General features: G+C 56.3%; 49 protein-coding genes and 1 tRNA gene (2 of these 50 cut by a window edge). 41 read left to right on the top strand and 9 right to left on the bottom strand.

What is annotated here, in order from left to right:
* Positions 1-427, top strand: partial view of a BNR-4 repeat-containing protein gene (locus VGH19_17855; GenBank protein ID HEY1173238.1) — the final stretch only. The gene continues 1,886 nt to the left of window position 1, outside the view; the window shows 427 of its 2,313 coding nt (coding positions 1,887-2,313); its start codon lies off the left edge, out of view; its stop codon occupies positions 425-427.
* 248 nt (positions 428-675) lie between these two features.
* Positions 676-2,157 (top strand): Asp-tRNA(Asn)/Glu-tRNA(Gln) amidotransferase subunit GatB, encoded by a 1,482-nt coding sequence (gene gatB, locus VGH19_17850; GenBank protein HEY1173237.1) that lies wholly within the window; start codon positions 676-678, stop codon positions 2,155-2,157.
* Positions 2,158-2,172: 15 nt separating this feature from the next.
* Here the strand turns inward: gatB and VGH19_17845 are convergent, their stop codons facing one another.
* Positions 2,173-3,147 carry a metallophosphoesterase gene (locus VGH19_17845; GenBank protein HEY1173236.1) on the bottom strand — a complete coding sequence of 325 codons (975 nt, stop codon included), beginning with the start codon at positions 3,145-3,147 and terminating at the stop codon, positions 2,173-2,175.
* Between the two features lie 188 nt (positions 3,148-3,335).
* Here VGH19_17845 and hpnA point away from each other — a divergent pair, with 188 nt between their 5' ends.
* The 4 genes from hpnA to VGH19_17825 all read left to right on the top strand — a co-directional run bounded on the left by hpnA (position 3,336) and on the right by VGH19_17825 (position 5,704).
* Complete coding sequence (gene hpnA, locus VGH19_17840) at positions 3,336-4,340, top strand: hopanoid-associated sugar epimerase (GenBank protein ID HEY1173235.1); 1,005 nt, start codon at positions 3,336-3,338, stop codon at positions 4,338-4,340.
* 165 nt (positions 4,341-4,505) lie between these two features.
* A complete protein-coding gene (locus VGH19_17835) occupies positions 4,506-4,805 on the top strand; it encodes a Dabb family protein (protein ID HEY1173234.1) in 300 nt (99 codons plus the stop codon).
* Between the two features lie 237 nt (positions 4,806-5,042).
* Positions 5,043-5,119, top strand: a tRNA-Gly gene (locus VGH19_17830).
* Between the two features lie 240 nt (positions 5,120-5,359).
* Positions 5,360-5,704: a hypothetical protein gene (locus VGH19_17825; GenBank protein ID HEY1173233.1), complete on the top strand. Its 345-nt coding sequence runs from the start codon at positions 5,360-5,362 to the stop codon at positions 5,702-5,704.
* Between the two features lie 40 nt (positions 5,705-5,744).
* Here VGH19_17825 and VGH19_17820 read toward each other — a convergent pair whose 3' ends face one another.
* Positions 5,745-6,302: an NADAR family protein gene (locus tag VGH19_17820; protein HEY1173232.1), complete on the bottom strand. Its 558-nt coding sequence runs from the start codon at positions 6,300-6,302 to the stop codon at positions 5,745-5,747.
* A gap of 25 nt (positions 6,303-6,327) precedes the next feature.
* A complete protein-coding gene (locus tag VGH19_17815) occupies positions 6,328-7,890 on the bottom strand; it encodes a hypothetical protein (protein ID HEY1173231.1) in 1,563 nt (520 codons plus the stop codon).
* 136 nt (positions 7,891-8,026) lie between these two features.
* On the opposite strand from VGH19_17815, the gene VGH19_17810 reads away from it, so the two are divergent.
* The 8 genes from VGH19_17810 to VGH19_17775 all read left to right on the top strand — a co-directional run bounded on the left by VGH19_17810 (position 8,027) and on the right by VGH19_17775 (position 17,179).
* Positions 8,027-8,551 carry a sigma-70 family RNA polymerase sigma factor gene (locus VGH19_17810; GenBank protein HEY1173230.1) on the top strand — a complete coding sequence of 175 codons (525 nt, stop codon included), beginning with the start codon at positions 8,027-8,029 and terminating at the stop codon, positions 8,549-8,551.
* 4 nt (positions 8,552-8,555) lie between these two features.
* On the top strand, positions 8,556-10,199 hold the full coding sequence (locus tag VGH19_17805) for a LamG-like jellyroll fold domain-containing protein (GenBank protein HEY1173229.1): 1,644 nt from the start codon (positions 8,556-8,558) through the stop codon (positions 10,197-10,199).
* 264 nt (positions 10,200-10,463) lie between these two features.
* Entirely contained in the window at positions 10,464-12,701 is a 2,238-nt protein-coding gene (locus VGH19_17800) for a DUF6797 domain-containing protein (protein HEY1173228.1), read from the top strand.
* An 82-nt stretch (positions 12,702-12,783) separates the two neighbouring features.
* Positions 12,784-13,656, top strand: a complete 873-nt coding sequence (locus VGH19_17795; protein ID HEY1173227.1) for a DUF1080 domain-containing protein — start codon at positions 12,784-12,786, stop codon at positions 13,654-13,656.
* A 165-nt stretch (positions 13,657-13,821) separates the two neighbouring features.
* Positions 13,822-15,048 (top strand): AAA family ATPase, encoded by a 1,227-nt coding sequence (locus VGH19_17790; GenBank protein ID HEY1173226.1) that lies wholly within the window; start codon positions 13,822-13,824, stop codon positions 15,046-15,048.
* 254 nt (positions 15,049-15,302) lie between these two features.
* Entirely contained in the window at positions 15,303-16,016 is a 714-nt protein-coding gene (locus VGH19_17785; protein HEY1173225.1) for a metal ABC transporter ATP-binding protein, read from the top strand.
* A gap of 4 nt (positions 16,017-16,020) precedes the next feature.
* A complete protein-coding gene (locus tag VGH19_17780) occupies positions 16,021-16,884 on the top strand; it encodes a metal ABC transporter permease (GenBank protein ID HEY1173224.1) in 864 nt (287 codons plus the stop codon).
* A 151-nt stretch (positions 16,885-17,035) separates the two neighbouring features.
* Positions 17,036-17,179, top strand: a complete 144-nt coding sequence (locus VGH19_17775) for a hypothetical protein (GenBank protein HEY1173223.1) — start codon at positions 17,036-17,038, stop codon at positions 17,177-17,179.
* Between the two features lie 27 nt (positions 17,180-17,206).
* On the opposite strand, the gene VGH19_17770 is transcribed toward VGH19_17775, so the two are convergent.
* On the bottom strand, positions 17,207-18,106 hold the full coding sequence (locus VGH19_17770; GenBank protein ID HEY1173222.1) for a sugar phosphate isomerase/epimerase: 900 nt from the start codon (positions 18,104-18,106) through the stop codon (positions 17,207-17,209).
* Between the two features lie 199 nt (positions 18,107-18,305).
* Here VGH19_17770 and VGH19_17765 point away from each other — a divergent pair, with 199 nt between their 5' ends.
* The 9 genes from VGH19_17765 to VGH19_17725 all read left to right on the top strand — a co-directional run bounded on the left by VGH19_17765 (position 18,306) and on the right by VGH19_17725 (position 32,715).
* Entirely contained in the window at positions 18,306-22,088 is a 3,783-nt protein-coding gene (locus tag VGH19_17765; protein ID HEY1173221.1) for a PSD1 and planctomycete cytochrome C domain-containing protein, read from the top strand.
* Positions 22,089-22,386: 298 nt separating this feature from the next.
* Positions 22,387-22,926 (top strand): hypothetical protein, encoded by a 540-nt coding sequence (locus VGH19_17760; GenBank protein HEY1173220.1) that lies wholly within the window; start codon positions 22,387-22,389, stop codon positions 22,924-22,926.
* 189 nt (positions 22,927-23,115) lie between these two features.
* Positions 23,116-24,552, top strand: coding sequence for a DUF1501 domain-containing protein (locus VGH19_17755; GenBank protein ID HEY1173219.1), 1,437 nt, complete (start codon positions 23,116-23,118; stop codon positions 24,550-24,552).
* 159 nt (positions 24,553-24,711) lie between these two features.
* Positions 24,712-25,479 (top strand): 3-oxoacyl-ACP reductase family protein, encoded by a 768-nt coding sequence (locus VGH19_17750; protein HEY1173218.1) that lies wholly within the window; start codon positions 24,712-24,714, stop codon positions 25,477-25,479.
* A 117-nt stretch (positions 25,480-25,596) separates the two neighbouring features.
* On the top strand, positions 25,597-26,664 hold the full coding sequence (locus VGH19_17745; protein HEY1173217.1) for a sugar-binding protein: 1,068 nt from the start codon (positions 25,597-25,599) through the stop codon (positions 26,662-26,664).
* Between the two features lie 30 nt (positions 26,665-26,694).
* On the top strand, positions 26,695-27,162 hold the full coding sequence (locus VGH19_17740; GenBank protein HEY1173216.1) for a macro domain-containing protein: 468 nt from the start codon (positions 26,695-26,697) through the stop codon (positions 27,160-27,162).
* A 150-nt stretch (positions 27,163-27,312) separates the two neighbouring features.
* Entirely contained in the window at positions 27,313-29,778 is a 2,466-nt protein-coding gene (locus tag VGH19_17735; GenBank protein ID HEY1173215.1) for a DUF1549 and DUF1553 domain-containing protein, read from the top strand.
* A 1-nt stretch (position 29,779) separates the two neighbouring features.
* A complete protein-coding gene (locus VGH19_17730) occupies positions 29,780-31,219 on the top strand; it encodes a DUF1501 domain-containing protein (GenBank protein ID HEY1173214.1) in 1,440 nt (479 codons plus the stop codon).
* Positions 31,216-32,715 (top strand): hypothetical protein, encoded by a 1,500-nt coding sequence (locus VGH19_17725; GenBank protein HEY1173213.1) that lies wholly within the window; start codon positions 31,216-31,218, stop codon positions 32,713-32,715. The genes VGH19_17730 and VGH19_17725 overlap by 4 nt, the downstream gene beginning before the upstream one ends.
* A gap of 6 nt (positions 32,716-32,721) precedes the next feature.
* On the opposite strand, the gene VGH19_17720 is transcribed toward VGH19_17725, so the two are convergent.
* From VGH19_17720 to queA, 4 genes are all read right to left on the bottom strand, one after another.
* Positions 32,722-33,645: an endonuclease/exonuclease/phosphatase family protein gene (locus VGH19_17720; GenBank protein HEY1173212.1), complete on the bottom strand. Its 924-nt coding sequence runs from the start codon at positions 33,643-33,645 to the stop codon at positions 32,722-32,724.
* 32 nt (positions 33,646-33,677) lie between these two features.
* Positions 33,678-34,721, bottom strand: a complete 1,044-nt coding sequence (locus tag VGH19_17715) for a serine/threonine-protein kinase (GenBank protein ID HEY1173211.1) — start codon at positions 34,719-34,721, stop codon at positions 33,678-33,680.
* A 31-nt stretch (positions 34,722-34,752) separates the two neighbouring features.
* Positions 34,753-35,457 (bottom strand): dihydrofolate reductase family protein, encoded by a 705-nt coding sequence (locus VGH19_17710; GenBank protein HEY1173210.1) that lies wholly within the window; start codon positions 35,455-35,457, stop codon positions 34,753-34,755.
* 97 nt (positions 35,458-35,554) lie between these two features.
* Complete coding sequence (queA, locus tag VGH19_17705) at positions 35,555-36,631, bottom strand: tRNA preQ1(34) S-adenosylmethionine ribosyltransferase-isomerase QueA (GenBank protein HEY1173209.1); 1,077 nt, start codon at positions 36,629-36,631, stop codon at positions 35,555-35,557.
* Positions 36,632-37,047: 416 nt separating this feature from the next.
* On the opposite strand from queA, the gene VGH19_17700 reads away from it, so the two are divergent.
* From VGH19_17700 to ftsZ, 18 genes are all read left to right on the top strand, one after another.
* Positions 37,048-37,512 carry a hypothetical protein gene (locus tag VGH19_17700; GenBank protein HEY1173208.1) on the top strand — a complete coding sequence of 155 codons (465 nt, stop codon included), beginning with the start codon at positions 37,048-37,050 and terminating at the stop codon, positions 37,510-37,512.
* 13 nt (positions 37,513-37,525) lie between these two features.
* Positions 37,526-38,026, top strand: a complete 501-nt coding sequence (locus tag VGH19_17695; protein ID HEY1173207.1) for a hypothetical protein — start codon at positions 37,526-37,528, stop codon at positions 38,024-38,026.
* Between the two features lie 11 nt (positions 38,027-38,037).
* Entirely contained in the window at positions 38,038-38,958 is a 921-nt protein-coding gene (gene rsmH, locus VGH19_17690; protein HEY1173206.1) for a 16S rRNA (cytosine(1402)-N(4))-methyltransferase RsmH, read from the top strand.
* 8 nt (positions 38,959-38,966) lie between these two features.
* Positions 38,967-39,350, top strand: a complete 384-nt coding sequence (locus tag VGH19_17685; GenBank protein ID HEY1173205.1) for a hypothetical protein — start codon at positions 38,967-38,969, stop codon at positions 39,348-39,350.
* Positions 39,351-39,443: 93 nt separating this feature from the next.
* Positions 39,444-41,339 (top strand): penicillin-binding protein 2, encoded by a 1,896-nt coding sequence (locus VGH19_17680; protein HEY1173204.1) that lies wholly within the window; start codon positions 39,444-39,446, stop codon positions 41,337-41,339.
* 12 nt (positions 41,340-41,351) lie between these two features.
* Positions 41,352-42,836 (top strand): UDP-N-acetylmuramoyl-L-alanyl-D-glutamate--2,6-diaminopimelate ligase, encoded by a 1,485-nt coding sequence (locus VGH19_17675; GenBank protein HEY1173203.1) that lies wholly within the window; start codon positions 41,352-41,354, stop codon positions 42,834-42,836.
* Positions 42,837-42,844: 8 nt separating this feature from the next.
* Positions 42,845-44,209 carry a UDP-N-acetylmuramoyl-tripeptide--D-alanyl-D-alanine ligase gene (murF, locus tag VGH19_17670; GenBank protein ID HEY1173202.1) on the top strand — a complete coding sequence of 455 codons (1,365 nt, stop codon included), beginning with the start codon at positions 42,845-42,847 and terminating at the stop codon, positions 44,207-44,209.
* 18 nt (positions 44,210-44,227) lie between these two features.
* Positions 44,228-44,413, top strand: coding sequence for a hypothetical protein (locus tag VGH19_17665; protein ID HEY1173201.1), 186 nt, complete (start codon positions 44,228-44,230; stop codon positions 44,411-44,413).
* Between the two features lie 9 nt (positions 44,414-44,422).
* Positions 44,423-45,580 (top strand): phospho-N-acetylmuramoyl-pentapeptide-transferase, encoded by a 1,158-nt coding sequence (gene mraY, locus VGH19_17660; protein ID HEY1173200.1) that lies wholly within the window; start codon positions 44,423-44,425, stop codon positions 45,578-45,580.
* Between the two features lie 5 nt (positions 45,581-45,585).
* Positions 45,586-47,013 carry a UDP-N-acetylmuramoyl-L-alanine--D-glutamate ligase gene (gene murD / locus VGH19_17655; GenBank protein HEY1173199.1) on the top strand — a complete coding sequence of 476 codons (1,428 nt, stop codon included), beginning with the start codon at positions 45,586-45,588 and terminating at the stop codon, positions 47,011-47,013.
* A gap of 113 nt (positions 47,014-47,126) precedes the next feature.
* On the top strand, positions 47,127-48,032 hold the full coding sequence (locus VGH19_17650; protein HEY1173198.1) for a LysM peptidoglycan-binding domain-containing protein: 906 nt from the start codon (positions 47,127-47,129) through the stop codon (positions 48,030-48,032).
* An 11-nt stretch (positions 48,033-48,043) separates the two neighbouring features.
* Positions 48,044-49,183, top strand: coding sequence for a putative lipid II flippase FtsW (gene ftsW / locus VGH19_17645; GenBank protein ID HEY1173197.1), 1,140 nt, complete (start codon positions 48,044-48,046; stop codon positions 49,181-49,183).
* Positions 49,183-50,358, top strand: coding sequence for a UDP-N-acetylglucosamine--N-acetylmuramyl-(pentapeptide) pyrophosphoryl-undecaprenol N-acetylglucosamine transferase (locus VGH19_17640; protein HEY1173196.1), 1,176 nt, complete (start codon positions 49,183-49,185; stop codon positions 50,356-50,358). Before ftsW ends, VGH19_17640 begins: the two co-directional genes overlap by 1 nt.
* A 46-nt stretch (positions 50,359-50,404) precedes the next feature.
* Positions 50,405-52,801 carry a UDP-N-acetylmuramate dehydrogenase gene (gene murB, locus VGH19_17635; protein ID HEY1173195.1) on the top strand — a complete coding sequence of 799 codons (2,397 nt, stop codon included), beginning with the start codon at positions 50,405-50,407 and terminating at the stop codon, positions 52,799-52,801.
* Between the two features lie 6 nt (positions 52,802-52,807).
* Positions 52,808-53,710 carry a D-alanine--D-alanine ligase gene (locus tag VGH19_17630; protein HEY1173194.1) on the top strand — a complete coding sequence of 301 codons (903 nt, stop codon included), beginning with the start codon at positions 52,808-52,810 and terminating at the stop codon, positions 53,708-53,710.
* Positions 53,711-53,719: 9 nt separating this feature from the next.
* On the top strand, positions 53,720-54,679 hold the full coding sequence (locus VGH19_17625) for an FtsQ-type POTRA domain-containing protein (protein ID HEY1173193.1): 960 nt from the start codon (positions 53,720-53,722) through the stop codon (positions 54,677-54,679).
* Complete coding sequence (gene ftsA / locus VGH19_17620; protein ID HEY1173192.1) at positions 54,672-55,901, top strand: cell division protein FtsA; 1,230 nt, start codon at positions 54,672-54,674, stop codon at positions 55,899-55,901. Before VGH19_17625 ends, ftsA begins: the two co-directional genes overlap by 8 nt.
* Before the next feature lie 18 nt (positions 55,902-55,919).
* Positions 55,920-57,206 (top strand): cell division protein FtsZ, encoded by a 1,287-nt coding sequence (gene ftsZ / locus VGH19_17615; protein HEY1173191.1) that lies wholly within the window; start codon positions 55,920-55,922, stop codon positions 57,204-57,206.
* A 65-nt stretch (positions 57,207-57,271) separates the two neighbouring features.
* Here the strand turns inward: ftsZ and VGH19_17610 are convergent, their stop codons facing one another.
* Positions 57,272-57,671, bottom strand: the 3' end of a protein-coding gene (locus VGH19_17610; GenBank protein HEY1173190.1) for a hypothetical protein. Its footprint extends 1,010 nt past the window's final position; only the last 400 of its 1,410 coding nucleotides appear in the window; its start codon lies beyond the right edge, outside the window; the stop codon is at positions 57,272-57,274.

Below are 57,671 nucleotides of genomic sequence, written 5' to 3'. Positions count from 1 at the left end.
TGCCAAGCTCGATTACCTCTGGCTGAACCGCCCGAGCACCGCGAAAGCACCCTCGCTCTCGCCCGAGTCTTATTCAGGCTTTGTCCTCACGAACAACGTGAACGCTGTCACCGGTAATTCGCTCACCTCACCCTTCGGCAGCAACCAAGCCACGAACATCGCGAACTACCAGATTCCTATCTACGCGAACGGCAACTACCTCCTGCTCGGTCGTACCCGCGCGCAGAATGGTAATTCCGACAGCTTCTTCCTCTCCATCAACGGCGGCTCGAACTACCTCTGGTCTGTCCCCCACACCACGAACCTCTGGACCTGGCGCGCCGTAGGCACGAACATGCCCCTCACCACCGGCACCCTGAACATCGATGTGAAGGGCAGGGAAGGCGGTACCGAACTCGACTCCTTCATGCTCCTGAAAGTGCCGTAAACCTAAGGGCGGTCGAAAGCAATACCGGAGCGGCAGCTCCGTCCTGCCAATCAAGGTGGGGCAAAGCTGCCGCTTTGCCGTAACCTTTTCCGCGCTATGAACATCAAATGCTCAAGCCACGCTCCAAACGCAACCTCGGATATTCGCGCTAATTCGCGAAATTCGCGTTACACTTTTCCCTGAAAAATTTCATGTGCACACCCGCCCCGTTTTCGCCATAGTCACGGCGCATTAAGCAGTAAGTGCCTATGGAATACGAAGCGGTCATCGGGTTGGAAACACACGTCCAGCTCAAAACGAAATCGAAGATGTGGTGCGGTTGCGCGAACTCGTTCGGCGCAGAACCCAATACCAACGTCTGCCCCGTCTGCCTCGGCATGCCCGGCGTCCTGCCCGTGGCGAACGAGGAAGCGCTGAAGCTCACCGTGCTTACCGGTTACCTGCTGAACTGCCAGATCCCTGGCCGTGCGAAGTTCGATCGCAAGAATTACTTCTACCCGGACGTCCCGAAAAATTACCAGATCACGCAGTACGCGCAGCCCTCCACGCAGAGTGGTTATGTGGAATTCGAACACGAGGGCGAGCTCAAACGTGTCCGCATCACCCGCGCGCACTTGGAGGAGGACGTCAGCAAGAATTCTCATTTGGATAACCGCAGTGGTGTGGATTGCAACCGCGCCGGTGTGCCGTTGCTCGAGATCGTTTCCGAGCCGGACATCACCAGCCCGGACATGGCCTACGCTTACTTGAACGCTTTGAAAGACATCCTGTCCTACGGCGGTGTGAGTGATTGCGACATGGAGAAGGGCATGGTGCGCTGCGATGTGAATGTCAGCGTGCGCCCCAAGGGCAGCAAAGAGCTCGGCGTGAAGATCGAGATCAAGAACATGAACACCTTCAGCGGTGCCCGCAAGGCGCTGGAGCATGAGATCCCCCGCCAGATCGCTGAAGTCAAAGCCGGTCGCAAGCTGACGCAATCCACCGTCCGCTGGGATGACGTCGCGTGCATCACTGAAGAGATGCGCAGCAAGGAAGACGCCCACGATTACCGCTATTTCCCCGATCCCGACCTGATGCCGTTCGAACCCACTGAAGCGTGGCTCCTCGAAGTGCAGAAGCGCGTCGTGGAACTCCCGCTTGCGCGCAAACACCGCTTCATCACGGATTATCAGTTGCCCGCCGGTGACGCTGAGATCTTCAAAAACGATGTGGCCTTGGGCGATTACTTTGAACCCATCGCCAAGAAGTCGAAGAATCCGAAAGGCGTGGCGAACTGGGTCATCAACAACCTGCGCGCCAAACTCACCGAGGCGAATGAAGCCTCCATGGCCGAGCAGTCCGCCATGGGCATCGACTCCGCGGACATGACGCTCCTGACGGTGAAAGATCTGAAGTTCGCTCCCGATTCCTTCGCAGAACTCGTGGATCTCGTGGACTCCGGCAAGATCAGCAACAAGATCGCGCAAGATGTGTTCGCCGAGATGTTCGCGACAGGCGCTGCTCCGATGACCATCGTTGAGAAAAATGGGTGGATACAGGTCAGCGACACCGGCGCTCTGGAGAAATTCTGCGATGAAGTCATCGCCGCGAATCCAAAGATTGTTGAGGATTATCGCAGTGGCAAAGTCGCCGCGATCAATTCTCTCAAGGGCCAGGTGATGAAGCTGAGCAAAGGCAAGGCGAACCCGGCACTCGTCGGCGAGATTCTCGAGAAAAAGCTGAAGACATAAACCGCCTTCACTCACTTACCACGGCACGCTGTGGAACTGGCTTGTCGCCGGAGCGCCTGCGTTTCCATCCAGTTCCATCGTGAGGTAGCCGCCATCGCGCAAGAGCTGCATGCCCGCCAGTGATGGGCAGAGCTGCACGTTGAAAGGTTTCCATAGACGCGCGCGATTCACCGCCTGCGTGTTGCGCGTGATGGTTGGTCCTAGAAAGCGGATCGCGGGTAATCCCGCCATGAGCGTCGCCTGCCGGAAGATGAGGTTCGAGTGCAGATGACCGATGATCGTGCGCTCGATCTGTGGTATGAACCGGCGCACCTCCGCATCTTCCCATAAAAAGGGCAGGGCGGTGGGATCATGACAGAAGAGGATGATGCGCCGTGTGGAATCAATGCCGCGAAACAATTCCCGCACCTCCGACATGTGCTGCTGATGTTCCGCCTGCCAGCCCTCTTGCTCATCCTCAGCTTGATCACCGATCAATGAAGGCGAAGCCGCCAGCGATGACGTCATGCCGATGACCACATACTTATCCAGCTCCATCCGCCAGCTCGTCGGCAGTTTCAAGGTGTCCCGCGTCGTCTTCAGGCTCGCCAGCTTCATGCCGCCACTGCCAGAGCCGAGACTCTTTTTGCCGAACTCGTGATCGCCGATAGTTGTGCGCAACTCGCTGTTAAATTTATCCCTTAACTTGCCCAGACACTCCACCGCGCTCGCGCAAGCCGCCTCATCGCTCACTCCGATGAACGCGGAATCGCACGAGTAATCCCCATTCGCAATGACATAATCCGCCTGCGGGCATTCGGAGAGAAAGTGATCGAGCTTCTGGTTGTGTCCGAAGGGATCGCGTAACCACAGATGATGCCGCCACATCCGCACCATCCACCGGCGGAAACCTGAGGTGATGGCCTGCATCTCGTAATCATTGCCGCGCGCCTGTTCGGCGGCTCCGGCGTAGTGAATGTCGCTCACGATGACGAGACGATGCAGGGCCATGTGCGGACAAGGTGGCGTGAGAACGCGTCCAGGGCAAGCCGGGTATTCTCCCGATGTCCGATGCGCCGATCAGAATGACGCTAAATTCGAAACCGCTCTAAACCATTCCATAACTTCAAGGATTGCCACGGGAATGCAGATGAATCCGTGGTTGAATTACTCGCCCAAACCCGAATCATCTCCCGCCAATGAAATGTTTCGTCACGGGCGGCTCGGGCTTTATCGGCGCCAATCTCGTTCATGAATTGAATGCGCGCGGGCATTCGGTGCGCTGCCTGTTGCGACCGGGAGCGGATGTGCGCGGCTTGCAGGCCGCTGATTACGAGGCAGTTCTGGGCGATGTCGGTGATGTGGAGTCGCTCCGCAAGGGCTTGCAAGGCTGCGACTGGGCCTTTCACGTGGCGGCCAGTTATCACCTGTGGCTGCCGGATTACGCGCCCATGTATGCCGCGAATGTTGACGGCACACGGAACGTCCTCACCGCCGCGCATCAGGCGGGCTGCTCGCGCATCGTTTACACCAGCACCGTGGGTTGCATCGGCTTGCCGAAGGAAGTGAACGGTCAGGTGCAACCCACCGATGAAGCCACGCCCGTCGCCGAGTCCCAGATGAGCAATCACTACAAGCTCTCCAAGTGGAAGGCTGAAGTGGTCGCGCGCGAACTCGCCGCGAAGGGCCTGCCCATCGTCATCGTGAACCCCAGCGCCCCCATCGGCCCTCGCGATGTGAAGCCGACGCCCACAGGGAAGGTTATCGTGGACTTCGTGAACCGCCAGATGCCGGCTTACCTGGACACCGGCCTGAACTGGGCCCACGTCCGCGATGTCGCCATCGGCCACATCCTTGCTGCGGAAAAGGGCAGGGTGGGCGAGCGCTACATCCTCGGCAGCATGGATGGCAATTGGACCATGAAAGACGCCTTTGCCGTTCTTCAGGAGATTACCGACGTGCCCGCTCCGAAGTTTCAAGTGCCTTACTTCGTGGCTCACACCGCCGCGCACTTCGATGAATTCTTCGCCAAGTTCACCGGCAAACCGCCCAAGGCCCCCCTCGCTGGCGTCCGCATGGCGAAGTACAAGATGTTCTTCAGCCCCGCGAAAGCCGTCCGCGAACTCGGCCTCCCCCAGACCCCTCCGCGCCAAGCCCTCGCCGACGCCGTCGAATGGTTCCGCGCGAATGGCTACGTGAAGTGAATGACCAAGGAATGAGCGAAAATCCCAAGTCCAAAGCTCCAAGCTCTAGAGAAATCTCAAGAGTCAATTCGTGTGGATTCGTGAAATTCGTGTCTTTTGACGGTCCCCGATTTCTTGGCCCGCTTTTCGATTGCAGGGAAAAAGGTCTTCGCTAGGCTTCGCCCCATGTTTTCACATGTTGTGATCTTTTGGACGGACCCTGCCAATCCCAAGGCAGCGGATGAACTCATCGAAGGCGCTGAGAAGTATCTCCGCCCCATTCCTGGCGTGCTCCATTTCCACGTTGGCAAGATGGTCGGCAGCCATCGCCCCGTGGTGGATCAGACCTATCAAGTCGCCCTGAACCTCGTTTTCCCGGACAAGAAGGCGCAGGACGATTACCAAGTGCATCCCTTGCACATCGACTTCGTGGAGAAGGTGTTCAAGCGGGTGTGCAAGAAGGTGAACATCTACGACTTCGAGTAAGTCGTTGATTCTGGATATTTTAGAAAGCGGCAGCGGAAGCTGCCGCTTTTTTGTTTTCAACCGGATTTGGGTGAAGTCTTGCTGGTGAATGCTTTAGGGAAGAATCAGAGCCTCATTTGCTTAAGGATATTTAGGCGGCCTGAAGGCCGCGCTCCAAGGGGGTAAAAAAACTTTTAAAAGAGGACTTGCAATCTTGGACGGTCTGCCGCTTAATCTGCCCCGCTTTACGGAACGGAAGCGAGCGTAGCTCAGTCTGGTAGAGCGTCACCTTGCCAAGGTGAATGTCGAGGGTTCGAATCCCTTCGCTCGCTCCATCTTCTTCGGAAAAATCCCCGCGAAATCAAAAAACGCGACGGTTTTTCCGTGTCTTTTACCCGAACCGCTTCATAGCAGCATAGGCCCACGTCCCATGAATCAAAAGTTTATGCCGGGTTCTGGACAAGGCTGCGGTGATTTTGGCCGGCTTGCCGATGGAAGAGAAATGACAGAGGTTCTGAATAAGCCACAGCCAGTCAATTCACGACAATAGAGACCAAAGTTGGAAGCTCCGGGATATGTTCAAAGTGAAAAATACCAAGCGCTTCTGGATTATTGTGTGTGCTTTGCTCGTAATTCTTCCCGGGATGGGATGCCGGACTGCTCCTGAAATTCAATCTTCACAAGGGGTATCAGTTGAGAGGCTTTTGTGGTGCATTAGCGAGATCGAATCTGGGCGTATTCGACGCGGGATGAGTACGGATGAATTACAGAAGATTTTCGGAGGGACATTGGATTTTTACCATGAAGAAAATGCTTATGCTTTTTTATCGCGTCCCCTAAAAATGAAGCATGGAGATGTGCCGCCTCCGCTGTGGAAGATCGATTTTTCCATTAGCACAAACAAACTTTGTGATAACTAGAGGCGGAGGGAAATGATTGTCAGAACCGGCAAACCTGGCATTAAACTTTCAAACGCTCACGCACTTCCATCAGCGCGAAGCCCAGAAGATTGAGTCCGCGCCATTGAGAAGGCTTTTCCGCACGTTCATCACTGGCGGAGAGGCCGATGCCCCAGATGCGATCGTAGGGGCTGGCTTCTATGAGCACTTTATCGCCTGTGTTTAAGAGGAAATAGCGCAGGTCGGCGTGTTGGGAGAATTTGGCGTGGTTGCCGGTGACCACGAATCCGAATCGTTCTTCCTTCCAAACGGCGTCATCGAAACCTTTCACCTGCCGACCGATCTCTTTTGCCTGTTTAGGATGCTTGGCAGTCAGGACGCGTTCGCAAGCCTCTTGGTCATCGAAGAGACGGGCTTTGGAAGCCATCATGTAATGCTCGGCTGTCGGGTAAGTGATGCCATCAATGACAAAGGGCGAGACCCACCATTGGCTGAAACAGGACTTGGTGACACTGCCATCGTTGGCAGGAGTGTGGCCCCAAAAGTAGAGATACTTCGGCCTTGCACCCTTGGCCAATTCGGCATTGAGCTGGTCGATAGAGCGGATGGATGTGCTCATGAACAGTTACTGTTTATATCGAGAGCTAAGGAGTGTCGGTTGTCAGTGTCAGTTTTTCCTGTTTTCCATCCACTTCGATTACGACGTAGTTGGTCTCAATGGTGAGGACTTTGGCGGCACCCACTTTATCTCCGACCATGACGAACTTGTTGTTGATGGTGGCGCTGGGGCGGCTGGAATAGATGATACCTTTTAAGGTGTAGGGAGCAGCAGGAGCTGACGGGGTGGTTTGGACTGGTGCTGTGCCAGTGGACACCGGGACTGGGCGAGCTGGGTAGGCGGCAGCAGTTCCACTTTGGCTCTGCACGCGAGCGAGCAACTCTGGATCATAACGGCGTTTGATGGGACTGCGTAGCCATGACTTAAAAGCGTCGCTATTGGCGATGCTGGCGAATTGAGGGTTCTCCGCGAGGAAGGCCACGGATTCTTTGCCGGTATCGCGTTCCAGTTCGCGCAAAAATACCGCTGCTTCCTGCCATTTCTCCATGTTCATGCAGAGATACAGGTAGCTGCGGCTGCGGTAGTCATAGCGTCGGAACTGGGCGAGAGACTGACCTGTGCTGGTAAAGGCTGCATCCAGAGCACCGACTTTCACAAAGAAATCTGCGCGTAAGAAATGGAAGAAACGATCTTCACCGAGAAGTTTCTCCAAAGCGGTGATGGCAGCGATGCCGTCCTTCGCATTTTTCGCCTTCATGGAGGCATCCAGGAGCATGCACACCATGCCGGTCTGATCGCTGAGATCGCGGAAGCATGCATCCCATGTCGCGCGGTATTGGTCTTTGCGCACCTTGGAAACAGCCAGCAGATGCAGGGCGCGCATGGTGGGCGTCTCTTTCAGTTCCGGCAGCAATTGCTCGTGATGCTTGAGCAGGGCTTCGTAATTGTTGCCATTGGCCGCTGCGATGACCAGCCGCCAGGTATCGAACGGATCGGAATCAGCCGCCGGAGGTTGACGGAAGAGCTTGTTCCAGCGGGAGAGATTGGAGGCTTTGATCTGCGGAGCAGCCAGACGGCGGACGAGATCCGTGAGCGGTTCGATCTGGTAGGTATCAAAGAGATCGATGATGACCAGCCGCCCGGCTTCATAACCCATGGTGGCGATGTAGAATTCAAAGTGGCCATCTGCGTAAACGACTCGAAACGTCAGCTCTGGATACGTGCGGTTGAGACGATAATTCATGAAGGCCACTTCAGCCTGCTGACCTTTCATCTTGGCCGCGTAGCTGTTCATGTCCGCGATGTATTTGGAAAAGAGCGCATTGGCATTGCGTGGAGTTATGTCTGAGCCGGGGACCGCCCGTTCCGCAATGGCAGTGAAGCTGATGTGACGGTAGAGGGCGCTCAACCCCTCCGTCTGCATCGCGCGTTCCACCCTTTGAGCAAAGTCCACGCATTCCGGTTTCGGCGGGATGTAAGTACCTACTGCGGCAGGCGAACTCGATGGGTATGAAAATGCGAAAAGACAGATGACCAACATCAGTGGTAAAAAACTACGCGCCCCTTGGAAGAACATGAGGTCATTTAGCCGGAAGACGGATGGCTGTTCAAGTGGCAAAGCGGTCAGGTTACCAAGGTAAGTATCCATGGCTGAACTTGTTGAACAGGGAGACTGCCGGAGCGTTCGGGCAATTTATGGCTGGTGAAAGGGGCTGGCGGTCAGGGGATTTATTGCTAAGGTCACCCCCGTTTCCAACATCTCCAGCTAGAGAATCTAGCTATCCATGGCCAAAACCGGTCCAGAACAGGTGGCGCAGGTGCAGATGCTGTTTGTGCAGCATTCGCCCGCTTTGCGCGGTTTCATCCTCTCACTCATGCCCGATTTCGGGCGGGTGGATGATGTTTTGCAGGAAACTTTCCTCACGGTGACGAAAAAGGCGGCGGATTTCCAGCCGGGCAGCAATTTCATGGGCTGGGTCTGTGCCATCGCCCGGTTCAAGGTGTTGGAAGCCACACGGCAGAACCCAAACGCGCCGACCGCCCTTTCGGATGAGGTATTGGAATCCCTCTGCGCGTGTCAGCCGGAGCCGGAGGAAGGCGAAGATCGCTTGAAACATCTTTCGGAATGCCTGGAGCAACTCGCACCACAGGCACGTCGTGCGGTCGAGCTGCGCTATCAACAGGCGCATAAGCCCGCGGAGATCGCGCAGATCATGGGCTGGTCGGCCGAGGCGGTGTATGTGGCTTTATCCCGCGCCCGGGTGGTGTTGCGGGAATGTGTGAGCCGGAAAGTGGCGAAAGCAGGGTGATCGTATGGACAAGCAACGCCTCGAAAAACTTTTAGACCGCTTCGTGGATGGCGCGATAACGCCGGAAGAGAAATCCGAGCTGGAGCGCATGCTGCTCTCATCGCCGCAAGCGCGCCAGATCTTCTGGGAACATGCGCGCTTCAATGCATTAGTGCGCCGCTTCGGTGAAGAGGAATGGGGCCGCAAACTCGCAACGGCGTCAGTCACTCCTGCGGAAAAGGCATCCCAAGAAGAAACGTCAACGGGCTGGTTCGCTCTATGGACCGGCTGGCACCGGGCTTTGGCAGGTTTTGCGATGGTGGCTTTGATCGTCGCAGCGCTTTGGATGAGTGGTGTTTTCGCTCCCAAGGTCACGACCGCAGAGTTGCCGGACGAACCGGATTACGTGGAAGAGATCGCGCCCACCGGCATCGCGGTGTTATCCCGCGCCATCGATGTGGAGTGGGAGACGGGAGATGTGGTGTTCACGGTCGGAGCTCCGCTGGAACCCGGCAGGCTGAAGTTGAAACAAGGGTTCGCGGAACTGGAATTTTACTCCGGCGCACGCGTGGTGGTGGAAGGCCCGGCAGAGATCGATCTGATCTCGGTCACGGAAGTGAATTGTCATCAGGGTCGTTTGAGCGCGCATGTGCCATCGCAGGCACGCGGCTTCACCGTGCAGACGCCGAATCTGAAAGTCGTGGATATCGGCACGGCGTTTGGCGTGGATGTAACCTCAGAACGCACGGAGGCACACGTCTTCGAAGGCCATGTGCAAGTGACTCCCAAAGGGATGTCTGTAGCGCGCGACATGATCAAAGGCGAAGCAGTAGCGGTGAACACCTTGGGCAGCATCGAACCGATTCCGGTGAACCCTATGGCATTTGCGACCCCCGGTGAGCTGGATTCCAAGGAGGCGATCGTGCAGACGCGGCAGTTCGCCGAGTGGAAGCAGACGAGCCAGCGCTGGCGCTCATGGCCGGGATTGCTGGTGTATTATGATTTTCAACCGCCGTCCGAGCAGGAACGGACCTTGCGCAATGTGAGCAGCACTGGACCGCATGAATCAGACGGCGCCGTGATCGGCGCACGCTGGACGGAAGGACGTTGGCCGATGAAGCGCGCCTTGGAATTCAAGGCGCTTGGCGATCGCGTGCGTGCGCGCATTCCCGGTGAGTTCAAGTCACTGACCTTGCACGCGTGGATCCGCGTGGACGGGCTGAAGCGTTCCTACAATTCGCTGATGATGGGTGACGGGTTCGATGACGGAAGAGTGCATTGGCAAATCCATCAGGACGGCAAGGTGATCTTGTGCATCAAGGGCACCGATGAGCAGACGTATCGCAGCCCGGTGATCTTCACTCGGGAACGGTTCGGGCAATGGACACAGATCACTTCAGTGTTTGATGGCGAGAAAAAGAAGGTGCGCTTCTACGTGGATGGCGTGCAGGTGAACGAGATGTCGGCGGGTGTGAAATCGCCCTTGAAGATCGGGGACATGGAGATCGCGAACTGGAACACGGTGGGTTACGGCTCCGGAGCAAATTTCCGTAACTGGAACGGGCGCATGGACGAGTTCGCGATGTTTGACCGCGCTCTGACGGCAGATGAGGTGCAGGAGCTTTACCGGGCCGGAAACAAGCAGGCAGTGCAGGTGGTGAAGAAGTAAAGAAGCGGTGATTTGTTAAAAGCGTTGAATCGTGAAAGGGTGCATTGGTTTAACTATTTAACGGTTTTGACGATTTAACGAAAGAAATCAGCTTGTAGGAAAGAGGGGCTTCGTGGATGAAAGGGGGCGTCACTCTATATGCACATATCGCTACGCCGCTGTTTTGCTGTCGTCGGAATTTGCCTTTCAGTTTTTCAGGCTGCTTCTCTTCACGCCCAAACGAATACCAATGATCAGGTGCGCGGACCGGTCTTTTCTGGGACGGTGCGCGGACCTAAATCGAGTGGCGGCGATGCCATCGCGATGCGGGGCATGGTGGTGACGCTGGGCGAGAAGCGCGATGCGTTCATGTGCTACGACATGGATCTGATGCGCGTTTCACTGGCGTGGAAGGGTGATTTTCTGGAGTTCGGCAACACGCTCACGCAGATCGCCTGGCCGCCACCGCCGCAGGTGAAGGGGGAAGCGGTGTTTGCCATGAAACCCTTGCCGGGAGTGTGGGATGGCAAAGGCACATTCGGTGATCCCCGCACCAATCAGCAAGGTCCGCTGCCCAAGAGCTGGGCGCACTATAAAGGAATGTATGTGAACGGGCGGGAGGTGGTATTCAAGTATTCGGTGGGAAACATGGAAGTGCTGGAATTGCCAGGTTACGCGCAATCAGAGGGTTACGACATCTTCACGCGGACGTTGCAGTTTACGAGGACAGCGAGGAATCTGATCATCAATCTGCTGGCGGTGGAAAATCCCAAGGTGGAACGTAAGGGGACGACTTTGATCGTGACGGATGAAAAGACGAAACGGAAGCATCTGCTGACGGCGGACGGAGCGGTGGGGGTGGAATGGAGTACTACGAATGGATTGGTCGCCTTAAAGGTGGGCAAGGTGACGGGGAATCGCCCGATGCGGATCGCGATCGCTACGATAAAGCTGGAGGACAACAAAAATACAGAGGTGTTACCGAAGCTGCCGCCCACGCGCTTTGACATCCCCAATCTGATCAAAGGCGGAGCAGCCACATGGACGGAGACGGTCAAGACCAAGGGCGTAAAAGGAGACGACAAAGGTGCGTATGTGGTGGATACGATCACGGAGCCATCGACGAATCCTTACAACGTGAGGAATTTCTTCGGTGGGTTCGATTTCTTCTCCGATGGCCGCGCAGCGATCGGCACATTCCACGGAGATGTGTGGGTGGTCTCCGGCATCACTGGCAACATGGAGGAGTTGACATGGAAGCGTTATGCCACGGGATTGTTCCAACCGTTGGGATTGAAGATCGTGAAGGATCAGGTGTACGTGCTGGGCCGCGACCAGATCACGCGTCTGCGCGATCTGAACAAGGATGGCGAAGCGGACTTTTATGAGAACTTCAACAACGACACGGTGGTGACGGCGAATTACCACGAGTATTGCCTGGATCTGCATACGGATTCGAAGCGGAATTTTTATTTCGCGAAAGGTTCGCCCTGGGAACCGGAGGTGGTATCGCCGCATCAGGGCTGCATGATCCGCGTCTCGAAGGATGGCTCGAAGCTGGAGGTCATCGCGACGGGATTACGCGCGCCGAACGGCATGACGGTGGGACCGCGCAACGAGATCACTGTGAGCGACAATCAGGGGCACTGGATGCCCTCGAGCAAATTGAACTGGATCAAGCAGGATGGATTTTACGGCATGGTGCCAGCGGCGCAGAAGGAAATGAAGTTCACACGTAACGGAACGAACTTCATTGCGAACCCGAGCATTCCGCAGGTGCGAAAGGATTTGGGCTTCAAGGCTTGGGATAAGGTCGCCCCGATGGCAGAAGGATATGATCATCCGGTGGCGTGGTTGCCGATGAACATGGATAATTCCAGTGGCGGGCAGGTGTGGGTGACGGGAAACAAGTTCGGCCCTCTGAAGGACAAACTGCTCTTCATGAGCTATGGCAAGTGCACGCTCTTCGAAGTGATGCTGAACGATGTGGACACGACGAAGCAGGCGGCCATGGTGCAACTGCCGTTGAAATTCAACAGCGGCATCATGCGCGGTCGCATCAATCCGAAGGATGGGCAGCTCTACCTGTGCGGCCTCAAGGGGTGGCAGAGCAGTGCGACGCGGGATGGCGGGTTTTATCGCGTGCGTTATACGGGGAAGGCAGTGCAGTTGCCGGTGGCGTTCAAGGTGACGACGGAAGGACTCGCGGTGACGTTCACGCTGCCCTTGGATGCTAAGTCTGCGAATGATGCGGAGAATTATAATGTAGAGCGGTGGAACTACCGCTGGACGGGGGGGTATGGTTCGCCGGAGGTTTCGGTCAGTAATCCTGAGCAGAGCAAGCATGACAAGCTGGAGGTCACGGGCGCGAAGCTGCAAGCAGATGGTAGAACGGTAGTGCTGGCCATCAAGGACATGAAGCCGGCGGACCAGATCAAGCTGAAATTCAACCTTGATGGCGCGGATGGCTCCAGCGTGGCGCAGGAGATCTACGCGACGGCGGGCAAGCTGGCGGAGAAATGACCGAATTGATTTTGCGTGCGCGCCGTCTGAGAACGGAGTAAACAATCGCTCACCCAAATTGTTTTAACTAACGACGAAACGTATGTTGAAGAAATCTGTTCTGCTCCTGGCAGTGGCGGCAGCGATGACCGCGTGCGCAACGAAACCGGCGAAGCCGGTCAATGCCGTGAAACCGGCGGAAGTGACGAAACCTGCAGTACCGGCCAAGCCGGCAGCACCCATCGGTTATCAGGATACGCCGATCATCCCGGGAACAAAATGGCATGTGCATGATGGTGAGCGCGCGCAACCGCGCGTGGTGACGCCGGGTGCGACATTCAGCCATCTGGCTCCGGCACCGACGGATGCGAAGGTGCTGTTTGACGGCAAGAACCTGTCGCAATGGCAGGCGGGCAATGGTGGCGAGGCGAAGTGGAAGGTGGAAAACGGTTACATGGAGGTGGCGCCGAAGTCCGGCAGCATCCAGACGAAGGAGAAGTTCGCGGATTTTCAATTGCACATCGAGTTCGCCACGCCATCCAAGGTGGAGGGCAACAGCCAGGGCCGAGGTAACAGCGGGATATTGATGAATGGTGTGTACGAGATACAGGTGTTGGATTCTTACAACAACCCCACGTATCCGGATGGCCAGGCGGGCGCGCTTTATGGGCAGACTCCCCCGTTGGTGAATGCGAGCAAGCCGCCAGGCGAGTGGCAGAGCTACGACATCATTTTCGAATCGCCGCGCTGGGACAAGGACGGGAAGATCGAGAAGAAGGCGGCGGTGACGGTGATCCATAACGGTGTGGTGCTGCATCATCGCAAGGAATATCAAGGGAACACGCCGCATAAACGAAACGGCACCTATGACAAGGCGCATGCGCCGGAGATGTTCATCCAGTTACAGGATCATAACAACCCGATGCGCTTCCGGAACATCTGGATCCGTTCGATCGGGGAGTATGACAAGCCGTAAGCGGGGGATAAGAGTTTAAGAAAAGGGCGGTCCATTGAGGGCCGTCCTTTTTTGTTTGTCTGGGAATCGAGGACGATGGGAAGGGTTGGTGAAATATTTGCGGGTAATGTAATCGGACGTAATCTAGCATTCGTGGACGACGAGATGATGGATCAGGAAAATTTTATGGCGAATATTCAGTCAGGGCAGCAGGAGGCTTTGGGGCCGATCACGGCGGGGATTCCGAAACGGGTGCGAGGGAAGCGTGGCACCAAGCATGAGGTGGTGGCGAAGCATGGTGTCGCAGAGACGGCAGCGGCACCGAAGGCGGAGTTCAGTTTCAATCTCAAGCCGAATGAGATCGCGAAGCATCTGAACCGGTTCGTCATCGGGCAGACGGAGGCGAAGAAGGTTTTGAGCGTGGCGTTGTGCGATCATTTCCAGCATGTGCGGATGACGTTGGAGGGGAATGTCGCGCCGTTTTATCAGAAGCAGAACGTGTTGCTCTTGGGGCCAACGGGGGTGGGCAAGACGCATCTGATCCGCTCAGCAGCGGAGTTGATCGGTGTGCCGTTCGTGAAGGCGGATGCGACGAAGTTTTCCGAGACGGGTTATGTGGGCGGGGATGTGGATGATCTGGTGCGCGACCTTCTGCGTCGTGTGGGTGGTGATGTGAAGAAGGCGGAGCATGGCATCATCTATCTGGATGAGGTGGACAAGCTGGCGACGCGTGGCGAGAGCGGCGGACGCGATGTGTCGGGTCGCGGGGTGCAGACGAATCTGCTCAAGCTCATGGAGGATGGCGATGTGCCGGTGGTGTCGCCGAATGACATGACGGGGCAACTTCAGAATGCCATGCAGGCGATGCGTGGTGGCGGTGTGCCGCAGGCAGAGACGATCAATACGCGGCACATCCTGTTCATCGTGAGCGGAGCTTTTTCGGGGATGGACCAGATTATCAAGCATCGCCTCATGCAGACGGAGAAGCCGGCGAAAGTGGCGCGGATGAGTGTGGATGATCTCTACACGCAGGCGGCGACATCGGACTTGGTTCATTATGGTTTGGAGCCGGAGTTCATCGGACGCTTGCCGGTGCGTGTGGCGTGCCATGGGCTGGATAGCGATGATCTTTTCGATGTGTTGCGGAAGAGCGAGAGCAGTCTCATCCATCAATACGAACGGGCGTTTGCGGCCTATGGCATCGAGGTGGAGTTTAAGGATGACGGGTTGCGCAGACTGGCGTTGAAAGCATCCGAGGAGAATACGGGTGCGCGTGGGCTGATGACGGTGTGTGAGCGGGTGTTCCGTGATCTGAAGTTCAAGCTGCCGACGAGAAAGGTGAAGCGGTTCGCGGTGACGGCGAAGCTGGTGGATGATCCGGCGGGGGAGTTGAAGAGATTGCTAAAGGGATAGGGGATTATTTAGCCACAGATGGAACACGGATCACACAGATGGGGGACGGAATGATGAATGACCAAGCTTGAATGACGAAGGAATGAGCAATGTCGAATGATTGAATGGGGAGGCTGGACAGGCGAGGCACCTGTCCCACTACAGGTTGCAGCCGAGGGCGGCTGATGGGGATTGAATCGAGGACGAGAACGATTACGAGGGGTGGTTTTTCTTTTGGTTGGACGCTTACGCTTTCATTCCCATACTGCTCGGACATGTCTGCGAATGCTTTGCTCACTTTAGACCGGCTCTCGGCTGGTTATGGGCGGAGTGTCGTTGTGGCAGATGTTTCGTTCGTGCTGAACAAGGGGAGTTTCACTGGGCTTCTGGGGAGTAATGGGGCGGGGAAATCTACTTTATTGAAGACGATTCTCGGGATCATTCCGGCTTTGGGCGGGAAATTCACTTGGGAGGCGCAAGCGGGCAAGGTGCCGGTGATCGGGTATGTGCCGCAGCGGGATTCGCTGGACCCGATCTATCTTTTTTCTGGGCGTGAGGTGGCGGAGATGGGTGTCTCGGCGCGAGTGGCGGCAGGTAAGGGTGTGCCGAGGCAGGAGAAGGAGCGGGTGAACGAGTGCTTGAAGGAAGTGGATGCGCTGGGGTTTTGTGATGAGCGGTTCTCGCATCTCTCGGGCGGGCAGAAGCAGCGTATCTTGATCGCTCGGGCGTTGGCGACGAACCCGGACCTTTTAGTGCTGGATGAGCCGACGGCGGGGGTGGATGCGGCGGCGAGCCGGGCGATCGTGGAGCTGCTTCGCAAGTTGAGCCAAAGTGGGATGACGATCTTGATGGTGAATCATGATTTGCCGGTGGTGAGGGAACTGGCGCAGCAGGTGGTGTGGTTGGCGGAGGGGAAGGCGCACTTCGGACCGGTGAACGATTTGCTGAGCGCGGAGCGGATGATGGGATTGCTGGCAGGTAGCCATTGAAGCCATGGAAGCCTTACGCGAAATACTGGATCCAAATTTCCTGCTGCGTAATTCGGTTTACGTGAGCTTGATGGTGGGGCTGGCGTGTCCGCTGGTGGGTGTTTTTCTGGTGTTGCGGCGACTGGTGTTCCTCGGGGTGGCGTTGCCGCAAATATCTTCGACAGGTGTGGCGTTGGCGCTTTCCTTGCATGTGTGGTTCGGGCATTTCGGGAGTGCTCATGGGGAGGAGGAGAAGATTTCGGCGATTTTAGGTTCCATCATTTTCTCGTTGGCGGCGATCTTTGGGTTGGCATTTATGGAGCGGAAAGGTCGTGGCTCGATGGAGGGACAGATTGGGGCGCTCTATGTGGTATCTCTGGCGGTGAGTTTGTTGCTGCTTTCAAAATGTCCTTCGGCGGAGAAGGGATGGCTGGAGTTATTCAAGGGGCAGATCATCGCTGTGAGCAATGGGGATCTGTGGCTGACAGGGACGGTGATGGCTGTGGTGGTGCTTGTGCTGCATCTCTTCCGGCGCGAGTTTTTGTTGGTGTCGTTTGATCGTGAGATGGCGATCACGCTGAAGAAGAATGTGCTGTTGTGGGATGTGCTGATCTATCTGTTGATCGGGCTCACGATCTCCATTGCGGTGCTAACGGTGGGGCCGTTGATCACGTTCGCGTTTCTGTTGTTGCCGCCACTCATTGTGCATCCGTTCGCGAAGAACATGAAGCAGTTCGCGGTGGCGTCGTCCATCCTGGGTGGCGTGGTGGCGTTTCTCGGATTTTGGCTGGCGTATGTGAAGGATCTGCCGGTGGGGCCGACGGATGTGGTTTTGTTGGGCGGAATTTATTTGGTGGCGTTAGTGGGAAAAAAGCTAATGAGCAGGTGAGTGCCAAGTTCTCAGTGAAGACAGAGTTGACCGAGGCTGATCTGCAAACACTCCTTCGTCCCCCGAGGTCCATCTTGGAAAAAGGAAGGTTCTAAAGTGGCAAAAAGAGGGTTGTCAGGCGGCGGAAAATCCTTATAACAAAACTTATATTATGCTGATGATCAGTCTGACATGCATTGTGATCGTGGTGATTTCGTTTGCCTTGGTGACCGCGTATATGTTCGGCGTGCACCGCTTCATCTCGGACAGCGAGAAAGAAGGCGGGAATAACGATTCCGGTCACTCGCATCACTAAGATATTTTGATGGCGTTGACCTGAGGGTCAGCAACCAAAGATGGTTTTCACATAAGCCCGGCTCCGTTGGTGGTTCGCCACGACGGACCGGGTTATTTTCGTGCCGTTTTCCAGCGCGAGTTCGACAGTGTAGAAGGGGGCGAGGTTGTTTTTCTTGGCGTAAGCGGCGATGGCGGAATAGTCGAGATCACCGGAATCGAGGTCTTCCCACCAGATGGCTTCGCGGCTTTGGCGCAGGTGCCAGGAGACGATGCGTGAGCCGTAGTCTTTCAGAGCGGCATCCGGTTTCACGCCGCCGCGGAAAACCCAGTGGACATCGTAACAGAAGCCGACTTTGTTCGGCGCGGTGAGTTTGAAGTTGGAGTGATACTCACGGGCACTACTGCGCATTGCGGGCGTGTGATGATGGATGCCCAGGCTCATGCCGACTTTGCGAAGTTCTGTGCCGAGGAGTTCGAGCGCTTTTGCCTGAGTCTTGAGTTGAGCCTCGGTCTTTTCGTCTTTGCCTAAGCCGGGATCGCAGGTGAGTGAGGTGAAGCCAGCTTCGCGAGCGGCTTGGGCGGCTTTGATTAGTTTCTGCGTGTTGGTTTCCCACTTGTCGTCCTCGTACACGACGGCGTTGGTGTAGAGGGAGAAGGGTTTGAGGCCCTTGGCCTTCATCTGATCGGCGAGCTTTTGGTTGTTCTCGGGTTGTGCGGAATCAAGGGAAGTCTCGGCGTAATCATAGCCGCAATCACGAACAGCGGAGAGGATCTCCTCCGTGTGCTCGGCGGGTTTCTTGCCATCGCGCTGGTAATATTGGCCCCAGCCGTAGAGTTGAGTGCCGACGAGGGGGCCGGGGGGAGAGGGCGGAGCGGCATTGAGTTTCGGAAGAGCGGCCAAGGCGGTGAGAGCAGCGGTGCGATGTAGGAATTGGCGGCGGTTCATGGATAGAGAAATGATGACGAGGAGCGGCGAGAGGAGCAAATGTGAATTAGGAAAACATCGAACATCCAACATCGAACTCCGAACATCGAGAGATGGGTTAGCGCGGACTGATGTCCACGGCTACTGGAAAAGAATGATAGAAAACGGAGTGTGGCCTTGATTGCTGTAAAGCAGAGGTTTTAAGATTTGTGAAAGCCCGATGAGAGTTTGGACGAAATTCGTGATGTGTCTTTCCATTGCAGGATGGAGTGCGGGGCTTTCGTTATCGGCGGCGGAGTTCACGGCGGAGCAGTTGGATTTCTTTGAGAAAAAGGTGCGTCCGGTGCTGGTAGAAAGTTGTTTTGAATGTCACAGCGTTTCGGCAGCCAAGGTGAAAGGCGGATTGTATCTGGATTCGCGCGAGGCGGTTTTAAACGGTGGGGATGCGGGAAAGGTGGTGGTGCCGGAGAGTCCGGAGAAGAGTTTGCTGATCAAGGCGGTGGAATACTCGGACCCCGAACTGCAGATGCCGCCGAAGACGCGGCTGACTTCGGCGCAAGTGGAGGACCTGAAGCAGTGGGTGCGGCTCGGTTTGCCATGGCCGCAGGAGGCAGCTCCGAAAGCGGCGGGTAAGGTGGAGGTGTTCGACTTGGAGGCGCGGAAGCAAGCGCATTGGGCGTGGCAAGCGATCAAGAAGCCGACGTTGCCGACGGTGAAGGATGCGCAGTGGGGACAGTTGCCGATTGATCGATTGATTCTCGCGAAGTTGGAGGCAGAGGGGTTGAAGCCGGCACCGGCGGCGGAGAAACGCACATTGGTGCGGCGGTTGTATTTTGATCTGCTGGGATTGCCGCCTACGCCGGAACAAGTGGAGGCGTTTGTGGCGCATAAATCACCGAAGGCGGTGGAGAAGTTGGTGGATGAGTTACTGGCATCACCGCACTTCGGGGAGCGCTGGGGGCGGCACTGGTTGGACATGATGCGTTATGCGGAGACGATGGGGCATGAGTTCGATTATCCCATCCACAATGCGTGGCGGTATCGGGATTATGTGATCCGGGCGTTCAATGCGGATGTGCCGTACAACCAGTTCGTGAAGGAGCATCTGGCGGGTGATCTGCTGAAGCAGCCGCGCATCAATCCGGCGGATGGGTTCAATGAATCGGTCATCGGCACGACGGCGTTCTGGCTCTCGCAACAAGTGCATTCGCCGGTAGATGTGCGGCTGCATCAGGCGGAGCTGATCGACAACCAGATCGATGTGATCAGCAAGACGTTCCTCGGCATGACGGTGTCGTGTGCGCGGTGTCATGATCACAAGTTCGATGCGATCTCAGATGAGGATTATTACTCGCTGTACGGCATCATCGAGAGTTCGCGGTATCGGCTGGCGGAAGTGGAGCCATTGACGACGACGCTGGAGCAGGCGAAACGGTTGCAGGGCATCAAGCAGCAGATCAAAGCACGGCTGAAAGAGACGACGGTGACGGCGGATTGGAAGGTGAAGGAGTATTTATTGGCTGTGAATGAAGTGCTGAGCGGGAAAGTTCCGGCAGATGTTAAGGCGAAGGAGTCAGGTGATGTAGTGTTGGCTGATTTTGAGTGGAGCGGTTTTGGGAAATGGGTCGTGATTGGGGATGCGTTTGGTGAAGGGCCGGTGGCGCAAAAGGAAATCGGTACGTATCAGGGTGATGTGGGTGCGGTGGGCAAGGGGTTCATCAATTCACACAATGCGCGGCGGGAGGGGAAGGTGATCCAGAGTGATAGTTTCACGGGCAAACTGACAGGGCCGGAGTTCACGATCACACGTAATCATATCCACTTTCTCGTCGGAGGTGGGGCGCATGCGGGCAAGACGTGTGTGAATCTGATCTTGGAGGGCAAGGTGGTGCGCAGTGTGACGGGCAAAGAAAGTAATCGCATGAGCGCAGCGAAATTTGAGGTGAGTGAATTTCAAGGGAAGACGGCGCGGATCGAAGTAGTGGATGATGTGAAGGGGAGTTGGGGAAACATCGGGCTGGATCATGTGGTGATGTCAGATCGCACGGAATTTTTTGGAGCGGACAATCAGCCGTTGTTGCAAGCGGATTTGGTGGGAGTGGTGGCGAAGGCGCGGGGATTGGATGCGAAGGTTTTGAAGCGGTGGATCGCGGTGCAAACGGGTAAGGAGAAAGTTCAGTTGCCTGGTGACCACAGCAGTTTGTTGCAGGTAGATAAAGCGCTTTGGATTATTCCTCCGGTTGATGTCCAGTTCGCATTCGCGCGAAACCAAGTGCCGACAGGCTGGTCGGCCAATGGGGCTGCGTTTGAGATCAGGGCGACTGCTCAGGATAATTTCCGAGTGGGGACGGTGGAGCAACCGGTGAAGTATGTGGAGGATCGCGGTGTCTTGGCGAGTGGGCAGGTGTCGCCACGGCTGGAGGGGACATTGCAATCGCCTGCGTTCACGATTGAGAAGGATTTCATTCATTTGCTAATTGCGGGAACGGGTAGTCGGGTGAGTTTGGTGGTGGATGGGTTCACGCTGATCCGTAATCCGATCTATGGGAATCTGCGGCAGACGCTGAATAGTGAAGCGCCGAAGTGGTATCGCATGGATGTGCGGATGTGGAAGGGGCATCGAGCGTTTTTGGAATTTGTGGACCGGTCACCGGCTGATTCGGCGGCGGGTGGCGGGCAGGTGAATGATTGGTTTGCGGTGGAGCAAGTCTTCTTCAGCAATAGCGCGGATGCGCCTGTGCCGATGCCGCAAGTGAAGGGGACGGAAGAGAATGGTATGGAAACGGTAGCAAAGGAAATCAATGACTTGGTGATGCACTGGTTGGAAGGGAGGACCACTTTTCTGAAAGGGCAGCGGAGAATCAACCAATTGCTCAGCAATCAACTGATCACCTTGGGCAAGCGGGATGATGCGGAGTTGAAAGGATTGCTGGAGGAGTATGCGAAGGTGGAGGCGGGGATTCGGGAGCTGGTGACGGTGCCAGCTTTGACGGAGGGGACGCCGTATGATGAGAAGGTATTTTTGCGCGGGAGTCCAAGGCGTTTGGGTGAGGTGGTGAAGCGACGTAACTTGGAGGCCTTGGGCGGTGAGGTGAGCGCGATTTATGAAGAAGGTAGCGGGCGGATGCAACTGGCGGAGGACTGGACTTCGCAGGGGAATCCGCTGCTGGCGCGGGTGTTGGTGAACAAGGTGTGGCATCATCTGATGGGGCGGGGAATCGTGCCGACGGTGGATAACTTCGGGGTGCTGGGACAGGTGCCGTCGCATCCGGAATTGCTGGACTGGCTGGCTGAGGATTTTCGCACGACTGGTGATTGGTCGGTGAAGCGATTGATCAAACAGGTCGTTCTTTCGCGGACGTATCAGATGGCGAGCCAACCGAATGATGCAGCGGCGGAGGCGAAAGATCCGAACAACGAGTGGTGGCATCGCATGAACGTGAAGCGGTTGGAGGGCGAGGCGATCCGGGATGCGGTGCTGGCGGTGTCGGGCAGTCTGGATAGGAAAATGTTCGGGCCATCGGTGGCGATCCATTTGACGGAGTTCATGGATGGGCGAGGGCGGCCAGGCAAGAGCGGGCCGTTGGATGGGGATGGGCGGCGGAGCATCTACACTGAGGTGAGGCGGAATTTTCTGTCACCAATGATGCTGGCGTTTGATGCGCCGAATGCGGCGACGACGGTGGGGCGCAGAACGGTCTCCAATGTACCGGCGCAGGCGCTCATCTTGATGAATGATCCGTTCGTGGTGCAGCAGGCGAAGGTGTGGGCGGAGCGGTTGTTGAAGGAAGAGATGTCAGCGGAAGCGCGCGTGGAGAAGATTTATCGGAGGGCTTTTGGGCGCGGGGCCACGGTTGAGGAATTGAAGAGAGCGATGGAGTTTTTACGGGTGCAGGCGGGTGAGTATGGGGTGAGCGGGGAGGCGGGATTGAAGGATGTGCGGGTGTGGGCGGATCTGTGTCATGTGGTGTTTAATGTGAAGGAGTTTGTGTTTAATAATTGAGAAAATGACCAATGACGAAGGAACCGGTTGCACCGGAGGCCACAATGACAAATGATCAAATAGGTAGCCACGGATGGAACACGGATCACACGGATGGAAGAGTTTGAGATTTTGTCTCCAAGTAGCGCAGATAGCGCATATAGGGCTAACGGGGTGAGAGGAAAGATGGTTGGATGAGGGTGTGAAAGGTGAATTTTGTTTAGTTGTACGTGATATAGCGAGAATAAGGATAACGCGGGAAACTTTAACCTGAGATGGTGAGGCTATGAATAGTGGTGAAAGAAAGACTTGGAAGAGTGTGAGCATGGTGCTCGCGGTTCTGTGTCTGTTGCTTTCAACAGATTCGGCTCAGGCCAAGGTGGCCAATGTTTCGTTGGAACAGTTGGTGCGGGATAGCGGGTTTATCGGAATGGTGAAGGTGCAGAGTCTTTCGACGAATGAGAGTGGCAAGGTGGTGGCCGTCGGGAAGATTCTGGCGACTTGGAAAGGGGATGAGACCAAGACGGTGAGGTTTCAGGCGAACAAGGAATTTGGTGATTGTGATCTGACGACGGGCCTGGAAGGGGAGACGATCATTTTGTTCAGCAAGGAGACGGCGTTCGCGGAGGTGATGACGATCAGTTATGCAGGGCGGGGACGGTTGCCGGTGCAGAGTCATCAGGGGATGTGGTATGCGGGTTTGCCGGTGGGATTGGATCTGCCGGAGGCGATGGGGAAGGCGACAGTCAAGGCTGAGAAGGGGACGGGTAATCTGGTGAAGGTGAGTGAATTGAAGACTGAGGTGATGAGTATGCGGGGGCGTATTCCGGTGCCGAGGAAGGAGATGCAGGGGAAGTGATGGCGTGAGAGCGATAGGCGTGCTCACTCCTCACCCTCCGTCCCTCTCCTCGTTGAGAGGAGAGGGAAGTTGAGCGGTAGTCGTAATAAAGGGCTGATGCAATTAGCAAGTGCAGATGCTTCGGCGGCGGCCGGCTGAGGACAGCCAGCCCTACCAACGAAGCGAGAACGAGAACGACGACGATTTTGTATGCATTGTGGAAGATACATGGCGGGGGCGATGACGCGGCGCACGATGTTGGCGCGTTGTGCGAATGGCTTTGGGGCGGTGGCGCTTACGGCGTTGCTGGGGGACAAGGCCTTCGGGGTGGTGTCGTCACCGGATGCGGGCAAGGCGGGTGGTGGGGTGTTGGCGCCGCATTTCAAGGCGCGGGCGAAGAATGTGATTTTTCTCTACATGGATGGCGGGCCATCGCAGGTGGATACGTTTGATCCGAAGCCGCGGTTGCAGGCGGAGAGCGGGCAGCCATTCAAGATGAAGATGGAGCCCACGCAGTTCAACGACAACGGGAACACGCTGGGGAGTCTGTGGGAATTCAAACAGCACGGGCGCAGCGGGTTGCCGGTGAGTGCGCTGTTTCCGCATGTGGCGCGGCACATGGATGATATCTGTGTGATCCGATCGATGACGTCGGAGTTTTCCGAGCATACGAATGCGAATTATTTTTTGCACACGGGGTTGGGACTCGCGGGACGGCCGAGCATGGGGGCGTGGGTGAATTATGGTCTCGGGACAGAGAATCAGAATCTGCCGGGGTTTGTGGTGTTGAATGGCGGGCTGATTCCGCCGGGTGGGTTGGATAATTTTGCGAACGGCTTTTTACCGGCGACGTATCAGGGCTCGATCTTTCGCGCGGCGGACAAGCCGGTGGCGAATATTCTGCCGACGGAAGCCACGCCGAAATTGCAGGAGAACAAGCTGGCGTTGCTGAAGCAACTGGACGGCGGCGTGGTGGAGCGGATGGGGAAGCTGGACCCCATCGAGTCCGCGATCGCGAATTACGAACTGGCGTTTCGGATGCAATCAGCAGTGCCGGAGTTGATGGAGTTGCAGCGCGAGAGTGAGACGCTGAAAAAACTTTATGGGTTTGATCATCCATTTGAGCAGACGCGGATCTTTGCGCGGCAATGTTTGACGGCGCGGCGATTGATCGAGCGCGGGGTGCGGTTCATCGAGCTGACGTGTCCGAAGGTGGCGGGAGATCGGTGGGATCAGCACGGGAACTTGAAGGATGGGCATGAGAATAATTCGCGCGCGGTGGATCAGCCGATCGGCGCGCTCTTACATGATTTGAAATCACGCGGGTTGCTGGAGGAGACGCTGGTGATTTGGGCGGGTGAGTTTGGGCGGACGCCGTTCGCGCAGGGGACGAATGGGCGGGATCATAATCCGTTTGGGTTCACGGTGTGGATGGCGGGCGGTGGAGTGAAGGGCGGGATGAGCTACGGTGCGACGGATGAATACGGCTACAAAGCGGTGGAGAATAAACTGGAGATGTATGATCTGCACGCGACGATGCTGCATCTGCTGGGGCTGGATCATACGCGAGTGACGTATCGGTTCGGGGGCAGGGATATGCGGCTGACGGATGTGCATGGGCATGTGGTGAAGGAGATACTGGCGTAAATGACCAGTGACGAAATCCGAATGACGAAGGAGCCGGTTGCACCGGCGGGCTAATGAAAGGAAACATCGAACATCGAACATCGAGAGAGAGGTTAGCGCGGACTGACGTCCGCGGTTACGGGATGAGGGGTTCGAGGACGATTACGAAGATTTTTTAATATGAATGCGAATAAAGGATTTGATCTGACGGGGCGGGTGGCTTTGGTGACGGGGAGTACTACTGGGCTGGGGAAGGCTATGGCGATTGCTCTGGGGCAGGCGGGGGCGAGGGTGGCTTTGAATTATGCGAATAATCAGGCGCGGGCGGAGCAGGCGTTCGTGGAGTTCAGGGCGGCGGGTGGCGAGGGGGCTTTGTTTCGGGGGAGTGTGGTGGATGAGGGGGAGGTGAAGCGGTTGGTCGATGAGGTGGCGAAGACGTTGGGGGCGATCGATATTTTGGTTTTCAATGCGACGCCGGCGCAGCCGCAGAAATCGATCGAGGAGTATGATTGGGCGTTTTATCAGTCGATGCTGGATTTCTTTATCAAGAGTCCGTTTCTGCTGACGCGGGCGTGTTTGCCGCATTTGAAGGAGCAGAAGTGGGGGCGCATCATCAATATCGGTTCGGAAGTGGTGGCGCGGGGGGTGCCGAATTTCAGTGCGTATGTGGCGGCGAAGGGTGGGCAGAACGGGTGGACGCGGAGCATGTCGGGTGAACTCGCGCCGCATGGGATCACGGTGAACATGATCGCGCCGGGGTGGATTCCAGTGGAGCGGCATGAGAATGATCCGCAGGAATTGAAGGATGGTTATCGCGCACTGATCCCGGCGAATCGCTGGGGTGTGCCGCAGGATGTGGCGGGAGCGGTGGTGTTCTTGGCGAGTGATGCGGCATCGTTCATCACGGGGCAGAATCTGCATGTGAATGGGGGGATGACGGTGGCGTGAGCCGAAGCTCGGCCTGCCTATAAAGGAAAAGAGAAATTGTGGACCTTGCTTGCAAAATTGAAGATCTGAAGAGTTTCTTAGTCGCCAAATGGAGATGAAATGATTATGGAGTTGCGTATGAATTCACCGAAGTTTTTCGCGAACGCTTTGGCGTTGGCTTGTGTATTGGTCTTGAGCGCTTGCAAGCCGAGTCAACCGGCACCGCAGCAGGGCGCTTCTCCAAGTGCGAGTGGTGGTTCAGCGGCTCCGGCGGCTGCGGGAAAGAAGCATAAGATCGCGTTTGTGAGCAATGGGGTGGCGTCGTTCTGGACGATTTGCGAGGCGGGGGTGAAGGCGGCGGGGAAAGACTTGGGCGTGGACAGTTCCATGTATATGCCGGCGGAGGGCATCGGGGATCAGAAACGGATCATTGAAGATTTGCTGACGCGAGGCATTGATGGCATTTCGATCAGCCCGATCGATGCGGATAACCAGACGGAGATGATCAGCAAGGCGGCGGAGCATACGAAGGTCATCACGGCGGACTCGGATGCGCCGAAGGCGAATCGTCTGCTGTATCTGGGCATGGATAATTACAAGGCGGGTCGCTTGTGCGGTGCGCTGGTGAAAGAGGCGTTGCCGAAGGGTGGCAAGATCATGATCTACATCGGGCGCATGGAGCAGGACAACGCGAAGCGTCGTCGGCAAGGGATGATCGATGAGGTGCTGGGGCGCCCAGAGAATCCGAACAATTTCGATGCGCCGGACAAGGTGCTGACGGGAAATGGTTTCACGATTCTCGGCACGTTGACGGACCAGTTTGATCGCGCGAAGGGGAAGGCGAATGTGGAGGATACGTTGGCGCGTTATCCTGAGATCGACGGTATGGTGGGACTGTTCGCATACAATCCGCCTCTGATGCTGGAGGCGTTGGATCGTGCGGGTAAATTGGGCAAGGTGAAGGTGATCGCGTTTGATGAAGCGGATGAAACGCTGGCGGGTATCCAGAAGGGTTACGTGCACGGGACGGTGGTGCAGAATCCGTATATGTATGGCTACAAATCGGTGGAGGTGTTGAAGGATATCCTGAACGGCAAGACTGAGGTGATTCCGGCGAACAAGTTCATCGACATTCCGGCGCGGCAGATCCGGAAGGATAACGTGGATGAGTTTTGGGCGGATCTGAAGAAGAAGACGGGGATGTAAGGCATTAGCTGCTGACCTGACCAAGAAGTTATGAAAGTGCAGGTCATAGATGGCGATTTGCTCGACCAGTCAGTCGAGGTAATCGTCAATGCGTGGAATCGGAATATCATCCCGTGGTGGTTGCTCCTGCCGCAGGGTGTTTCGGGGGCGATCAAGAAGCGGGGCGGTTATGCGCCGTTCAAAGAGTTGGGGAAGATGGGGGCGATACCGGCGGGTGGAGCGGTGGTGACGGGGCCGGGGCGGTTGCCGTTCAAGGCGATCATCCATGTGGCGGGGATCAATATGCTGTGGCGGTCCTCGGATCAGATCATCCGGGACTGCGTGGTGAATGCGATGAAGATCGCGAAGGAGAAGGGATACAAATCGGTGGCGTTTCCATTGATTGGCGCAGGGACGGGTGGGTTTGATCAAGAGGCGGCGTTGCGGATCATGCAGGAGAGTTTGAGTATGTGTGAGTTTGAGGGGGAAGTGAGGATTGTGAAATTTAAGAAGGTATGAACTGATTGTGGTTAAATCGGGTGCCCCTCACCCCGGCCCTCTCCCCTCCTAGGGGCGAGGGTGATGGAGCCGTAAGTGTTGTTTATAGCTGATGGTTATTCGGTGTTGTGAATGAATTTTTCGATGCAGTTTGAAGTCTAAGTAATTCGCATGGAGAGAAAGCGCATCATAGCCGGTCTGGTCGCGGGGAGTATGCTCGCGATGGGCGGGCTTTTCGCTGCCGAGATCAAGCCGCTGGGCAAGGGGAAGTCCATTGATATGGAGCAGGGGCGGAAGCATTGGTCGTATCAGCCAGTGCAGAATCCGGCACCCGCTTCGGTAAAGAACAAGCGGTGGTTGCAGACGGAGTTGGACAGTTTCATTTTGGCGAAGTTGGAAAAGGAAGGGTTGAAGCCAAGTCTGCCAGCGGAGAAGCGGGTGCTGATTCGGCGGGCATATTTTGATCTCGTCGGATTGCCGCCGACGTATGAGGAAGTGGAAGCGTTCGTGGCGGATAAGTCACCGAAGGCATTTGAGCAGTTGGTGGATAAGTTGCTGTCGCGGCCGGAGTATGGACAGCGCTGGGGGCGGCATTGGCTGGATGTGGCGCGATATGCGGACACGATCGAGCAATCGGTGGATGGTGAGCGGCGCATTCCCTTTGCGCATACGTATCGGGATTATGTCATCGATGCGTTCAATGCGGACAAGCCGTTCGATCAATTCATCCGCGAACAGATCGCGGCGGATCGGTTGCCGGAAAAGAACAAGGCGGACTTGCGCGCGTTGGGTTTTTTGACGGTGGGCCGGCAATTTCGCTCCAATGAGGATGGGCCGAATCTGGTGATTGATGATCGCATTGATACGATCACGCGCGGATTTCTGGGGCTGACGGTTTCGTGTGCGCGGTGTCACGATCACAAGTTCGATCCCGTGCCGACGGCGGATTATTACTCGCTCTACGGTATTCTCGGCAGTGTGCAGGAACCGATGGATCTGCCGGAGCTGAAGCGCACGGGGGATGCGGCGGCACTGGAGAAATACGAGAAAGAACGGACGCGTATTCTGAAAGAATACGATGCGCATGTAGATACATGCATGGCTCGAGCTAATCAGCATTTCCGCGATTTGGCCTCAGAATATTTGCAGTATCAGGTGCGCATTTCTCCCAATCATCGGACTACTGAAGGCTATGTACCGATGGATACGCCCAAGGGATTGATGCATTACCAGGCGTGGACGCGGTGGCAGGCTTTGTTAAGACAAACTGCAGAGAATAAAGAGCCGTTCTTCAAGTTATGGCATCAGTTGATGATATTGCCGCGAGAAGGTTTTGCTGAGAAAGCACAGGAAGTCTTGTCGGAAATGGGGAGGCATCCGCGGGATTATCACGTTTCGGTGGTGGCTGCTTTCCAAGGTCGCAAGCCGCAAACGATGCTGCAGGTGGCTGAGATGTATGGAGGCATCGTTCAAGCAGCGGTTAAAGCGGATACACCGGAGGCGCGTTATGTCACGAATATCATCTTTGGAGCGCAATCACCAGTGCCTCCCCGTGACCGACAGGAGATGATCAAGGATATCCACCGGTTTCTTACGGAGAAAGAACTGGTGAACCGGGGCGATGGCGAGCGCGGCGATGGCTTGCGCACGCAATTAGCGGTGCTGGAAGCGACGGCGCCTGTCGAACGCCCCATGGCGGTGAAGGCGACGATGCAGCCGTTGGATCCGCACATCCTCATACGGGGTGAGATGAAGAATGTAGGCACGCAGGTGCCGCGGCGTTTCCTCCAAGTGCTGGCGAAGGTGGATGGGCGCACATATGCGGATGACGGGCGGCTGCAACTAGCGGAAGCGATCGCGAGCAAAGAGAATCCGCTGGTAGCACGGGTGATCGTGAATCGCGTGTGGCAACAGCACTTCGGGCAGGGGTTGGTGCCGACGACGGATGACTTTGGCGTGATGGGACAGGAGCCATCGCATCCGCAGTTGCTGGATCACCTGGCGTCGTGGTTCATGGAGCATGGGTGGTCGGTGAAGGCGTTGCATCGCTACATCCTGAGTTCGGCGACGTGGCAGCAGAGCAGCGCCGGCAATGAGCGGGCGTTACTGAAAGATCCAGGTAACAAATTGCTCTGGCGCATGTCACCGAGACGATTGGAGTTCGAGCCGTTGCGGGATTCGCTCCTGCAAGTGGCGGGCAAGCTGGACACGAGCATAGGTGGACGTGGTGCGGCATTGGATGAAAAGAATGTGCGGCGTGCAGTCTATGGACACACGGACCGATTCCGCATTCCGGCATTGTTGCGTAATTTCGATGTGGCGAATCCGGATACATCCATCGCACGGCGGAGTGAGACGACGGTGCCGTTGCAGGCGCTCTACCTGATGAATAGCGGGTTTGCGAGGCAACAGGCGGAAGCGGTGTTGAAACGACCGGAGATGGTGAAAGCTGCCAGTGCGGAGGAGAAAGTGAAGACGGCATTTCGTCTGGTGTATTCACGTCAGCCGACTCGCGAGGAACTGAAACTGGCACAAGAGTATGCGGGGCCGATCGCGACGGATGAGGCGGGCAACAAGCGCTGGGTTAATCTGGTGCAGGGCCTGTTGATCGCGAACGAATTTGTTTTTGTGGATTGATATGAAGCCGAACCCATTATTGAAACCGGAGGCGTTCATGACGCGGCGCGAGATGTTGCGCCGGTGCGGTGCGGGTTTTGGCTTGGTGGGGTTGGCGGCGATGTGGGGGAGGGATTTGCTGGCGGGTGAAGTGGCGACTACGGCGCATCCGCTGGCGGTGAAGCCCTCGCATTTTCCGGCGAAGGCGAAGTATGTGATCCAGATCTTAGCGAATGGCGGGCCTTCGCAGATGGACACGTTCGATCCGAAGCCGATGCTGAACAAGTATCACGGGCAACGGCTACCGCTGCACTTTGCCACGGAACGACCGACGGGTGCGGCTTTGGGTTCGCCGTTCAAGTTCAAGCAGTATGGGCAGAGCGGTTTGGAGGTGAGCGAGATCTTTTCACCGCTAGCAGAGCAACATGCGGACAAGTTGTGCGTAATCCGCTCGATGCACACGGATGTGCCGATCCATGAGAGTTCATTGCGGTTGATGAATTGCGGCGCGAGCATCATGGCGCGGCCAAGTATCGGCGCATGGGTGACGTATGGATTGGGCACGGAGAATCAGAATCTGCCGGGCTTCGTGGTGCTAGTGCCGAAGGGGATGCCAGTTGCGGGCGCAGATAACTGGCAGTCATCGTTTTTGCCGGGAACGTATCAAGGGACTTACATCGAGACGCAGGACAAGGCACCGCAGGATCTCATCGAGAATCTCAAGAATCCGTTTCTTTCGGCAGACGAGCAAAGGGCGCAGTTGTCGTTCGTGGAGCAGTTGAATCGCAAGCATCAGAGTGTGCGGAATGAGGCGGCGCTGGAAGCGCGCATCCATTCGTTTGAGATGGCGTTCCGCATGCAGAATGCGGCGACGGATGCGTTCGATATCGGGCGTGAGCCGCAGCACATCCGCACGATGTATGGCGAGACGCCGCAGGCGAAGCAGATGCTGGTGGCGCGGCGATTGGTGGAGCGTGGCGTGCGTTTCGTGCAAGTGTGGCATGGCACGTTGCAGCCGTGGGACAGCCATAACAATATCGAGGGGGATCACCGGAAGCTGGCGAATGATTGTTGCCAAGGCATCACGGCGTTGCTGACGGATTTGGAGGCGCGCGGGTTACTGGATGAGACGCTGGTGATCTGGGGCGGAGAGTTTGGTCGCACACCGACTGTGGAGCTGACGCAGGATGCGGCGTTAAAGCCGACCGCTGGTCGCGATCATAATAATCATGGATTCACGATGTGGATGGCGGGTGGTGGTGCGAAGGGTGGAGTGATCCATGGTGCCACGGATGATTTCGGATTTGGTGCGGTGAAAGACAAGGTGCATGTGCATGACCTGCAGGCGACGGTGTTGCATCTGCTGGGGATGGATCATGAAAAACTGGTGTACCGACATTCGGGACGCGACTTCCGTTTGACGGATGTGCATGGGCATGTGGTGAAGGAGTTGCTGGCATGAGGCGTTTCATTGCAGGAATCATTCTCTGTTTCTTCTGTGCGCTACATAGTCATGCAGCTGAAATTCGGGCTGGGGTCGCCAAGGTCGACATCACGGATCGTGCTGCTGGTCCAGTCAATGACCCGCTCTATTCGAAGGCTTTGGTGGTAAAGAGCGAGAGCACGACTGTCGTGCTCATCACGATTGATGCGGTTGCCATCGGTGAAATCGGGCGTATAAAAAATGATTTCCTGCCGAAGGTTCGTGCCCGTCTGCAGCAAGAATTAGGTATTCCGCCCGCCAGTGTGGTGATCAATGCGAGCCATTGTCATGGAGTGGTGCGCACGGACATCGAACAATTGACGGTGGAAGCGGTGATGACAGCGATGAAGAACTTGGTGCCGGTAAAGATCGGTGCCGGAGTGGGAGAGGAAAAGCGCATCAGCGAGAACCGGCGGTTGAAGCTGAAGGATGGCAGCGTGGTGGATATGCGTCGCGCGTATTCCATGCCGCGAGATGAAGAGGTGGCCAGTGTGGGGCCGATTGATCCGCAGATCGGTCTTTTGCGAGTGGATCGAGAAGATGGGCATCCATTGGCGGTATTATACAATTTCGCATGTCATCCGATCATGCATCCGCCGAATGTGGGGAATACGGCGGACTATCCAGGTTTTGCATCGAAACTGATTGAGGAACAATTAGGTGGAGGTGCGGTGGCGTTCTTCGTGCAGGGTTGCGGAGGGGATATCAATCCCGTGCGTTACAAAGATATCCAACGCCAGCCCAATGCGGAATCTTTAGGCAATATGCTTGGATTGAGCGTGCTCGATGGTGTCAGGAAAATTGAAACGAAGCGTGATGGGGCGCTCAAAACAGTGAATATCAAAGTGCAGTTGCCTCGTGGGGCGGATTTGGAGCGGCGGATGGGGTTGATTCAGGCTGAACAAACGAAATTGCTGCAGGGCTTGAAACCGACGGACATCAATTTCAAAACTTTTCTGCCGCTTTACATCCAGCACAAGGTGTCGCCGGAATATCCTTCATATTATTCTCAAGGCTATCTGCATGAAAAAGCCCTCGGTCGTGATGATTTGCTGAAATTGGATGAGAGCAATCGCAAACAGCTCGCAGCGTATGAAGATAATATCCGGGTGATGGAACGCCTGACGCGGTTGAATGTGAATCTGGCACTGCTTAGGAAGCATCATGCAGAGAATCTGGCGGTGGGCTCGAAGACGGTCGAAGTAGAGATGTCAGCGCTGCGGATCGGTGATTTTCGACTGGTGACATTTCCTGGGGAACTGACGGTTGAAGTGGGGCTTGGCATCAAGCAAAAGGCGTCATCGCCGTTCACTTTTGTGGCGGGCTATTCCAATGGCTATATCTACTATCTGCCTACCGTGGAGCAACGCAGCAATCGTGGTTACGCACAGGAAGATTGCGATTGTATCGTGGCACCCGAATGGCAGGCGGTGTTTGAATCAAAAGCCTTGGAGTTGCTCAAGCAGATCGATTGAACACGGCTAACGGTCTTCATCTGTGACGGTGATGACCAAAGGTCGATGGTCGGAGGCGAGTCCCCAATTGGGCGAAGCGAGGACGTAACTTTCTTTCGCATTCCATTCACGCGCCATGCCGGGGCTGAGGAGGATGTAGTCGATACGGCTATAGCTGTCCTCAGCGCCGTAAAAATGTGTCCACGCGACATTGCGCGGGTCGTAGCTAGGTTTCTCTGGTGGGAGAGTGTCTCCATTGCGTTCTGCGGGGCGTGTATCAGTGAGTTTGACTCTGCCTCGTCCCATGAGGTTCTTGATGGGCTTTGAATCCTTCGTGTCGTTGAAGTCTCCCATGATGACCAGATTCGCATTGGGATTGGCCTTCAACCGTTCATCAATGACACCTCGCAATAGTTTGGCTTCCTCTTCGCGCATGTCAGATTCATCGGCCACGCTAACGGCGCGTTTGGCTTTCAGATGCGTGGTGAGAAGGGTGAATGTGTAGGTGTGGTTCACCTTGATATCCACTTCCGCGATGCCACGACTCATCTGCAAGCGGCGTCCGTTCAGCAGGTAATTTGCGTTCGTATGATGGCGTTTGGCGGTGAAGGGATACTTGCTTAGCACGGCCACAAATATATTTGTGTCGAAACCCTTCACGTGCTCCCAGTAAGGATAGTCTACACCATCAGCCTTCAGGGACGAGCGGAGTTCCAGCAAGGCCGACTCAAGCCCGATCTCCTGCACGGCGATGACATCTGCCTTCAATGCTTTGATCGATTCACGGACCTTGGCTTTGGATTCGACGGATTTCACATCGCGACCGGATGTGGAATGGTCGATGTAATTTTCCACATTGTAGGTGGCGAGGCGCAGATCGGCTGCTTGACTGCGATGAGCCAGAGCCAGGATTACGAAGTGGAGCGTGAACAGTAACCCGTAGCGTTTCATGGTTGAAATGGGGTGCGAGTATTTCATTTCAATCAGCGTGCAAGCAACCATACCACCAGCACGAGCAAGGCAACCGCTATGGCGGCGATACCGGTGATCAGGTGAGACATGATCTTTTCTGTACGCGCCATAGTAAAAAACGTAGTGCTGGGTGATTGTTCATCGGAAACCAGGCTGGCAGAGTTGCTCGTGCCCAGATCAAGCCATTGAGCAACGAGCTTGGTGCTGGCTGGTCTCATCGAGGGATCTTTCGCGAGACAGGCCATGATCAAGGCGCTGACGTCTGATGGGATATTATTAGTCAGTCCCTGATCCCACAGCGTTTCGTTCAATGGCTTTGGCTTGGTGCTGAACACTTGCGCATGGATATCGCCGGAATGAAAGGGGCGGCGGCCGGTTAGTAGTTCATACAGCGTGGCACCCAATGCATGGATGTCATCCGTGACATGCGGAGGATGGCCACTCAGTTGTTGTGGGCTCATGTAACCAGGTGTGCCGGTGATCGGCCCCGTGTGATTGTGCTGCTTGGGATCGCCTGCTGTTTTTGAGATGTCAAAGTCAGTCAGTTTCAACCGGCCTTGAGCATCGATCATGAGGTTGGACGGCTTGATATCTCGATGGATCACGCCTTGTTCATGCGCATAGGTGAGCGCATTGCACAATTGCTTCACCCAGTGTTTGATAGCTTCCCAAGTGTAGATGCCATGAGGCTGGTACCCGCTCAGATTGTGCAGATTGTCGCCATCAATGAATTCCATCGCGAGGAAAGAGGGTTCTACGGGCGACGTATGCAGATCATAGATGCGTACGATATTTGGGTGGGAGAATTTGCGGATCTTATCTGTTTCCCGCTGCATCATCTGAAATGTGGCTGCGTCATTCAGCAGCTCAGCGGGAAGAAATTTCAGGGCGACCTTTTCGCTTTGTCGGGAATCTTCCGCCAGCCACACTTTGCTGCTGCCACCTTTGGCCAGCATGTTGATAAGCTTGTAACGACCGTGGCCCACAAGCTGTCCCGGCTCCAGCGGTATTGGCTGGTTCCCTGTGGGTTGGGCTGGCGGTACGTCGGACTGCATCGAAGTGAAACTTGGATTTCTGCCCAGTTGATTACGAGGATTTTTTCCGGCGAAACACGGCGAATAGTTCGTCGCCTGCTTGATTCATCGACTTCAATTCGAACTGTCGCGCCTCTGCCAGTTTGGGCAAGCCGATACCTTCAGACAATGTAGGCGCTGTGCGGCCACCGAAGACGAAGGGGCAAATAGTGAGATTAATTTCATCCACCACATCCGCACGGAAGAGCAGGTCATTCACATCAGCTCCGCCTTCGCACAGGAAACGGTTCACTTCCCATTTTTGGTGCAGCCATTGCAGAGCCGCGACGATATCGAGCTCATTCGCGCCGAATTGGCCGATGTCATCCACGAGGGGGAAAAGTTTTTTGAGACGGCTCTTCGGGGCACTGTTGCTGGTTAGTAAAATGATGGGGGAGAAGCGGTGTTTAAAAATTTCAGCGTCAGGATTCAAACTCGCTGAGCCACTAACGATGACCCGGAGCGCATGATCGCCCATTCCGTTCTTCACGCGCTGCTTGCGATATTTTTCACCACCATTGCCGAGCGTGACAGGCAAGGTATCCACGGTGCGTGCGCCAGACATGATGGCATCCGCAGTGGAGCGCAGTTTGTAGAACTGGTCTGAATCTTTATCCGAGCCAAACGTGGTAATGGCGCGGTTCGCCGTCGCGATCTTGCCATCCGCCGTCATGGCGAGATTCAGATACACGAACGGGCGTTTTGATTTCGCGGGCATCGTTACGGGGAAATTTTAGCCACAGATTTGCACGGAAGAAACACAGATTTGAAAACAGCCATTTGTATGTCTTTCTTCAATTCGTGTCTTCTTGCTTTCAAACAATCAGCATCGCATCACCATAGCTGAAGAAACGGTATTTTTCACGCACGGCTTCATTGTAAGTCTCCAAGATCAGATCGCGCCCGCGCATTTCTCTCGGTGCTGCAAAGGCGCTCACCAGCATGAGCAGTGTGGATTGTGGCAGATGGAAATTGGTGACGAGCACATCCACCACGCGGAATGAATACGGCGGATAGATGAAGATGCGCGTGGTGCCGCACATCGCAATGAGCTTGCCGCCATTTTGTGCCGCGACAGATTCCAGCACACGCACAGTAGTTGTGCCGATGGCTACGACACGTCCACCATTCGCTTTTGTTTTCTCGATCGCACTTACTGTTTCGGCACTGATCTCGAAACGCTCTGTGTGCATGTTGTGTTCGGCGATCTTTTCCACTTTAAGCGGAGAGAAAGTGCCGAGCCCAACGTGCAGTGTGACGTAATGAACATTCACTCCGAGCGATCTTATTTTTTCCAAAAGCTCAGGTGTGAAATGAAGCCCTGCTGTCGGCGCTGCGACAGAGCCGCGCGCTTGTGCGTAAACGGTTTGATAGCGTTCAAGGTCTGCTGCGCTCGAAGCACCCGCTTCACGTGCGATATATGGCGGCAGCGGAATTTCCCCGAGTGAATCGATCACATCGAAGACATTGCCAGTACAGGTGAAACGCAAGAGGCAGTGGCCTTCTTCATTTTTTCCCAGCACTTCGGCGCTCAGTGGAGCAGGGGAACCATCGTGCTGTGTGAAATCAATCTGGGTGCCAGGACGCACGCGTTTGCCGGGACGCAACATCACCCACCAGTCATTTATTGCTGTCTCATCGACCAGCAATATCTCGATTTGTCCACCGCTGCCGCGTTTCACTCCGCGCAACCGGGCGGGTATGACGCGTGAGTTATTTAGCACCAAGGTATCGCCGGGACGGAGGTATTCGAGCAAATCGGGAAACTGGCGATGGGTTCTTTGACCGGTGGCGCGATCCAAAACGAGCAAACGCGATTGATCGCGTTGCGGGGCTGGTTGTTGGGCAATCAGCTCCGGCGGCAACTCGTAATCAAAGTCCAAAGTGCGCAAATTTGTCTCAGGCACGGCGCAATGAAGCAGGAATATAGGGGTGGGGAAAAGAGAATCTTTGGGGAGCAAAGTGGGGCGAAACGTATCCTAAAAACGACATTTAGGACTTCAGTGGGGCGTGAGTGATGGGTTTTCGACTTCGAAAAAATACGGCTCTATTTGTTGCGTTATCGGTAACTTGAATCCTAATTTGGGCTAAATCTTCTTTATCTGTGACTTAATTTTAAAAATTTTCAGCCCCGTATCTTTCTGAAAGCGCAGTTATTTGGCCTACTCTCACGATAAAGCTGATTGTGAATAACTGGTGAGCAAAATTAGGGTGAGTTAAAAGTTGACTAAAGTGGGGGAAAGTGGGATATAGTGGGGCGCAGTGGGAACGCGATGGATGATGGGCCCAGACTTCGTGTTCTAGTTCAATGTCATCAACCGAAACCATAGCGCCGATCTATTACAGTTCGACCTTTCGTCATGGGGTGGATGAAAAGCGTCGCGTTCAGGTCCCGGCGAAGTGGCGTCCTCATCAGCCGGATGTGGAGTTGACCTTGATCTTGTGGCCCAGTGCTGGGATGGCGGATGCGTGTTTGTTGGTCCTGCCCCCGGAAGAGATGGCGCAGTTGGTGGTGAAGTTGAAGGCTATGCCGTTCGCGGATCCTAAAGCGGAGTCGTTGCGGCGGTTGCTCGGTCGAAAGTCGGCCTCGGCTACGTTAGATAAGTCCGGTCGTATCTGTGTGCCGGAAGACATGGCGAAGGCGACGGGGATTGTGAAGGAAGCGATTTTTGTCGGGTTGGTGGACCGGTTCGAGATCTGGAATCCGGACCGTTGGGAGCAGGCATCCAAGGTGGACGATGCGCTCCAGTCGGAAGCGTTCAAGCTTATCTAAAGGAACTGAACTTATGGAAACAGGTTCGTTGTTAGCTGCATCGAAGACGGTCCGGCGGGCATCCGATGAACCCAGTCCGTTCCGGGTGGATGAGAAGAAGCGTTTGCCGCGCTTTGACGCTCCGTCCCGCGCGACGGAAGAAAAAACACTTTTCCCGGATGCACCCGGGGGAGGAACCGGTGCGGCTTCGGAGTCTTCGGGCTTGGAGCCGCATGCCTCCTCTGTTGCGCAGCCTCAACGAACGTTGCGTGAGACGTTGTTTGGTCAGCGTACGAAAGCGCGGGCTGAGAAGGCGGCGGCGCAGTTCGGCGGTGCCATGCAGCAGGGGGAACTGAAACTCGATCAGGTGAAGGTGATGCGGAACGACCTGAGCGAGACGGATTTCGAACTGGCGGCGCCAAAAGCTCCGACGGTTCTTAACTCGGCGGCAAAGGTGGAGCCGCAGGGTAAGGGTGCAGCCGCGTGGAGCTGGTTGACTGCGAAAATGTTTAGCTTGGGTCGCAAGTGGAAATAAGGCGATGCAACGTGACCGACTTCATCCACATTCCGGTGATGCTGGCGGAGGTGCTATCGGCACTCCAGCCCAGGACGGACGGCCGGTACGTGGACGGGACGCTCGGTGGGGCTGGACACGCAGCAGCCATATTGAGAGCCAGCAACCCGAATGGATGGCTGTTTGGTTGCGATCGAGATGGCGTCGCCGTTGAGGTGGCCAAGACGAGATTGGCAGAATTTTCGGGGCGCTGGGAAATCCAGCGGGGGACGTTTGATCAGTTGGGCAAGTGGTTGGCGCCGGGTAGTTGTGATGGTGTGCTCTTTGACTTGGGGGTGAGTTCGCCCCAGTTGGATATGGCTGAGCGGGGGTTCAGTTTTCAGGCGGATGGTCCGCTCGATATGCGGATGGATACGCGGCAGCCGGTGACGGCTGCGAATATCGTGAATGAATGGTCGGCGGATGAGTTGATGCGGATCTTTCGGGAATATGGTGATGAGCCGCAGGCGAGACGGTTTGCGCGGGTGATCACGGAAGACCGGCCGTTCACGACGACGAAGCAGTTGGCGGATCTGATTGAGCGTGTGTCGCCCCGGGCAGGGCGGAAGGCGCATCCAGCCACAAAGATTTTTCAAGCCCTGCGGATAGCGGTGAATGACGAGATCGGTTGCGTGGAGCGGGGATTGCAGGCGGCCTTTGAAGTGTTGAAGCCGGGTGGCCGTCTGGCGGTGATCACTTTCCACTCGTTGGAAGACCGGACGGTGAAACTGTGGGGCCGGGAAATGGCGCGGGATTACACGTTTCCAGGGGATGTAGACGTGCCCGAGCTGCGGCAGGATTGTGTGCCCAAGATGCGTTGGGTCAGCCGCAAGGCGATTTTACCGGGTGAGCAAGAGCTCGCCCAAAACCCCAGGGCGCGAAGCGCGCAACTGCGGGTGCTGGAGAAAGTTTGAGGTTTAAGATGGCGCGGAATCGGAAAAATGAAGCGGCAGGTGTGCGGTTTGGACCAGCGATCAAAGCGGTCCTGCTGTGCCTGTTCATCGCCGCAGCGGCGATCGGGTTCGTCTGGCAGCAGAGCCAGATCGGGGCCTTGGGCAAGGAGATGAAGGAGCGCGAGACGAAACTTGCAGAATTGAAGCGCCAGAATCAGTTGCGCAACGACCAGTTGCGCTGGATGCGCTCGCCGCAGGTGATCGATGCCCGCGTGCGGGAATTGCAGCTCGGTCTGGTGCCGGTGCAGCCGGCGCAAGTCGTACGGATGGTGGAGCTGCCGTATGAAACGGGACAGGTGACCATGGAGCGTCCGGTGGCTTCCACGGTCAAGGGTGGGCCGATCAATCCATAGTGCTGCCATTCAAATCCATTTTCGCCGCAGTGGTCTGCGAGTGTCCGGCAAGGCCGGGGGCTTCAGGCGGCAATCAATTTAGTATCCCATATCATGCGCAACTCGGTACCATATCGCCGTTTGCTGACACTGGCAGTCCTGCTGGTGACGGCCTTTTGCGCGCTGGGTTACCGCCTCGTTGACCTTCAGGTCATGCGGCACGATGAGCTGCGTGACTGGGCCAAGAACAATACGCAACGCCGTATCCTACTTGAACCCCGTCGCGGTGAGATCCGCGATGTGAAGGGGAATCTTCTCGCCAGTAGCGTCTTCGTCAAAACCATCTGCGCCGATCCGACCTTGCTCGGAACACACGCCCCAGAAGTCGCTCGCGCTATCGCTCCTTTGCTGGAGGTAAACGAGTCTGAGTTGTTGCAACGTTTGCAACCGCGCTTGCGCACGAACGAACTAGGCAACGTGGTGACCAATCGTTACGTCGTTCTGAAGCGCAAGGTGAAGGTGGAGACTTGGCAGTCCATCGTGGACACCATGGCGGACATGAAGTTTGCGGGTATCGACGAAAAGGCGCTCACCAAGTTGGAAAAGGGTTTTTATCGTAACCTGCGTTCCAAAGCGATTTTTCCGGATGTGGTGGATGATCAGTTGCGTTTCTACCCTAATGAAACTCTCGCATCACATATCCTTGGTTACGTCGGCACGGGTGAACGTGAAGTGGACGGCGATAAGGTTATCGAGACTACCGGCATTGAGGGCATTGAGCGCGTGCTGAATACCAAGCTCGCCGGTGTGCGTGGCTGGCGCATGACGGAGACGGATCGCGCCAGACGTGAAGTGGTTCCTTTCCGTGAACAGGAAATCCAAGCGAAGGATGGTTTGAACGTTGTGCTGACAATCGATGCTGGCATCCAGCATATCGTTGAAACGGAATTGGCTGAAGCGATGAAAAAGCACACGCCGATCAGCGCATCTGCCATCGTGGTGCGTCCGAGAACGGGGGAGATTCTGGCGATGGCAACGTTGCCGACGTTCAATCCCAATGATCCGGGTGCATCGCAAGAAGCGCATCGTCGTAACCGAGTCATCACGGACATGTCCGAGCCTGGCTCCACGTTCAAGATTGTGGTGGTGAGCGGAGCATTGAATGAAAGGCTGGTGACTTTGGATGACCGGTTCGATTGTGAAAATGGCCGCTTCTATTACGCCGGCAAGCTGCTCCGCGATCATCACGGTTACGGCATGCTGTCTGTGGAGGAAATCATCACATTCTCTTCAAACATCGGTTCCGCAAAGATCGCCTTCAAGATGGGTGAGCAAGGGCTGTATGATTACGTCAAAGGCTTTGGCTTTGGCGAGCGCACAGGCATTCCGCTGACGGGTGAGGCCCGCGGCATCGTGCATCCGGTAAAGAATTGGAACAAACTTTCCATCTCGCGCATTCCGATGGGGCATGAAGTTGCTTCCACGCCTTTGCAGATGGTGATGGCGATGTCCGCGATCGCCAATAAAGGTAAGCTGATGCGTCCGATGCTGGTTGACCGCTTGGAAGATTCGCAAGGCCATGCGGTGGTGAAGTATCAGCCGCAGATGGTGCGCCAAGCGGTAAGTGAAGAGGCGGCACGTGAGATGGTGACTGCTTTGAAGACCGTAGTCTCCGAAAAGGGCACGGCAGCAAAAGCGATTTTGGAATACTACACCGTGGCCGGTAAGACGGGCACGGCGCAGAAGCCGCCTTACTCGCCGGGTATGTATTTCTCCTCCTTCATCGGGTTCTTCCCGGCGGATAATCCGGAGCTGTGCATCTCTGTGGTGCTGGATGAACCGAAGAACGGTTACTACGGCGGAACGACGGCTGCGCCGTTCTTCCACGGCATCGCTGAGCGTAGCGCCAGCTATCTGAATCTCCGTCCGGAGAAGCCGGTGCCGGATCAGCAATTTACCGATAGCAAACAGAAATCGAAGCCGGGCTTGCTTGCCGCGCGTCGCCACTAATACGCACCCGCCATGCAACTCAAAGAACTGATCAACGACCTTCAGCCCATGAGGGTGGAGGGCAACCTGCAACGCGAAGTGCTGGGCATCACGTATGATTCACGTCGCGTGACGCCGGGCATGGTGTTCGTGGCTGTGCGCGGGCAGAACGTGGACGGGCATGATTACATCGCCAGCGCGATTGATCGTGGTGCGGCAGCGATTGTCTGTGAACAAAATGGATTTTCTTCTTTGCGGGCGGCGAAGGTGAAGGTGACGGATACGCGGGAAGCGCTCGCACGCATGGCGGCGGCTTATTACCAGCACCCGAGCCGCAAGATGAAGATGGTAGGTGTGACGGGCACGAACGGTAAGACGACGGTTTCGTTCCTCGTCAAAAAGATTCTAGAAGTGGCCGGACAGATGACGGGACTCATCGGCACGGTGCGCTATGAGGTGGGTGATCGCATGATCCCGGCGCATCGCACCACGCCGGAGGCGCTGGAAACACAGCAGATGCTTTCGCAGATGCTGCGCTCCGGTTGCAGTGCTTGTGTGATGGAAGTGAGTTCGCATGCGCTGGATCAAAATCGCGTGCAAGGCGTTGATTTCGATGTCTGCATCTTCACGAACCTGACACAGGATCACCTCGATTATCACACGGACATGGAGGCCTATTATCAGGCCAAGAAGAAGCTGTTCAGTCCCATGTTCTCCGGTGACAAGAAGAGCACGGCGGTCATCAATATCGATGACGCTTTTGGCGAACGCCTCGGTCGTGAATCCGAGCTGGAGATAAATCTCAGCTACGGCATGAAAGAGAACGCGAAGCTCCGTGCGGTGAATGTGAAGCTGGGTGCAGCGGAGACGAACTTTACCGTTCTGACGGACACGCAGACTTTTGACATCAAGTTGCCGTTGATCGGTCGACACAATGTTTACAACGCACTCGCTGCGATCGGTGCGGCGCTCGCGCTGGAAGTGAAGGTGAAAGATATCCAGCACGCACTGGCCTCGATCCCTCCGGTGCCGGGTCGCTTGGAAGCAGTGAACATGGGGCAGCCTTTCGGTGTGTTCGTGGATTATGCGCATACCGACGATGCCTTGCGCAATGTGCTTTCGACGATGCGTGAGTTGACCAAGGGCCGTTTGCTCTTGGCGTTCGGATGCGGTGGCAGTCGCGATACGGGCAAACGTGCAAAGATGGGCAAGGTGGCCGCTGAACTGGCGGATTTTACGTTCATCACCACGGACAACCCGCGCAAAGAGAAGCCTGAAGCCATCGCTGCGATGGTGGAGGAAGGATTTCGTTCTGTACGTGCTGATGGATATCAGGTGGAATTGGATCGCAGCCGGGCCATCGATGAGATTATTCGCATGGCACAACCGGGCGATCTGGTGCTCATCGCGGGCAAGGGGCACGAAACGTATCAGGAATTTGAGGACACGGTGGTGCCGTTCGATGACCGCGTGTATGCGCAGGAAACATTGGAAGCGATGGGATATTCCGCCGCTTAAGTGAGACGATGGAAAAACTGATTAAAATCGCTGAAAACTGTGGCGCGAAAATCCAAGGAAACGCGGAGGGAATCGCCAAAGGCGTCAGTACGGATTCGCGCACGGTGGGCGCGGGCGATGTCTTTGTAGCCATCGCGGGTGAGAAGTTTGACGGGCATCAATTTCTGGATGAGGTCGCGAGCAAAGGTGTTGCAGCCATCGTGGCAGAGCAGGGGAAAGTGGCAGCGGGGTGGAATCGTTGCCCGCTAATTCTCGTGTCGAATACACGCATTGCTTACGGGCAAATCGCGGCGGCGTATCGTCAGAGCTTTAACATTCCGGTGACGGCGGTGGCGGGCTCGAATGGCAAAACCACGACGAAGGAACTGATCGCCTCGGTGCTCGGGCAGAAGTTTTCCACGCTGAAGAGCGAGGCGAGTTTCAATAATGACATCGGAGTGCCAGCCACGATGTTGAAGATGACAGTGAAGCATCAGGCGGCGGTGCTGGAAGTGGGCACGAATCATCCGGGTGAGTTGGCACCGCTGGTGAAACTGATTCAACCGAAGTTCGGCGTCATCACGAGCATCGGTCGTGAGCATCTGGAGTTTTTTGGTGATCTGGTCGGTGTAGCGCAGGAAGAAGGTTCACTGGCGGAATTGTTGCCAGCGGATGGACGGTTGTTCGTGAATGTGGACAGCCCGTGGATGGAGCACATCTTGCGTCGTGCTACGTGCCCTGTGGTGATGGTGAGCCAACGGGAAAAAGGTGATTGGAACGGCAAACTCGTGCGTTCGGATTTGAACGGTTCAGAGATCGAAGTCACGGCGCCGAAGGAAGAGTACAGTGGCGTTTACCGGATTCCGTTGCTGGGACGGCATCAGATCACGAATGCGCTTTTGGCTTTGGCAGTGGGTGCGGAGCTGGGCTTGAGTCGCGCGGAATTGAAACTGGGTCTGGCGGCATGTCCCGCACCGAAGATGCGCTTGCAAGTATCCGAACGCAAAGGCGTGACGGTGCTGGATGATAGTTACAACGCGAATGCGGACTCCATGCTCGCAGCCCTGCAAACCTTGGTGGATTTGCCGTGCCATGGACGTCGCGTAGCGGTGATCGGAGACATGGCGGAACTGGGTTCCTCGGCTGCGGCAGCGCACGCGGAGGTGGGGCGTCATGCGGCAGATTTGAAGATCGATGGATTGCTGACCGTGGGACGAATGGGGCAGGTGACGGCCAGTGCGGCCAAGGTGGGCGGGATTCCCTTGGTGAAAGAATGTGCGGATACAGAAGTGGCAGCAGCGGAGCTCAAGCAGTGGTTGCAACCGGGAGATCTGTTGCTGGTTAAAGCCTCGCGCAGCAGCCGCGTGGAGCGGGTGCTGGAAGCGCTGGGTTAAATCTAAAACAGATACGTTATGAGCAGAACAAAAGTCGTGGCCAGTCATGTGCATACTTCGCCTGAAGGTGAGGAGTGGCGTGATGCAGGACTTGCGGAGCGCAGTGAGCGACAGGCGCGCCTGGCGGCCCGGTTGGGTTTGCCACGCTTCGCCATCCGTCTGCTGGGTGAGCGACGGGCGCGGGAAATGACGGGCAAGGGTTAAAGGGTTTGGATGCTGTATTACCTGACACAAGAAATTCTTAAAGCGAGCGCCGGAACATCCTGGGAAGGATACGTTTCGTTCCTGAACGTTTTTCGTTACATCACATTTCGCAGCGCGGGTGCGGCGATCACGGCTTTGCTGCTCAGCCTTTGGCTGGGGCCGAAAGTCATCCGCTGGTTGAAGCAGTTGAAGTTTGGTCAGGATTACTTGGACAAAGCGGAAGAAGGCGGTGACCTGAAATCGCGTCTTAGCAAAAAGGGCACGCCGACGATGGGCGGCCTCATGATCGTGCTGGCGCTAGACATCTCCGCACTGCTCTGGGCACAGATGAATGAGCATATCCTGCTGACGCTTCTCTCCGTAGTGGTGCTGGCGGGGCTTGGGTTTTACGACGATTACGCAAAGATTGCCCAACAAAATAGCAAGGGTGCGGCGGAGCATGTGAAGCTGGTGGTGCAATTCGGGTTGGCCATTTTTATCGCAGTGTATCTGTTCATGCTACCGGATACCAAACGACTGGTCACTGAGATCATGGTGCCGTTCTACAAGTATCCTATCATGAATCCATTCACGGTGACGGCGGCGGTGGTGGGTATTGTGCTCATTGTGCTGACGATCGTTGGCAGCTCCAATGCAGTGAATCTCACCGATGGTCTGGATGGTTTGGCCATCGGTTGCACGACGATCGTTTCCGTGGTGTTCGTGGTGCTGACGTATATCGCAGGTAACATCAAGATCGCGGGTTACTTGCAAGTGCCGTATGTGCCGGGCGCGGGTGAATTGACGGTGTTCTGTGCGGCGATGTTCGGCGCAGGTTTGGGCTTTTTGTGGTTCAACTGCCATCCGGCGCAGGTGTTCATGGGCGATACGGGATCACTCGCACTGGGTGGTGCGCTGGGGATCATCGCGGTGCTGATCCATCAGCCGTTTGTGCTGGTGATCGCGGGCGGTGTGTTCGTGGTGGAAGCGGCTTCGGTGATGATCCAGCGCGGCTGGTTCAAGTATACGAAGAAGCGTTTTGGTGAAGGACGGCGTGTGTTTCTGATGGCGCCGATCCACCATCACTTCGAGCGCAAGGGCTGGTATGAATCGCAGGTGACCACGCGCTTTTACATTTTGTGCATCCTCTGCGCCGTGGTGGCGTTGAGCACATTGAAGATCCGTTAAAGCAGATGAACGATCTGGCAGACAAGTCAGTTTTGGTGATCGGCCTGGGCAAGAGCGGGCTGGCGGCAGCGCATTTCCTGCAGAAGGCGGGCGCGCGGGTCACGGCGGTGGACAGCTCATCCTCGGAGAGCCTGGAGAAACAGGCGGACCAGTTGCGCGCGATCGGCGTGGAAGTGCAGTTGCGTGCGCAGACTGCGCCAACGGGACAATTTGATCTGGGTGTGCTGAGCCCGGGAGTGCCGCCGACGTTGCCTTTAGTTAAGCAAGTGCGCGAAAGCGGTTTGCACGTCATCAGCGAGATGGAGTTGGGTTACCAACACTCCAAGTGTCTGAATATTTCCATCACGGGCACGAATGGTAAGACGACGACGACGGAACTGGTCGAGCGCGTTTTGACGCATTGCCAGAAACGCACGGTAGCAGCGGGCAATATCGGCACGCCATTGACGGCAGTGGTGGAGCAGACGAAGGAGCTGGATCTGGTGACCTTGGAAGTCAGCTCATTCCAGTTGGAGGCCATTCAATATTTCCGTCCGAGCATCGCGGTGTTGATGAACATCACGCCAGATCATTTGGACCGTTACTCCGGGATGGAAGATTATGCGCGGGCCAAGGCGAAGATTTTCGAGAACCAGCAGGTGTTCGATTGGGCCATCGTGCAAAGTGAAGCATTGGCGCAGCTGAAGGCGATCGGTGTGAAGATCCCGTCGAAGGTCATCACCTTCAGCGCTGCGGACGAAAATGCGGATATTTACCTAGACCGTGGCCTGATCATCAGCCGGTTGCCTAACTGGAACGGACCGCTGCTGAACATGGAAGAGTGCCGCCTCATGGGACCGCACAATGCAGAAAACCTGATGGCGACGTTGGCAGTGAGCCGGGTGTTACGGCTGCCGTTGGAAGAGGTCCTGAAGTCACTCAAGAGCTATGTGCCTGCGCCGCACCGATGTGAGGTGGTGGCGGCAATCAACGGAGTGCGTTACGTGAACGATTCCAAGGCGACAAACCCCGACGCGGTGGACAAAGCACTCCAGACGATGCCGGGCGGAAAGACGAGCGATAAGAACGTTTTCCTGATCGCCGGAGGACGCGATAAAGGGTTCGAGTATCACTCCGTCGGACCTCAATTATCGAAGCGCGTAAAGCACGCTTTTTTGATCGGCGAGACGCGTGAAAAACTTCGTGCCTCGTGGAGCCTGTTTACTCCTTGCACGCTCACAAATTCACTGTTAGAAGCGGTTGTTGAAGCTGCCAAACAAGCAGCTTCTGGCGACATTGTTCTGCTTTCACCGGCCTGCTCGAGCTTTGACATGTTTCAAAACTATCAGCACCGGGGTGACGTGTTTCGACAAGCGGTCGAGCATGTTGAGCGCACAATGGCTGGTAGTGGGACAGAATGCCGCCCAATTAGTGGTAGCGGCGAAAAAGAATAAACTGAACTGATAGACCTTTACTTTAAACAATTTGGCACCTGGCGCAGGAAAATCGAAATAAAACGCGCCGGTTGCCAGCCCGAACACCAAAAAACGAAAACTGCCCAACTCTTATGTCAGCAAGCCCAAACCCATTAGTCCCGCAGGGTTCCCTGCAACAACAGTCTGGCACGGCCAAGTCCAAGGTCCGTGTCGCCGTTTTCAGCATCGTCGCCGTGCATGTCGTCCTCTTGGTCGGCGTCTTGATGCAAGGCGGCTGCAAGAAGGACGAGCCGAAGCCCGAAATCACGGCGGATCAACCCACTGCTCCTACGGATCCGTTCCACACGGACCCGGCGGCCTTGGCCCCGTCCAACACTACGGATGCTCCGATCGGCAGCACTCCTGCCCCTGCGGTTGATCCTTTCGCTCAACCGGGAGCGCCGGCTGTTTCCACGCCTGCTACTCCTGCATCGCCAATGGCTGTTTCGCCGAGCGCTCCGACGCCGGGCGTCGTTATGACTCCCGATGTGATTGCTCCTGTGCCGCCAACCACCTTGGACCCGGCACCTTCTTTGCAGCAATATACGATCGCCAAAGGTGACAATTTCTACACGATCGCGAAAAAGAACAACACGACGACGAAGAAGATCATAGACGCGAATCCGAACGTGGATCCCGCCAAGCTAAAGATCGGCCAAAAAATCAATGTGCCAGTTTCTGCTTCGACTCCGGCACCCGCTACGGTTTCCGGTGGGGCGGCACCAGTCGCGGTGTCCTCCAATGGTGGTTCAACGACTACGGTGACACATGAGGTAAAGTCAGGTGACACGCTTTACGGCATTGCCAAAAAATACGGCACAACAGCCAAAGCCATCAAATCCTCCAATGGTTTGAAGACCGATCGCATCAATGTGGGCCAGAAACTCAAGGTCGTCTCCAAGTTGGCTGCGTCTCCCTCGCCAGAGCCTGTGATCTCCGCTCCGGCCTCGGTGCCAGTGGTATCCCCCATCACCCCGTTGCCTCCCGCCACGAACTGATCGCACACTCTATGAGAACTGCCATCACCATATTAATCTTCTGCGTGGGCGCCTTGCTCTCGCTGGGGATGGTGATGCTGTACTCCTCCAGCACGGTGCAGGTAGGTGCGCGCTATCTGGTGATGCAATTGATCTGGTGTGTGGCAGGCCTGATCGGGTGTGTCTTTGTAGCGTCGCAAGACTATCAAAAGCTGAAGAAGTATGTGTGGTGGTTCTATGCTCTGGCAGCCGTGATGCTGGTGCTGGTGCTCATCCCGGGCATCGGCCTGAAAATCAATGGTGCGCGACGCTGGTTTGATCTCGGCGTCGCGCGCCTGCAACCTTCGGAGTTCGCCAAGATCGCGCTCATCTTCATGCTCGCGTGGTATGGAGAGCGCTTTCAACGGCAGATGCCGGGGTTCAAACAGGGTTTGGTCATTCCTGGTGCTTTTGCTGCAGTTCTCATCGGTTTGATCTTCATCGAACCGGATCGCGGCACGGCCATTTTGCTTTCGGCGATCACCTGTGTGCTGTTGCTGGTGGCGGGTGTGCGCATGCGTTTCTTTGTTCCGCCAGTGGTGGTCGGCATTGTCGCTCTCGGATTTTCCATCTGGCATGATCCGATGCGCATGAAGCGCGTCTTCAGTTGGCTCTACCTGGAAGAGAACAAAGAGGGCGTGGGTTATCAGGCCTGGCAGGCGATGATCGCCTTGGGCTCAGGTGGTTGGAGTGGATTGGGCTTGGGCAATGGGCGGCAGAAGCTCGGCTTTGTACCAGAGCATCATACAGATTTCATCCTCTCAATCATCGGTGAAGAATTGGGATTAATCGCTACGATCGGTGTGGTGATCGGGTTTGTGGGCATCGTGGCTTGTGGTGTTTATATCGCGAGCAAGGCCAAGGATACGTTTGGCCGGTTGCTGGCGACGGGTATCACGTTTTTGATCGGGTTGCAGGCGTTCATCAACATCGGGGTGGTCACAAGCGCCTTGCCAAACAAGGGGATTTCTCTGCCGTTCATCAGTTACGGCGGCTCCAATTTGCTGGTGATGCTGACGGCGGTGGGCTTGTTGTTGAGTGTCGCGCGACAAGCTCCTTCGCCGGTGGAAGCGGAAATCAAAGGTACGAGCGATTTGCCGAACGAGGCGCTGGGCACGCCTCAAACTACCTGATGGACGCCAAAACACCAACGCCCTCCATCGTGATCGCCTGTGGCGGCACGGGGGGACACCTCTTTCCCGGTCTCGCAGTGGCCGAGGAACTGTTGATGCGTCGTTGTCAGGTGACGTTGATGGTGTCGCCGAAGGACGTTGATCAGCAAGCGGTGAAAGCGGTGCGAGGGATGGAAATCGTCACGCTCCCGGCCATCGGTCTGCAACGAGGGAAATGTTTTCAGTTCTTTTGGAAATTCTGGCAATCGCGGCAGTTGTGCATGGCGCGGTTCCGCAAGCAGACACCGCATGCAGTGCTGGCGATGGGCGGGTTCACGAGCGTGGCTCCGATTCTGGCGGGCAAGGGTTTTAAGGCGAAGACGTTCTTGCACGATTCAAACACGATTCCCGGTCGGGCGAATCGGTGGTTGGCTCCGAAAGTAGACCAATCGTTCACATGGTTTCCGCAGACGGAAGCGCACTTGAAATCACCCAAGGTGACGAGCGTGGGGATGCCGGTGCGGAACCAGTTCGAGCCTTTGGACCCGGCGGGTTGCAAGACGGCGTTGGGTTTCAATTCGCAGAAACCGTTGCTGCTCATCATGGGTGGCAGCCAGGGCGCACGCGGAGTGAATGAGTTGGTGATGCGGACGTTGCCGAACTTGGCGCTGATGTCGCCAGACCTGCAATACCTGCACCTGACGGGCACGGAAGATTTTGAACGGGTGAAGGCGGCGTATGCGGGGCAGAGGGTGAAGGCGATGGTGTATCCTTTCTTCCGCGAGATGGAGATGGCGATGGGCGCGGCCTCGGTGGCGATCAGCCGGGCCGGGGCTTCTTCGCTGGCTGAGATCGCGGCGATGCGGTTGCCATCAGTGCTGGTGCCGTTCCCGCAAGCGGCGGACAACCATCAGTATCATAATGCGCGGGCGTTCGTGGACAGCAATGCGGCGCGGTTGATGGAGCAGAAGGACGGCAATCCTGAGGCGTTGAAGCTGGTGTTGCTGGAACTGATCGGGAACCGCACGACGCGTGAAGCGATCGGGTTTGCGTTGGCCAAATGGCACACACCGCAGGCAGCGGCGACCATGGCGGAAACAATTTTGCAATCGATACGGCTGAGGCGTGGTGGCGCGCTCAGTAACGGTGCTGGCGTTGGGGCGACGGCAGCAGCGGATGCAGTGGCAGGACGTTGAATTAAACCGACGGATACTGACGGGGCGTCAGTGATAAGGCAGAGGCGTGAAGCGTTTGACAACCAGTGAAGTGGCGGCATTGCTGGCGGCGGCACCAGCGGGCGCGACGGTCCATCTCGTGGGCGCAGGCGGGTGCGGCATGAGCGGGCTCGGGCATCTCCTGCTGGACCTCGGCTTCGGCGTCTCCGGTTCCGATCTGGCGGATGGCGAAGAAGTGCGGCAACTGCGTGGTCGGGGTGCGCGCATCTACGAGGGACACGCCGGACGGATCGTAGAAGAGCATCGTCCGGTGCTGGCGGTTTATACATCGGCTGTTCGTCTGGATAATCCTGAATTGGTCGCTGCGGAGCGTTTGGAGATTCCGATTGTACGTCGGGCGGTTTTACTGGCAGCATTGTTGCATCAGCAGCGCGGGATTTGTGTGGCGGGAATGCATGGGAAGACGACGACGGCATCGTTGCTGTCTTTCGCGCTCAAGCAATTGAACGCGCAACCGAGTTACGCAGTCGGTGCCTTGGTGCCGCAACTGGGACGGCACGCGATGTTTTCGTTGAACGGCTTGGCGGTGAGTTCGGCCAATGGTGCGCGGAGTGGGTTTGCGGTGGAAGATCGGGAAAGCACTCCGCATTTCGTCATCGAGGCGGATGAGAGCGATGGCACATTGCGTGAGTTTCATCCGGAGCACGCGATCATCCTGAATGTGGATGAGGAACATTTGGATTACTTCGCGAACTTGGATGCGATCTGCGAGGAGTTCAACCGGTTCGCTGGGCAGACGCGTGGTTTCGTGGCTTATTGCGCGGATGATCCGCGGCTGGTGTCGATGTTCGCTCAACGTCCGAACAGCGTTTCGTTCGGATTCAATCCGCTGGCGACGTATCGCATCGAGCAACGCAAGCCGACTGGGACTTACAGTAACGCTTTCGAGCTGTGGCGCGGGGAAGAGCGGTTGGGCGAGTTCAATCTGTCGCTCGTTGGCGAGAAGAATGTGTCCAATGCGGCGGGTGCGGCGGCATTGCTGCATACGCTGGGGCATCCGATGGAAGACATCGCGAAGGCGTTGGTTCCGTTCAAGGGCGCGGCACGGCGGCAGCAGGAGCTTTATCGGGATGAGGCGGTGCGGGTATTCGATGATTACGGGCATCACCCGGAAGAGATTGAGACGACATTGCGGGCGTTGAAGGGATTGGCGAAGGGACGGTTGCTGGTGGCGTTCCAGCCGCATCGCTACACGCGCACGCAACATCTGCTGGGCAAGTTTGCGACGGCGTTCAAGCGGGCGGATTGCCTGTGGATCAATGAGATTTACGCGGCGAGCGAGCCGCCGATTCCCGGTGTGAGCGGCGAGTTGTTGGCGGATACTGTACGGCAGACGGGGCAGGTGGTGGAATTCGCGCCAACACTGGGTGACCTGAAAAAGCAGATTAAAGCTGTACTTCGCCCGGGTGACTTGGTTCTATTTTTAGGTGCGGGAGACATCACGAAGGCGGCGCATGAATTTGCGGTAGAATTGAAGACGGGCATGAGCGGATTTGAGTCCAGCGCGTTGGATGAATTGGTGACGAAGCTGTCACCGGAAACGCTGTGCCGTCGTGATGAACCTTTGGCCAAGCGCACGACTTTGCGCGTGGGTGGCAAGGCGGACTTGTTCATCGAGCCGCGCAATGAAGCGGAGTTGGCGGAGATCGTGCGGTTTTGCCAGGCGCGCAAGGTGCCGTATTTCATGCTGGGTCGCGGCTCGAATCTGTTAATCCGGGACGGCGGCATCCGGGGCGTGGTGATTTCTTTGGCGCATGAACATTTTAGTCGAATTGCGATCGAGGGATTGCGTCTGACGTGCGGTGCGGGTGCACGCTTGAAGAATGTGGCGCAGGAAGCGAAGCGTCGCGGCATCGCAGGCATGGAATTCATGGAAGGCATTCCGGGTAATATCGGCGGCGGTTTGCGGATGAATGCGGGAGCAATGCAGTCCGAGATGTTCGCGGTGGTGGAGTCGGTGCGGTTCATGGATCGCGCGGGCAACATTCATGAGCGTCCGGCAAGCGAGGTGCCGGTGGAATACCGGCATTGCGCGTTGTTCGATGACAATATCGCTCTTGGCGTGGTCTTGTGCGGGAAAGCGGATGAACCGACGGCAATCGACGGGCGGATGCAGGCCTACAGCCAGAAGCGTTGGGCATCGCAACCGGCCAAACCGAGTGCGGGTTGCATCTTCAAGAATCCGGCGGTGATCCCGGCGGGCAAGCTGGTGGATGAACTGGGCTTGAAGGGCACGCGGGTGGGTGGCGCGGTGGTGTCTGCCGAGCATGGAAATTTTATTGTGAACGATGGTTCAGCGACGGCGAAGGACGTGTTGGCGTTGATCGAAGTCATCAAACAAAAGGTGCGGCAGGCGCGCGGTATCGAGATGCGCACGGAAGTGCAGATCATCGGGGAAGATTAATTTGAAATGAGCGGGAAGTTGCATATCACGGTGATGTTGGGCGGACCTTCCGCCGAGCGTGAAGTGTCGTTGCGCACAGGCGCGGCGGTGGCGCAGGCATTGCGCAGTCTGGGGCACAAAGTGGATGAGTTGGACCCGAAAGCACCGGGCTGGAAATTGGCCGAAGGCACTCAGGTGGTGTTCCTCGCGTTGCACGGGACTTACGGTGAGGACGGCACGGTGCAGGCGGAATTGGAGAAGCTCGGAATGCCTTACACGGGTTGCGGTGTGGAAGCGAGCAAGCTGGCTTTTGACAAGGTGCTGACGAAGAAGCGGTGCGTGGAGAAGGGCGTGCCGACGGCAGCTTTTGCGGTGTTCCAATCAGCCGGTGAACTGATGCCTGCGCATTTGCAACCGCCGCTGGTGATCAAGCCGGTGCGGCAGGGATCAAGCGTGGGTTTGCAATTCGTGGATACGAAAGAGCAGTGGCCGACGGCGTTGAAAGCGGCGTTGGAGCATGACACGGAGGTGCTCGCGGAAGAGCGCATCATGGGTCGCGAGACGACGGTGGGCATTCTTGGCGGACAGGTTTTGCCGGTGGTGGAAGTGCGGCCGAAGCAGGGGGCTTACGATTACACGAACAAGTACACGGCGGGTCGCACAGAGTATCTGTGCCCGGCCCCGTTCGATGAAAAGACAACGAAGGCCATCCAAGCGGCGGCGCTGGGGGCGTTCAATTCCATCGGCGGGCGTGATTATTCCCGTGTGGATGTGATGGTGCGGGAGAATGGGGAACCAATCGTGCTGGAAGTCAACACACTACCCGGCATGACGGAAACGAGTTTGCTGCCCAAGGCGGCGGCGGCGATTGGGTTGAGCTATGCGGAGTTGTGCCAGCGTATGGTCGATCTGGCACTGGTGAGGAATTGAGGAACGACAATGATGTTTTTTGGCAAACAAACTAAGAACCGGCGGCTGAAGCGCGATAACGTGCTGGAGGTGAAGCTGCGCTCTGAACAGGTGCGTAAAGAGCGCCTGAAGCTGGCGAGCGGCGTGATCGCGGTGTGCCTGACGCTGATCATCGGTGGCCTGGCGATCTGGCGTGGCGGCGAGTGGTGCATGGACCGCCTGGTGTATGAGAATGATGCTTTCGCCATCAAGACGGTGGATGTGAAGACGGATGGTGTGCTTTCACCGGATGTGATCCGGGCGTGGTCGCAAATCAAGACGAACGCCAATCTGCTCGCGCTCGATCTTAAGCAAGTGAAGGACTATCTGGAACTTGCGCCGATGATCCAGCATGTGTCGGTGGAGCGCGTGTTACCCTCCAGCTTGCGCATCCGTGTTACGGAGCGTGTGCCAGTGGCGCAGGTCTATACGTTGCGCCGTCCGGTGAACAGCAACCGTTATGAGCCGTTTATCTATCATCTGGATGCGAATGGTTTTGTGATGCTGCCGGTGGGCAATAATCTGCGTTCGGAACCGACTCCAGCAGGCGAATGGTTCCCGACAATCACGGGTGTTCCAGCGAGTGAATTGCGTCCGGGCAAGCTGCTGGAAGTGCCGCAGATCCAGGATGCGTTGAAGCTGGTGGTGGCGTTTGAGAATTCGCCGATGTTTGGCTTAGTAGATTTGAAACAGGTAGATGTCTCGGAGCCGGAGGTGCTGAAGGTCTCCACTTTGCAGGGGAATGAAGTGGTGTTCCGATTGAAAGATTTTGAAGGGCAGTTCCAGCGCTGGCGCATGGCGTTTGATTACGCGCAACGTGTCGGCCAGCGGTTGGGAGTGCTGGACCTTTCGGTGACGAACAACGTCCCCATGCTTTACGCGCAACGCTCGGATGCGCCCATCCCCGCGCCCAAGCCCAAAACCACCCGAACCCGCAAAAAGAATGTTTGATTCCGCCAACATCATAGTCGGCCTCGAGATCGGCACCTCCAAGGTGTGTGCTGCCGTCGGCGAGTTGAACGAGAACGGCGCGCTGAGCGTCATCGGCATCGGCCAATCGAAGTCTCGCGGTGTGCGCAAGGGTGAGATCACGGACGCGACCGTCACCGAGGAGGATATCCGCAATGCCATCGTGGAAGCAGAGCAGATGGCTGATGTGGAGATCCGCAGCGTGTATCTGGGCGTGACGGGCAGCCATATCCGCGGCTTCAACAATCATGGTGTGCATCCGGTCGTTTCGGCGGATCGTGAGATCAATGAGGATGATGTGCAGGATGTGGTGCGTAATGCGAAGGCGGTTAATCTGCCCGCAGAGAATTATGTGGTGCATGCCATCCGCCAGCATTTCACGGTGGATGGGCAGAGCGGTGTCCAGAATCCGGTAGGTATGCTCGGTGCGCGCGTGGAGATCGATGTACATGTGATTCATGGCAATCTGAACCGCATCAAGAACTCGATTCGCACGGTGAAAGGATTGCAGCTCGAGGTAGAAGAGGTGGTGTTTGGCGGATTGGCTTCATCGTTGGCAGTGTTGAACAACACGCAGAAGGAATTAGGCGCACTGGTCATCGACATGGGTGCTGGCACTACGGAATACGTGGTCTACAACAACGGCGTGGTGAAGCATACGGGGGTGCTGGCGGTGGGTGGTGACCATATCTCGAATGATCTGGCGTATGGTCTGAAATTGCCGCTCGGTCGTGCGGAGCAACTCAAAATTGAGCATGGTGGGGCGATCATGGAAGATGCGTTGCGCGGCAAATCCATCGCGTTGAGCAATGAGGTCGGTCTGCCGGCGCGCACGGTGAATTGCGATCATCTGCGTCGCATCATGTCGTTGCGCATCGAGGAGACGTTGCAGCTCATAGACCAAGATTTAGCGCGGCAAGGGTTGCATGAGTATCTGCGCGCGGGCGTGATCATCTGTGGTGGTGGGGCACGCATTCCGGGCATCCAAGACTTGGCGGAGCGGGTGTTCCAGATGCCGGTGATGCTGGGGCAGGCTTGCTCAATCAGCGGTTTGAGCGATGCGCTGAAGCAGGCGGAATTCGCGACGACTATTGGGTTGGTGAAATTCGGTTCGTTGCAGCAGAAGAACAAGACGGGCAAGGGCAGTCTGTTCTCTGGAATCAAAGAAACCTTTGGCTCGTTGATGCCGGGACGGCGCGGCTAACCCATAACTGATATCCGTATGAACTTCTCAGATATAAGCGGAAACAAGGCGCTGACGATCCGTGTCTTTGGCGTGGGTGGTGCTGGCGGCAATGCGTTGACGCGGTTGCTGGTGAATCCGCCTGGTGACGCGAAACTCACGGTGCTGAACACCGATTCGCAAGCACTGGTGGCTTGCCCGGTGCCGGACAAGCATTCGCTGGGTGCAGCAGACATGCGTGGATTGGGAGCGGGAGGTGATCCGGCAATGGGACAAGCGGCGGCGGAAGCGGATGAGGAACAGCTCAAGGCGATGTGCACGGGAGCGGATTTGGTGTTCATCGTGGCTGGTCTGGGTGGTGGCACGGGTACGGGGGCGAGTCCGGTATTGGCACGCATCGCACGGGAAGCGGGCGCTTTGGTGCTGGCGGTGGTGACGTTGCCGTTCGATTGCGAAGGCAGTCGCCGTCGCAAGCAGGCTTTGCTGGGCTTGGAACATTTAAAGGCTGAGGCGGATGGTGTCATTTGTCTGCCGAACCAGAAGGTGTTTCAGTTGATCGATGAGAACACGAGTTTGGTGAACACGTTCGAGTTCACGAATGAATTGATCGCGGACGGTGTGCGCGGCATCTGGCGGCTCGTGACGCAGACGGGGTTGATCAATATCGATTTTGCGGACTTGCGCTCAGCCTTGAAGGGACGTCATGCGGAGAGTTTTTTTGCCACGGCAGAGGCGACTGGTCCTCAACGGGCGAAGGAGATCGTGGAGAAGATCTTGGCGAGTCCGCTACTGGAAGGCGGCGAGATGCTGACGGGTGCGCAATCCGTGCTGGTGAGCATCATGGGCGGTTCTGATCTTTCGATGGCGGAAGTGAACCGCATCATGGAGCAAGTGAACCGCCATGCTGAAGGCGCGCATCTGATCCTAGGTGCGGCGATCGATTCACATTATGACGAGCGCTTGAGCGTGACGCTGGTGGCGTCGCGTTTCCAGGTGGATGCACCTGCTTCGCCGGACAAGATCGAGATACCGCGCAGTGTGGCGGCGGATGCGCCGGAGATGCAGACGCATTTCCTGCGTCGTGCGGAATCGTTGCAGCATACGCAACGCTTCGTGGCTCCGGCACCGGAGTTTTCTGCCGAGAAGACACAGGAGCTTTTGCAGGCGAAGGGCGGGCGGCGCCGGAAGAATGCGAGCGCGTTCCAGCAACAATTGCCGCTGGAAGTGGTGTCTAAGGGACGTTTTGAGAAGAGCGAGCCGACGATCCATAAGGGTGAGGATCTGGATGTGCCGACGTATATCCGGCGGGGGATTTTGCTGAATTGAGTTGGCTGAATTTTCAACCGCAGATAGACGCAGATCAGCGCAGATAAGGCGACGCTGTTTAAGATTCAGCGGGCTGAGGTCCTTTCCACGGTGAAGACGATGTCGTCATTCTCTGGAGTTTCTTTTTCTGAGCGAGTGAACCCACCGTCGTCTTGGGCGTTTTCGCCAGTGCTGTAGACGCGAAAGCCTTTTTTGGTGATGCGATAGAGCAGGGGAGATTGGGTAAAGGGATCAAGAAGGGGTGCTTTCAGATATTGAGGAGTCAGTTCGCCAAGTTTTTTTGGCAGGCTCTTGTTTTCCATGCGGAAACGTTCGATGGCGAGGGCAGTTTGGGTGATGCGCAGGCGGGTGATCAATCCGGCATGTTTCTCAACCATGCTTAACATGATGGGGGTAAGGTAGGCGGTGGCGATCATATCCATGCTTGGCTTGCCTAATGGTATGAAACGATCTTCAAGTGTCCGG

Source organism: Verrucomicrobiia bacterium (assembly GCA_036405135.1).
Classification (GTDB): Bacteria; Verrucomicrobiota; Verrucomicrobiia; order Limisphaerales; family JAEYXS01; genus JAEYXS01.
The sequence above is the reverse complement of the archived record's forward strand: the minus strand, read 5'-3'. Positions and strand labels throughout refer to the sequence as shown.

Bases quoted from the DNA above. Each gene is read 5' to 3' on its own strand.
- VGH19_17775 (HEY1173223.1), top strand. From the start codon at position 17,036: ATGCTGATGATCAGTCTGACATGCATTGTGATCGTGGTGATTTCGTTT.
- VGH19_17790 (HEY1173226.1), top strand. From the start codon at position 13,822: ATGGCGAATATTCAGTCAGGGCAGCAGGAGGCTTTGGGGCCGATCACG.
- VGH19_17845 (HEY1173236.1), bottom strand. From the start codon at position 3,147: ATGGCCCTGCATCGTCTCGTCATCGTGAGCGACATTCACTACGCCGGA.
- VGH19_17640 (HEY1173196.1), top strand. From the start codon at position 49,183: ATGGACGCCAAAACACCAACGCCCTCCATCGTGATCGCCTGTGGCGGC.
- VGH19_17750 (HEY1173218.1), top strand. From the start codon at position 24,712: ATGAATGCGAATAAAGGATTTGATCTGACGGGGCGGGTGGCTTTGGTG.
- ftsZ (HEY1173191.1), top strand. From the start codon at position 55,920: ATGAACTTCTCAGATATAAGCGGAAACAAGGCGCTGACGATCCGTGTC.
- VGH19_17740 (HEY1173216.1), top strand. From the start codon at position 26,695: ATGAAAGTGCAGGTCATAGATGGCGATTTGCTCGACCAGTCAGTCGAG.
- ftsA (HEY1173192.1), top strand. From the start codon at position 54,672: ATGTTTGATTCCGCCAACATCATAGTCGGCCTCGAGATCGGCACCTCC.
- VGH19_17695 (HEY1173207.1), top strand. From the start codon at position 37,526: ATGGAAACAGGTTCGTTGTTAGCTGCATCGAAGACGGTCCGGCGGGCA.
- VGH19_17805 (HEY1173229.1), top strand. From the start codon at position 8,556: ATGGACAAGCAACGCCTCGAAAAACTTTTAGACCGCTTCGTGGATGGC.
- VGH19_17725 (HEY1173213.1), top strand. From the start codon at position 31,216: ATGAGGCGTTTCATTGCAGGAATCATTCTCTGTTTCTTCTGTGCGCTA.
- VGH19_17765 (HEY1173221.1), top strand. From the start codon at position 18,306: ATGAGAGTTTGGACGAAATTCGTGATGTGTCTTTCCATTGCAGGATGG.
- murD (HEY1173199.1), top strand. From the start codon at position 45,586: ATGAACGATCTGGCAGACAAGTCAGTTTTGGTGATCGGCCTGGGCAAG.
- VGH19_17680 (HEY1173204.1), top strand. From the start codon at position 39,444: ATGCGCAACTCGGTACCATATCGCCGTTTGCTGACACTGGCAGTCCTG.
- VGH19_17710 (HEY1173210.1), bottom strand. From the start codon at position 35,457: ATGCCCGCGAAATCAAAACGCCCGTTCGTGTATCTGAATCTCGCCATG.
- VGH19_17685 (HEY1173205.1), top strand. From the start codon at position 38,967: ATGGCGCGGAATCGGAAAAATGAAGCGGCAGGTGTGCGGTTTGGACCA.
- mraY (HEY1173200.1), top strand. From the start codon at position 44,423: ATGCTGTATTACCTGACACAAGAAATTCTTAAAGCGAGCGCCGGAACA.
- VGH19_17780 (HEY1173224.1), top strand. From the start codon at position 16,021: ATGGAAGCCTTACGCGAAATACTGGATCCAAATTTCCTGCTGCGTAAT.
- hpnA (HEY1173235.1), top strand. From the start codon at position 3,336: ATGAAATGTTTCGTCACGGGCGGCTCGGGCTTTATCGGCGCCAATCTC.
- VGH19_17795 (HEY1173227.1), top strand. From the start codon at position 12,784: ATGTTGAAGAAATCTGTTCTGCTCCTGGCAGTGGCGGCAGCGATGACC.
- VGH19_17735 (HEY1173215.1), top strand. From the start codon at position 27,313: ATGGAGAGAAAGCGCATCATAGCCGGTCTGGTCGCGGGGAGTATGCTC.
- gatB (HEY1173237.1), top strand. From the start codon at position 676: ATGGAATACGAAGCGGTCATCGGGTTGGAAACACACGTCCAGCTCAAA.
- VGH19_17630 (HEY1173194.1), top strand. From the start codon at position 52,808: ATGAGCGGGAAGTTGCATATCACGGTGATGTTGGGCGGACCTTCCGCC.
- VGH19_17675 (HEY1173203.1), top strand. From the start codon at position 41,352: ATGCAACTCAAAGAACTGATCAACGACCTTCAGCCCATGAGGGTGGAG.
- VGH19_17730 (HEY1173214.1), top strand. From the start codon at position 29,780: ATGAAGCCGAACCCATTATTGAAACCGGAGGCGTTCATGACGCGGCGC.
- VGH19_17625 (HEY1173193.1), top strand. From the start codon at position 53,720: ATGATGTTTTTTGGCAAACAAACTAAGAACCGGCGGCTGAAGCGCGAT.
- VGH19_17815 (HEY1173231.1), bottom strand. From the start codon at position 7,890: ATGGATACTTACCTTGGTAACCTGACCGCTTTGCCACTTGAACAGCCA.
- VGH19_17820 (HEY1173232.1), bottom strand. From the start codon at position 6,302: ATGAGCACATCCATCCGCTCTATCGACCAGCTCAATGCCGAATTGGCC.
- VGH19_17745 (HEY1173217.1), top strand. From the start codon at position 25,597: ATGAATTCACCGAAGTTTTTCGCGAACGCTTTGGCGTTGGCTTGTGTA.
- VGH19_17700 (HEY1173208.1), top strand. From the start codon at position 37,048: ATGTCATCAACCGAAACCATAGCGCCGATCTATTACAGTTCGACCTTT.
- VGH19_17650 (HEY1173198.1), top strand. From the start codon at position 47,127: ATGTCAGCAAGCCCAAACCCATTAGTCCCGCAGGGTTCCCTGCAACAA.
- VGH19_17720 (HEY1173212.1), bottom strand. From the start codon at position 33,645: ATGAAACGCTACGGGTTACTGTTCACGCTCCACTTCGTAATCCTGGCT.
- VGH19_17810 (HEY1173230.1), top strand. From the start codon at position 8,027: ATGGCCAAAACCGGTCCAGAACAGGTGGCGCAGGTGCAGATGCTGTTT.
- ftsW (HEY1173197.1), top strand. From the start codon at position 48,044: ATGAGAACTGCCATCACCATATTAATCTTCTGCGTGGGCGCCTTGCTC.
- VGH19_17715 (HEY1173211.1), bottom strand. From the start codon at position 34,721: ATGCAGTCCGACGTACCGCCAGCCCAACCCACAGGGAACCAGCCAATA.
- VGH19_17770 (HEY1173222.1), bottom strand. From the start codon at position 18,106: ATGAACCGCCGCCAATTCCTACATCGCACCGCTGCTCTCACCGCCTTG.
- VGH19_17835 (HEY1173234.1), top strand. From the start codon at position 4,506: ATGTTTTCACATGTTGTGATCTTTTGGACGGACCCTGCCAATCCCAAG.
- VGH19_17755 (HEY1173219.1), top strand. From the start codon at position 23,116: ATGCATTGTGGAAGATACATGGCGGGGGCGATGACGCGGCGCACGATG.
- murF (HEY1173202.1), top strand. From the start codon at position 42,845: ATGGAAAAACTGATTAAAATCGCTGAAAACTGTGGCGCGAAAATCCAA.
- VGH19_17665 (HEY1173201.1), top strand. From the start codon at position 44,228: ATGAGCAGAACAAAAGTCGTGGCCAGTCATGTGCATACTTCGCCTGAA.
- VGH19_17785 (HEY1173225.1), top strand. From the start codon at position 15,303: ATGTCTGCGAATGCTTTGCTCACTTTAGACCGGCTCTCGGCTGGTTAT.
- VGH19_17825 (HEY1173233.1), top strand. From the start codon at position 5,360: ATGTTCAAAGTGAAAAATACCAAGCGCTTCTGGATTATTGTGTGTGCT.